This is a genomic window from Streptomyces sparsogenes subsp. cuspidosporus, from assembly GCF_039532705.1.
Classification (GTDB): Bacteria; Actinomycetota; Actinomycetes; order Streptomycetales; family Streptomycetaceae; genus Streptomyces; species Streptomyces sparsogenes.
The window spans coordinates 1-57671 of record NZ_BAAASD010000052.1; the positions used below are offsets into that span (position 1 = coordinate 1).

The 57671-nt window shown below is 73.4% G+C and carries 47 protein-coding genes and 1 pseudogene (1 of these 48 running past the window's edge); 22 read left to right on the forward strand and 26 right to left on the reverse strand.

The genetic code is table 11. The annotated features are described in order from the left end of the window. Positions 1-1067, forward strand: a 1067-nt coding sequence (locus ABFY07_RS37155; RefSeq protein WP_346178712.1) for an RHS repeat-associated core domain-containing protein, incomplete at its 5' end; no start/stop codon positions are given. A gap of 17 nt (positions 1068-1084) precedes the next feature. Then, a complete protein-coding gene (locus ABFY07_RS37160; RefSeq protein WP_346178713.1) occupies positions 1085-1507 on the forward strand; it encodes a DUF7919 family protein in 423 nt (140 codons plus the stop codon). Between the two features lie 30 nt (positions 1508-1537). Here ABFY07_RS37160 and dacB read toward each other — a convergent pair whose 3' ends face one another. From dacB to ABFY07_RS37175, 3 genes are all read right to left on the reverse strand, one after another. Continuing rightward, entirely contained in the window at positions 1538-3136 is a 1599-nt protein-coding gene (gene dacB, locus ABFY07_RS37165) for a D-alanyl-D-alanine carboxypeptidase/D-alanyl-D-alanine endopeptidase (RefSeq protein WP_346178714.1), read from the reverse strand. 60 nt (positions 3137-3196) lie between these two features. After that, positions 3197-4171, reverse strand: coding sequence for an extracellular catalytic domain type 1 short-chain-length polyhydroxyalkanoate depolymerase (locus ABFY07_RS37170; RefSeq protein ID WP_346178715.1), 975 nt, complete (start codon positions 4169-4171; stop codon positions 3197-3199). Positions 4172-4394: 223 nt separating this feature from the next. After that, complete coding sequence (locus ABFY07_RS37175; protein WP_065966373.1) at positions 4395-4817, reverse strand: secondary thiamine-phosphate synthase enzyme YjbQ; 423 nt, start codon at positions 4815-4817, stop codon at positions 4395-4397. A 223-nt stretch (positions 4818-5040) separates the two neighbouring features. On the opposite strand from ABFY07_RS37175, the gene ABFY07_RS37180 reads away from it, so the two are divergent. Both ABFY07_RS37180 and ABFY07_RS37185 read left to right on the forward strand, forming a co-directional pair. Further along, a complete protein-coding gene (locus ABFY07_RS37180) occupies positions 5041-5718 on the forward strand; it encodes a hypothetical protein (RefSeq protein WP_346178716.1) in 678 nt (225 codons plus the stop codon). Between the two features lie 88 nt (positions 5719-5806). Beyond that, a complete protein-coding gene (locus tag ABFY07_RS37185; RefSeq protein ID WP_346178717.1) occupies positions 5807-6952 on the forward strand; it encodes an acyltransferase family protein in 1146 nt (381 codons plus the stop codon). Between the two features lie 98 nt (positions 6953-7050). Here the strand turns inward: ABFY07_RS37185 and ABFY07_RS37190 are convergent, their stop codons facing one another. Then, on the reverse strand, positions 7051-7347 hold the full coding sequence (locus tag ABFY07_RS37190; RefSeq protein ID WP_346178718.1) for a hypothetical protein: 297 nt from the start codon (positions 7345-7347) through the stop codon (positions 7051-7053). A gap of 122 nt (positions 7348-7469) precedes the next feature. Further along, entirely contained in the window at positions 7470-8402 is a 933-nt protein-coding gene (locus ABFY07_RS37195; protein WP_346178719.1) for a hypothetical protein, read from the reverse strand. Between the two features lie 113 nt (positions 8403-8515). On the opposite strand from ABFY07_RS37195, the gene ABFY07_RS37200 reads away from it, so the two are divergent. Continuing rightward, complete coding sequence (locus ABFY07_RS37200; protein ID WP_346178749.1) at positions 8516-9604, forward strand: NAD(P)-binding domain-containing protein; 1089 nt, start codon at positions 8516-8518, stop codon at positions 9602-9604. Positions 9605-9657: 53 nt separating this feature from the next. Here ABFY07_RS37200 and ABFY07_RS37205 read toward each other — a convergent pair whose 3' ends face one another. The 8 genes from ABFY07_RS37205 to ABFY07_RS37240 form a co-directional block, all read right to left on the reverse strand. Beyond that, positions 9658-10689, reverse strand: a complete 1032-nt coding sequence (locus ABFY07_RS37205) for a LacI family DNA-binding transcriptional regulator (RefSeq protein WP_346178720.1) — start codon at positions 10687-10689, stop codon at positions 9658-9660. Between the two features lie 100 nt (positions 10690-10789). Further along, positions 10790-11812, reverse strand: a complete 1023-nt coding sequence (locus ABFY07_RS37210; RefSeq protein ID WP_346178721.1) for a LacI family DNA-binding transcriptional regulator — start codon at positions 11810-11812, stop codon at positions 10790-10792. Then, positions 11812-13236 (reverse strand): L-fucose/L-arabinose isomerase family protein, encoded by a 1425-nt coding sequence (locus ABFY07_RS37215; RefSeq protein ID WP_346178722.1) that lies wholly within the window; start codon positions 13234-13236, stop codon positions 11812-11814. Before ABFY07_RS37215 ends, ABFY07_RS37210 begins: the two co-directional genes overlap by 1 nt. 93 nt (positions 13237-13329) lie before the next feature. Beyond that, entirely contained in the window at positions 13330-13650 is a 321-nt protein-coding gene (locus ABFY07_RS37220) for an L-rhamnose mutarotase (protein WP_065966365.1), read from the reverse strand. A gap of 11 nt (positions 13651-13661) precedes the next feature. Further along, positions 13662-14753, reverse strand: a complete 1092-nt coding sequence (rhaS, locus tag ABFY07_RS37225; RefSeq protein WP_346178723.1) for a rhamnose ABC transporter substrate-binding protein — start codon at positions 14751-14753, stop codon at positions 13662-13664. A gap of 42 nt (positions 14754-14795) precedes the next feature. Further along, positions 14796-15785: an ABC transporter permease gene (locus tag ABFY07_RS37230; RefSeq protein ID WP_346178724.1), complete on the reverse strand. Its 990-nt coding sequence runs from the start codon at positions 15783-15785 to the stop codon at positions 14796-14798. After that, on the reverse strand, positions 15782-16816 hold the full coding sequence (locus ABFY07_RS37235) for an ABC transporter permease (protein ID WP_346178725.1): 1035 nt from the start codon (positions 16814-16816) through the stop codon (positions 15782-15784). Before ABFY07_RS37235 ends, ABFY07_RS37230 begins: the two co-directional genes overlap by 4 nt. Continuing rightward, positions 16813-18342 (reverse strand): sugar ABC transporter ATP-binding protein, encoded by a 1530-nt coding sequence (locus ABFY07_RS37240; protein WP_346178726.1) that lies wholly within the window; start codon positions 18340-18342, stop codon positions 16813-16815. The genes ABFY07_RS37235 and ABFY07_RS37240 overlap by 4 nt, the downstream gene beginning before the upstream one ends. 325 nt (positions 18343-18667) lie before the next feature. Here ABFY07_RS37240 and rhaI point away from each other — a divergent pair, with 325 nt between their 5' ends. From rhaI to ABFY07_RS37285, 9 genes are all read left to right on the forward strand, one after another. Further along, positions 18668-19828 carry an L-rhamnose isomerase gene (gene rhaI, locus ABFY07_RS37245; RefSeq protein WP_346178727.1) on the forward strand — a complete coding sequence of 387 codons (1161 nt, stop codon included), beginning with the start codon at positions 18668-18670 and terminating at the stop codon, positions 19826-19828. Positions 19829-19984: 156 nt separating this feature from the next. After that, positions 19985-22030, forward strand: coding sequence for a bifunctional aldolase/short-chain dehydrogenase (locus ABFY07_RS37250; protein ID WP_346178728.1), 2046 nt, complete (start codon positions 19985-19987; stop codon positions 22028-22030). A 142-nt stretch (positions 22031-22172) separates the two neighbouring features. Beyond that, positions 22173-23699: a rhamnulokinase gene (locus tag ABFY07_RS37255; protein WP_346178729.1), complete on the forward strand. Its 1527-nt coding sequence runs from the start codon at positions 22173-22175 to the stop codon at positions 23697-23699. Continuing rightward, positions 23690-24442: a (Fe-S)-binding protein gene (locus ABFY07_RS37260; protein WP_346178730.1), complete on the forward strand. Its 753-nt coding sequence runs from the start codon at positions 23690-23692 to the stop codon at positions 24440-24442. Before ABFY07_RS37255 ends, ABFY07_RS37260 begins: the two co-directional genes overlap by 10 nt. Next, positions 24439-25932: a lactate utilization protein B gene (locus ABFY07_RS37265; protein ID WP_346178731.1), complete on the forward strand. Its 1494-nt coding sequence runs from the start codon at positions 24439-24441 to the stop codon at positions 25930-25932. Before ABFY07_RS37260 ends, ABFY07_RS37265 begins: the two co-directional genes overlap by 4 nt. Continuing rightward, entirely contained in the window at positions 25929-26582 is a 654-nt protein-coding gene (locus tag ABFY07_RS37270; protein ID WP_346178732.1) for a LutC/YkgG family protein, read from the forward strand. Before ABFY07_RS37265 ends, ABFY07_RS37270 begins: the two co-directional genes overlap by 4 nt. 530 nt (positions 26583-27112) lie before the next feature. Next, positions 27113-28720, forward strand: coding sequence for a penicillin-binding transpeptidase domain-containing protein (locus tag ABFY07_RS37275; RefSeq protein WP_346178733.1), 1608 nt, complete (start codon positions 27113-27115; stop codon positions 28718-28720). 156 nt (positions 28721-28876) lie between these two features. After that, on the forward strand, positions 28877-30085 hold the full coding sequence (locus ABFY07_RS37280; protein WP_346178734.1) for an ROK family transcriptional regulator: 1209 nt from the start codon (positions 28877-28879) through the stop codon (positions 30083-30085). 270 nt (positions 30086-30355) lie between these two features. Further along, positions 30356-33322 carry a glycoside hydrolase family 2 TIM barrel-domain containing protein gene (locus ABFY07_RS37285; protein ID WP_346178735.1) on the forward strand — a complete coding sequence of 989 codons (2967 nt, stop codon included), beginning with the start codon at positions 30356-30358 and terminating at the stop codon, positions 33320-33322. A gap of 54 nt (positions 33323-33376) precedes the next feature. Here ABFY07_RS37285 and ABFY07_RS37290 read toward each other — a convergent pair whose 3' ends face one another. From ABFY07_RS37290 to ABFY07_RS37310, 5 genes and pseudogenes are all read right to left on the reverse strand, one after another. Further along, positions 33377-33832, reverse strand: coding sequence for a peroxiredoxin (locus ABFY07_RS37290; protein WP_065966341.1), 456 nt, complete (start codon positions 33830-33832; stop codon positions 33377-33379). A gap of 27 nt (positions 33833-33859) precedes the next feature. Continuing rightward, a complete protein-coding gene (locus tag ABFY07_RS37295; RefSeq protein ID WP_346178736.1) occupies positions 33860-36115 on the reverse strand; it encodes a hypothetical protein in 2256 nt (751 codons plus the stop codon). Between the two features lie 104 nt (positions 36116-36219). Continuing rightward, positions 36220-37047 (reverse strand): MerR family transcriptional regulator, encoded by an 828-nt coding sequence (locus ABFY07_RS37300; RefSeq protein WP_065966339.1) that lies wholly within the window; start codon positions 37045-37047, stop codon positions 36220-36222. 83 nt (positions 37048-37130) lie between these two features. Next, positions 37131-37964 (reverse strand): annotated as a pseudogene (locus ABFY07_RS37305) (glycoside hydrolase family 16 protein); the annotation flags it as partial. Positions 37965-38178: 214 nt separating this feature from the next. Continuing rightward, positions 38179-38598: an ankyrin repeat domain-containing protein gene (locus ABFY07_RS37310; RefSeq protein WP_346178737.1), complete on the reverse strand. Its 420-nt coding sequence runs from the start codon at positions 38596-38598 to the stop codon at positions 38179-38181. 174 nt (positions 38599-38772) lie between these two features. Between ABFY07_RS37310 and ABFY07_RS37315 the strand changes: the two genes are divergently transcribed. Together ABFY07_RS37315 and ABFY07_RS37320 are read left to right on the forward strand one after the other, a co-directional pair. Then, the gene (locus ABFY07_RS37315) at positions 38773-38967 is read left to right on the forward strand and encodes a hypothetical protein (RefSeq protein ID WP_065966334.1); all 195 of its coding nucleotides are present in this window, start codon (positions 38773-38775) and stop codon (positions 38965-38967) included. Position 38968: 1 nt separating this feature from the next. Further along, on the forward strand, positions 38969-40654 hold the full coding sequence (locus ABFY07_RS37320) for an ATP-binding protein (protein WP_346178738.1): 1686 nt from the start codon (positions 38969-38971) through the stop codon (positions 40652-40654). A gap of 244 nt (positions 40655-40898) precedes the next feature. Here ABFY07_RS37320 and ABFY07_RS37325 read toward each other — a convergent pair whose 3' ends face one another. Beyond that, positions 40899-42419: an SCO1417 family PLP biosynthesis transcription factor gene (locus ABFY07_RS37325; protein WP_346178739.1), complete on the reverse strand. Its 1521-nt coding sequence runs from the start codon at positions 42417-42419 to the stop codon at positions 40899-40901. Between the two features lie 120 nt (positions 42420-42539). On the opposite strand from ABFY07_RS37325, the gene yczE reads away from it, so the two are divergent. Both yczE and ABFY07_RS37335 read left to right on the forward strand, forming a co-directional pair. Next, positions 42540-43259 (forward strand): membrane protein YczE, encoded by a 720-nt coding sequence (gene yczE, locus ABFY07_RS37330; protein ID WP_428837073.1) that lies wholly within the window; start codon positions 42540-42542, stop codon positions 43257-43259. Positions 43260-43515: 256 nt separating this feature from the next. Continuing rightward, on the forward strand, positions 43516-43890 hold the full coding sequence (locus ABFY07_RS37335) for an RNA polymerase-binding protein RbpA (RefSeq protein ID WP_065966324.1): 375 nt from the start codon (positions 43516-43518) through the stop codon (positions 43888-43890). 110 nt (positions 43891-44000) lie between these two features. On the opposite strand, the gene fxsA is transcribed toward ABFY07_RS37335, so the two are convergent. Next, positions 44001-44564 (reverse strand): FxsA family membrane protein, encoded by a 564-nt coding sequence (fxsA, locus tag ABFY07_RS37340; RefSeq protein ID WP_346178751.1) that lies wholly within the window; start codon positions 44562-44564, stop codon positions 44001-44003. Between the two features lie 230 nt (positions 44565-44794). Between fxsA and ABFY07_RS37345 the strand changes: the two genes are divergently transcribed. Further along, entirely contained in the window at positions 44795-46621 is a 1827-nt protein-coding gene (locus tag ABFY07_RS37345) for a complex I subunit 5 family protein (RefSeq protein ID WP_346178740.1), read from the forward strand. A gap of 28 nt (positions 46622-46649) precedes the next feature. On the opposite strand, the gene ABFY07_RS37350 is transcribed toward ABFY07_RS37345, so the two are convergent. The 4 genes from ABFY07_RS37350 to ABFY07_RS37365 all read right to left on the reverse strand — a co-directional run bounded on the left by ABFY07_RS37350 (position 46650) and on the right by ABFY07_RS37365 (position 52354). Next, positions 46650-47384 carry a polyprenol monophosphomannose synthase gene (locus tag ABFY07_RS37350; RefSeq protein ID WP_065966392.1) on the reverse strand — a complete coding sequence of 245 codons (735 nt, stop codon included), beginning with the start codon at positions 47382-47384 and terminating at the stop codon, positions 46650-46652. A gap of 410 nt (positions 47385-47794) precedes the next feature. Then, positions 47795-49579, reverse strand: coding sequence for an apolipoprotein N-acyltransferase (gene lnt / locus ABFY07_RS37355; RefSeq protein ID WP_428837074.1), 1785 nt, complete (start codon positions 49577-49579; stop codon positions 47795-47797). Between the two features lie 595 nt (positions 49580-50174). Further along, on the reverse strand, positions 50175-51815 hold the full coding sequence (locus ABFY07_RS37360) for an amidohydrolase (RefSeq protein WP_346178741.1): 1641 nt from the start codon (positions 51813-51815) through the stop codon (positions 50175-50177). A gap of 98 nt (positions 51816-51913) precedes the next feature. Beyond that, on the reverse strand, positions 51914-52354 hold the full coding sequence (locus ABFY07_RS37365) for an Lrp/AsnC family transcriptional regulator (protein ID WP_065966312.1): 441 nt from the start codon (positions 52352-52354) through the stop codon (positions 51914-51916). A gap of 254 nt (positions 52355-52608) precedes the next feature. On the opposite strand from ABFY07_RS37365, the gene ABFY07_RS37370 reads away from it, so the two are divergent. Continuing rightward, positions 52609-53001 carry a hypothetical protein gene (locus ABFY07_RS37370; RefSeq protein ID WP_104531418.1) on the forward strand — a complete coding sequence of 131 codons (393 nt, stop codon included), beginning with the start codon at positions 52609-52611 and terminating at the stop codon, positions 52999-53001. A 105-nt stretch (positions 53002-53106) separates the two neighbouring features. Here the strand turns inward: ABFY07_RS37370 and ABFY07_RS37375 are convergent, their stop codons facing one another. Then, positions 53107-54279, reverse strand: coding sequence for an acyl-CoA dehydrogenase family protein (locus tag ABFY07_RS37375; protein WP_346178742.1), 1173 nt, complete (start codon positions 54277-54279; stop codon positions 53107-53109). 342 nt (positions 54280-54621) lie between these two features. Here ABFY07_RS37375 and ABFY07_RS37380 point away from each other — a divergent pair, with 342 nt between their 5' ends. Then, positions 54622-55908 (forward strand): glycoside hydrolase family 18 protein, encoded by a 1287-nt coding sequence (locus tag ABFY07_RS37380; protein ID WP_346178743.1) that lies wholly within the window; start codon positions 54622-54624, stop codon positions 55906-55908. 177 nt (positions 55909-56085) lie between these two features. Then, entirely contained in the window at positions 56086-57354 is a 1269-nt protein-coding gene (locus ABFY07_RS37385; RefSeq protein WP_346178744.1) for a PP2C family protein-serine/threonine phosphatase, read from the forward strand. Here the strand turns inward: ABFY07_RS37385 and ABFY07_RS37390 are convergent. Continuing rightward, a protein-coding gene (locus ABFY07_RS37390) for a sigma-70 family RNA polymerase sigma factor (protein ID WP_346178745.1) crosses the window boundary here: on the reverse strand, positions 57351-57671 show its 3' portion. It continues 318 nt past the right edge of the window; 321 of the gene's 639 nt are visible here — the last part of the coding sequence; its start codon lies beyond the right edge, outside the window; its stop codon occupies positions 57351-57353. The genes ABFY07_RS37385 and ABFY07_RS37390 overlap by 4 nt on opposite strands.

The following is a 57671-nucleotide window of genomic DNA, read 5'->3' on the forward strand; positions in this document are numbered from 1 at the left end:
ACTACACCTGGGACGCCGAGAACCACCTCACCACCGTCACCACCCCCGACGGCACCACCTGGCGCTACCTCTACGACCCCCTCGGCCGCCGCACCGCCAAACAACGCCTCGCCGACGACGGCGAAACCGTCGTCGAACAGGTCCACTTCACGTGGCACGGCAACACCCTCGTAGAACAGACGACCACCGCCCCGGACCTCCCCGACCCGGTGACGCTCACCTGGCATCACGACGGCGTACGGCCCGTGGCCCAGACCGAGCGCATCACGGAGGCCACCAGCCGGCGCGAGATCGACCGCCGGTTCTTCGCCATCGTCACCGACCTCGTCGGGACCCCCACCGAGCTCGTCGACGAAAGCGGCGAGATCGCCTGGCGGACCCGTACCACGTTGTGGGGTGCCACGACATGGGAGCGCGGCAGCACCGCGTACACCCCCCTGCGCTTTCCCGGCCAGTATTTCGACCCGGAAAGCGGCCTCCACTACAACCACCACCGCTACTACGACCCCACGACCGCCCGCTACACCACCCCCGACCCCCTCGGCCTCACCCCCGCCCCCAACCCGGCGGCCTACGTCCCCAATCCCCATGTGTGGATCGACCCCCTGGGGCTCTCCCCCTACTCCGTCCCGCGCGGCGGTCAGCCCCGGAGCCCGGATTTCGACGACATCGACTGGCTCGAACCGAGCTCCGCCGACGACGCGGGCGACTTCGCACAGTACTGGCACGTGTTCGGCCGTCCGGACAACGAAATGGTGTTCAGCGGCCACGGCGGTATCCGAGCAGGTGACGGCAGTCCGGCCACCGTCCCCGAGGGCACGAGCGTCGCCATGTACAGCGAGCACGGGACGATCCTCGACGGCGATCGGGCCACCATGGTCGAAGAAGGCATTCCCACTCCCTTGGAGGTGTTCGGGCCGGGAGAGCAGCTGCCCGACTATTCGCTGTTCCCGCCCGATGGACTGACGGTCAACGGCAGGACCGTGTCCCAGGAGACCCGCCTCTCGCAACTGCTTCAGCCGAACATGGGCCGGGTACACTGGGCCGCTTGCCGCTCGGTCATCTGAGATCCAGGAGTGTTGCGTTGACCCACTACGCGGATCTGTCCCCCTACGCCTACACAAAGGGGTCGGTCCCCGAGGGAATCGAAGCGGTCAGTATCGGGTGGCTGGAGCCGGGCGAGGAATTTCCCCGGGGAGCGGTTCCGGAGGATTTCATCCGGTCCCTGGCGCTGCTGTGCCGGGACGACCGCCATATGGTGATGCGCGGATGGCACCGCTGCACGCTCCCGCACCCGGGCGGAGAGGACGAGTACCCCGTGCGGATCCAGGTCGGCCAGGACCGCGTTTCCCTCGGCAGCGCCGAGGTGCGGGTGGTGGGCCGTGACGGCAGGTGGCTGGTGGCGCCCAATCTCGTCCACCACTACGTCACCGCGCACTCCTACCTCCCGCCGGAGGAGTTCATCGAGGCGGTCACGGCGCGGAGGACGGCCACGCCGCGGGTGTGACCCGGCGGCGCGGCCGTGCGCCGGTACGGCTCAGCAGCGCCGGGGCTTGGTCCACGAGCACTCGAGGTCGGCGGCCCCGCCCCGCTCGGCCGTGGCGCCCGGAACGGCCTTCGGCCGGACGGCGGTGACCCGGTCCGCCCCGGACTTGGCGAGCGTCACGACGATGGCGTCCTCCAGGCTCTTCACGGACGGCGCGAGGTAGTTATTGGTGACGACGCTGTAGACCAGTTCCCTGCCGTCCGCGTCGGTGACGTACCCGGAGAGCCCGGAGGCCCCGGTCAGCGAGCCGGTCTTGCCGCGCGCGTTGCCGGCCGCCGGGGTGCCGCACATCCGCGAGCGCAGGGTGCCGCCCACCATCCGGTCGGGGGCGCAGGCCACCGGCAGCGAGGCGTACCAGTCGGCGTACCAGGGTTCGTCGCGCACCGTCAGGAGCAGCTCGGCGAGGCGGCCGGCCGCGATATTGTCCATCCGGGACAGCCCGGAGCCGTCGACCTGGCGCACCGAGCCGGTGTCCACGCCCTGCTTCTTCAGCCAGTCGGAGATGGCCGCCAGGCCCGCGTCCCAGGTGCCGCGGCCGGCCGTCTCGTAGCCGATGGCCTTCGTGAGCACCTCGGCGTGGATGTTGTTGGACAGCTTCATGAACGGGATCAGCAGTTGCTTGAGGGGCATCGACCGGTGTGAGGCGAGCGGCCGCGCGTCGGGCGGGGTGGCCTTGCCGAGGCGGGTGGCCTTGTCGAGGTGGACGCCGTGCCGGGCCAGCGCGTCGGTGAAGACGGAGGCGGCGTAGCCGGTGGGCTCCCAGACGCTGACCCACTCCTTGGCGGGGCTGCTCCCGGCGGGGAGGGCGCCGCTGACCGTGAGGGTGTTGGAGCCGTGCTGCCGCTCGACGGTGAGGGTGGAGCCGCTGCCGGTGGCGCCGGTGGTGGCGCGGTTGTCGATCCGGAGGTAGTCGGTGCTGGGGGTGAGGGTGACCTCGGGCCGGTCGCCGGCTGCCGCGCCGGGGGTGGTCCGGACGATGACGCTGCCCGCGTCGTAGTCGGTGTCGGGGGCCAGGGTCAGCGGGGAGATCTGCGCCGCGTAGTAGGCGGACTCGTCGTCGGCGGCCCAGGAGCGGCCGACGCGCTGGGTGTCGAATCGGGTGTCGTCGGCGATCAGCCGGCCGGTGACCCGCTCGATGCCCGACTCGGCGAGGCTCGCGGCGAGCCGGTCGTAGTCCTCGGCGAGGAGGGTGGGGTCGCCGGTGCCGCGCAGATACAGGTCGCCGCGGAGCACCCGCCCGTGGCGGCTGCCGGCGGTGAGGACCTCGGTGCGGAAGGTGTAGTCGGGGCCGAGCAGTCCCATGGCGGCGGCCGAGGTGAAGAGTTTGGTGTTGGAGGCGGGCATCAGCCGGTCGTCGGGGCGGTGCTGGTAGAGGACGGCGCCGGTGTCGGCGTCGGCGACGACCACCCCCGCCGCGCCGCCCTTCAGCAGGGGGTCGGCGAGGATGGTGTCGAGGGCGTCGTCGAGCCCGGCCCGGGAGGTGTCGGCGCCGGCCGGCGAGCTCCAGGTCAGGGTGCAGACGAGGCCGATGACAAGGGGCCAGATCCAGGCGCGTGGCGCTCGGTTCACGCGATCAGCGGGTCTACTCATGGCATCGGAGGATGTCGTACGGCGACCCGCCGCGACAGGATCCGGCCCCGGGGAGTTCGATCAGCCCAGCCCCCAGGCGTGGCCCACTTGGTAGGCGGCGCAGAGGTTGACGTCGAGGACGTACGCGGCGGCGGTGCCGCACTGGGCTGGGCCGGTGCCGGGGTCGACCGGCTGGCCGTGGCCCATCCCGGTGATGCTGTACGTCTCGACCACGGGCGCGCCGGAGGGGTTGGTGTAGATCTTGTGCGGGTAACCGGCGACCGTGTCCTCGGTGTCGGCGGTCCGGTCGGCGCCCTGGACATCGGTCCACTGTGCCACCAGGTCGGTCATGTTGACCGGTTTCACGGTGTAGTCGGCGGTGCCCTGGAAGGCGATGAGCCGGGGCCAGGGCCCGGCGTATCCGGTCGGCGCCGCCGCGCGCACCCGGTTGCCCCACTGCGCGGCGGTCTGGGTGGCGCCTACGTACATGCAGGTGTACGGCGATCCGGCGGCCTGTGCGCAGCCGTACGGCAGCCCGGCGACGACCCCGCCCGCGGTGAACCGGTCGGGATAGGCGGCCATCAGCACGGTGGCCATCCCGCCGCCGGCGGACAGCCCGGTGGCGTAGACGCGCGAGCGGTCGGCGCCGGTGTCGGCGAGCTGCCGGTCGACCATCTGCTTGATCGACTCGGCTTCTCCCTGGCCTCGCGCGATGTCGCCGCTGACGAACCAGTTGAAGCAGGAGCTGATGTTGTTGGCGGTGGTCTGGCCGGGCAGCACGAGGGAGAAGCCCCAGCGGTCGGCGAGTTGGGTCCAGCCGCTCTGTGTGCCGTAGGCCGGGGCGTTCTGCTGGCAGCCGTGCATGGCGACGACCACGGGCCGTCCGGCGGGAAGCCCCTCCGGTATGTAGCGGTACATCTTCAGCGCGCCCGGGTTGGTTCCGAAGCCGGTGACCTCCTGGACGGAGGCCGCCTGGGCGACGGGGGCGGGGAGCAGGACGGCGGCGAGGGCCGTCAGCAGGGCGAGTAGTGCCGTTGCGGCTCTTGTCTTGGTCATGCCAAGCACGGTAGGAGCGCCCCCGGGGGCCCGATATGGCGCGGGACCCCACACCGCCGGACACGCCGCCGGGTCCCGGACCCAGGGTCCTCCCGCCGGGGCTTCGCCCAGCTCCACGCCCGCCGCACCACCACCGCCCGATTGGCCAGGCGGCCCTCCCGACCGCCGGTCAGCAGACCCCCGGACGGCCCGTGCAAGGGCGGCCCAGCCGGGACGGTCTCGCTCAGCCCAGGAAGCTCAGCCGAACCTGACGGTTGGGATTGTCCTTATTGGTGTCGACGAGGCACACGGACTGCCAGGTGCCGAGCGCCATCCTGCCACCGATGACCGGCAGCGTCGCATGCGGCGGGACGAGGGCGGGGAGCACATGGTCCCGGCCGTGGCCGGGGCTGCCGTGGCGGTGGCGCCAGCGGTCGTCGGCGGGCAACAGGTCGTGCAGGGCGGCGAGCAGATCGGTGTCGCTGCCCGCGCCCGTCTCCAGGATCGCGATACCGGCGGTCGCGTGCGGGACGAAGACGTTGAGCAGCCCGTCCCGGCCGTGGCTCACCTCCCGGAGGTAGGCCTCGCAGTCGGCGGTCAGGTCGGCCACCGTCTCGGTGGAGCCGGTGGTGATCCGGAGGATGTGGGTACGGAAGGTCTCGGTCATGCCTCCATCCTCGTACGTCCGCCCTGGATTCCGCCCCAGCGGGTGGCGGGCCGCCCGCCCCGCCGCGTCTCACGGCGCCGCGCGGCGACGGCGAAAAAGTTCCGGGACGAAAAAATGAGAATCGCCTAGGCGCATAAAAAACTTCGCGAATGAACTCGCCGAATTCACCCGGACAAAGAAAGTCCATAGCTTTATCCGGGAAGAATTCTGTTAACGTGCCGTCATGAAGTCGCAGCCCCTGGCGGACGGGCACGCCGCTCCTTCCCGGCGTGCCCGTCGCCGCGTCCGTACCGCCTCTGACACCGCCTCCGACGGGCCCGTATTCGTCGACTCCTCCGGCCGCAGGGCCCGTCTGCTGCGGCGGGCCGGGGTGCTGGCGGGAATCGCCTTCCTCGGATACACCATGGTGCTCGCGCTCGCCTTCATGGGCGGAACTCCTTTCGCTCCCGAAACGCTGATCCCGGGAAAGACGGGGGCTTCCGGGGAAAAGGAGCAATCCAACAAGGGCGGTGCCGGCAAAGGGAATTCGGCGTCCTCCTCGCCGACCGGCGGGGGATCGGCGTCCGGGAGCGGTGACTTCGCCACCGGGCCCGCGGTCCGGCCGTCGTTCGCGCGGAAGCACGCGGCCACGGCCGGCGGGCGGACGTCCGCCCCCGCCTCGGCGACCACGGCGGTGTCCTCCCGCGCCTCCACGCCGTCCAGAACGCCGTCGGCGTCGTCCTGGGCGTCTTCGTCCGGGGTGTCCTCGTCCGGGGTGTCCTCGGCGTCCTCGAAGCCGACCCCGTCCGCGTCCGCCCCGGCCGACGGCACCGCCACGGCCTCCCCCGAGGGCCAGGACGACGGCGGGCGGTCCGGCGCCGCGGACACGGGTTCTTCCGACGAATCGTGGGACGCCGGCTGATGGGCCGGACGGCCGCCCGCACCCCCGCACTGATTTCTCCGGCGCCACCGGCGCCCTACGACGCAACGCCCCGCTGGAGGTGGGCGGTATGAGTGACGACACCCTCGCCAAGGACACCGATGTGACGGTCGCCCCGCAGCGCGCGGGACGCCATCGGTCCGGGCCGTCCGCCGCTCCGGCGGGCGGTGGCGGCCGGGACCGCTATCTGGACATGCTGCGCTGCGTGGCGTTGGTGCGGGTGGTCACGTACCACACCTTCGTCTGGCCCTGGCTGAGCCTCGTCTTCCCCTCCATGGGGGTGATGTTCGCGCTGGCCGGGTCGCTGATGGCCCGCTCCCTGAAGCGTCCCGCGCTGTCGGTGCTGCGCGGGCGGCTGCGGCGGCTGCTGCCGCCGCTGTGGCTGTTCGGGGCGATCATCACGCTCGCCATGATGCTCAAGGGCTGGGCTCCGGAGGAACACCAGGTGGGCCGGTGGTGGGCCCGGATGCTGCTGTGGGTGGTCCCCGTGGCGGATCCCCCGCACAGCGCCTGGGGTTTCGAGGCCACCGAGATCCTCTGGTACCTGCGCACCTATCTGTGGTTCGTGCTGCTGTCGCCGCTGCTGCTGTGGGCCTTCCGGCGCGCCCCCGCGGCGGTGCTGTGCCTGTCGGCGGTGCCGATCGTGGTGTTCACCACGGTGTGGACCGTGCCGGAGGGGCAGGCGGGCATCGTCCTCCTCGACCTGGCCACCTACCTCGCCTGCTGGATGGCCGGCTTCGCCCACCGGGACGGACTGCTGGACCGCCTGCGCCCGGCCCTGGTGGTGTCCTGCGCCGCCCTGGCGATGGCGGTGGGCGGCTGGTGGGCCTTCGGCCACCGGGTCGACGGCTCGTACGACCTCAATGAGATCCCGCTGGCGCAGGCCTTCTGGTCGGTCGGGTTCGTCCTGTTGCTGCTGCGCTTCCGGCCCCGGCTGGACGGGCCGGCGCGGATCCGGGCGCTGGACCGGCTGGTGGTGGTCTTCAACAGCCGCGCGATCACGATCTATCTGTGGCACCAGACAGCGCTGATCCTCAGCGTGCCGCTGATCGACCATCTGTGGCATGTACGGGCGTTCGAGCTGTCGCTGCCCCTGGGAAGCATGTGGTTCCAGTTCGGGGTGGCCTGGGTGCTGATCGCGGTGGCCGTGGCGCTGTTCGGGTGGGTGGAGGACCTGGCCGCGAAACGCGAACCACGGCTCCTGCCGTCGCGTTGACCGGGCGCGGCGGCGGCAGGGCGGTCCGCGCGGCCGGGCGATCCAGCGCGGCCTGGCAGTCGGCGCGGCCGGGCAGTCCCCGGGGCCCGGGCCCCGGCTCAGCCGTCGCCGCGCTCCCGTGTCCCCTCGGCGCCTTCCGCCCGGGCCCCGCGGGCCCGCCCGCGCCCCAGCAGCGCGCCACCGCCGACGACCAGGCCGATGGCCACCACCCGGGCCGCGCCGTAGTATCCGGTCGCCGACTCGCCCGGGGCGCCGGGCAGTTCGAGGAAGACCCACGCGCCCGCGAGAACCCCCGCCACGACCAGGAGCGCGCCGCCGATCGGCCCGAGCCCCCACCACCAGGGGGACGCGTCGTGGCGTGACGCGTCCGGCCGGTCGGTCCGCTGTTCCGTCATGGGGACTCCTCTCGCGACGGTGTCCGGGGATGGGCCCGAAACCCTTCGAGCAGTCAGATGCACGACGGGCACAAGGGGTTCCCGACCAGCGTATCTCCGGCCGCGACACCTCTGCCGGCCGGTCAGCCGAGGGCCTCGCGTATGTTGCCCCGCAGCACGTGCAGATCGTCGCGGACCGCTTCGTACGTCGCCTTGTTCCGCTGGATGTCGGCGCGCTGGTGCTTGGTGGCGGAGGTCCACCACACGCCGGCGGTGTTGTGCTCCCGCTTGCACTCGACGTCCGCGACGGCGGTCCGCACCTCCCGCCGGCTGTGGGTGGTGTTGCCGTCCTTGCCCCGGCCCCACGCCTTGGCGCCGTACGCGGCCATCGGATCCGGGTAGCGCTCGCCCCCCTTGTCCGTGACGCACTTCGACCAGGTGGCGAAGGCCCGGCGCACCTCCCGGTCCTTCATCACCGCCTTGTGCAGGGCCGCGTCCCGCCCGGGGACATAGGTCCACATGCGGGTGAGGTTCTCGACGCCCTTCACGAGCCGACGGTTCGCCTGCCCCGAGCACCCCTGCTCGGGGGGCTTGCGCCCGCTGGGCGTGTCCCGGCCGCCGGACCTGCCGTACAGGGCGGCGAACTCACGGTCCGTCATCGCCCGTCCGGCCGGTTCCGGGGGCCGGCGGCGGGAGACCTCCGGGTCCCAGCCGTAGCCCCACCGCTCGGCCTTGTCGAGGTCGAGCCGGCCCAGCGGTGTCGGCGCTGCCGTGACGGTCAGCGTCCCCGAGACCGTCGGCACGCTCGGGGGCTTGGGATCGGCGGGGAAGTCGGTGAAGCCGAGGTCCACCATGCACCGCTGGGCCAGTCGCTGCTGCGCCTTCGTCCACCGCCTGCTCTCGTCGTTGCCGAGCCGGTAGCGGTCGAGCGGGAGGGGCGGCAGGTGCTTCTCGTCCGTGACCTCCGGGGCTCCCTTCACCCCGGGGGACGAGGGCGTGTCGGCGGTGGAGCCACAGCCCGTCAGCGCCGCCATGAGCAGGGCGGCGGCCCACCACCGCGCGCGTCGTGCCACCATCGAACAACCTTCCGGACGTCCCACCCGAGACGTCGGACCCTACCGCGAGGGACACGGCCGGGAAGATCCGGCCGCCCGCCGTCGTTGGTGGAAGCGTGAACGACACAGCAGCGGTGCGCGAGGTCGACGTCGTGGTCATCGGCGCCGGGCAGGCGGGGCTGTCCAGCGCCTACCACCTGCGACGGGCGGGGTACGAGCCGGGCACGGGCTTCGTCGCCCTCGACCACTCCCCCGGCCCCGGGGGCGCCTGGCAGTTCCGCTGGCCGTCGCTGACGTACGGCAAGGTGCACGGGATGTACGACCTGCCGGGCATGCGGCTGACCGGCGCGGCCGACGGGCGGCCGTCGTCCGAGGTCATCGCGGAGTACTTCGCGCGCTACGAGACCGCCTTCGACCTGCGGGTCGCGCGTCCGGTCGATGTGGCGGCGGTGCGCGAGGGCGAGGGCGGGCGGCTGCGGGTGGAGAGCCCGGCGGGGGTGTGGTCCACCCGCGCGCTGATCAACGCGACCGGCACCTGGGACCGGCCCTTCTGGCCCCGCTACCCCGGCCAGGCGACGTTCCGCGGGCGGCAGCTGCACACCGCCCAGTACCCGGGTCCCGAGGCCTTCGCCGGGCTGCGGGTGGTCGTCGTCGGGGGCGGGGCCTCCGGCGTGCAGCACCTCCTGGAGATCGCCGAGGTGGCCGCGGAGACCACCTGGGTGACGCGCCGGCCGCCGGTGTTCCGCTCCGGGCCGTTCGGCGAGGAGCAGGGGCGGGCGGCCGTGGCCATGGTGGAGGAGCGGGTGCGGCGCGGGCTGCCCCCGCTCAGCGTGGTGTCCGTGACCGGGCTGCCCATGACCGAGGCGATGGAGCGGGCCCGCGCGAAGGGCGTGCTCGACCGGAAGCCGATGTTCGAGCGGATCACCCCGACCGGCGTGGCCTGGGCGGACGGGCGGGCCGTGGACGCCGACGTCATCCTGTGGGCCACGGGCTTCCGCGCCGCCATCGACCACCTCGCGCCCCTGAGGCTGCGCGAGCCGGGCGGCGGGATCGCCGTCGAGGGCACGCGGGCGCTTCGCGACCCCCGTGTCCACCTGGTCGGCTACGGCCCGTCGGCGAGCACGGTCGGCGCCAACCGGGCGGGGCGGGCCGCCGTACGGGAGATCAAGGCACTGCTCGCGGCGCCCGAGCGCGCCACGTTGCCGGTTGCACCGGTCGCCTGAGCCCGAGCGCCGGCAACCGCGTCGCCGGCGTCGCCCGCCCGGCCGCGCCGGTGCTAGGCGCCCCGCCCGTGGCGGCCGGCGGCCGCCAGGGTCGAGTCGCGGACCACCAGCTCCGGCTGCAGGACGATGCGCCGGTGCCGGTGCGCGTCGGCGTCCTCGCCCGTCTCCTCGATCAGCAGTTCCGCCGCCGTACGGCCCATCCGGAAGGCGGGCTGCCGTACGGAGGTCAGCGGTACGGCCGCGGCCGAGGCGAACTCGATGTCGTCGTACCCCACCAGCGCCACGTCGTGCGGCACCGACACCCCGGCCGCGAAGAGCGCCTGCAGCACCCCGAGCGCCAGCAGGTCGTTGGCGCAGAACACGGCCGTGGGCCGCGGCGACATGCCCAGCAGCCGCGCCCCCGCGTCCCGCCCCGCCGCCACGTCGAGCCGCTCGGCCTCGATGTGCGCCAGCGCCTCCGGCTCCATGCCTGCCTCGGCGAGCGCGGCGAGCACGCCCTTGTGCCGGTCCTGGCACTGGGGCAGTTGCATCGGGCCGCTGACGTAGACCAGGGCGCGGTGCCCCTGGGCGATCAGGTGGCGGCCCGCGAGGGCGCCGCCCTCGACGTCGTCCACGGACACCGAACAGCCCTGGTCGTCCGGCATCTCACGGTCCACGAAGACATACGGGATGTCGTGGCGCCGGAAGTTGCGCAGATTCTGCCCGGCGGCGTCGGCGGGGGTGACCAGCACCCCGCGCACGCGGTGCTCGGCGAACAGGGCGAGGTAGTCGGCCTCTTCGTCGGGGCTCTGCGCGCTGTTGCACACCATCACCCCGAGCCCCGCCTCGCGCGCCGCCCGCTCCGCGCCACTGGCCACGTCCACGAAGAACGGGTTGGCCATGTCCAGCACCAGCAGCGAGATGATCCGGCTGCGCCCCGCCCGGAGCTGCCGCGCCGACTCGCTGCGCACATAGCCCAGCCGTTCGATCGCGGCGTGCACCCGGTGGCGGGTGGCCTCGGCGACCATCTCCGGCCGGTTGATCACATTGGAGACCGTACCGACGGACACGCCCGCCTGCCGCGCGACGTCCTTGATCCCTACCATGCGTCCCACGACCTTCGACCGCCGCCTTCCCGCGGCCGATGGGGGCCGCGGGACCCATGCTAGGCCGTCCGCGACGCGGTCCTCGTCCCGATCTCCGGGTTCAGCGCGGCCGCGCCAGGCTCGATCCGCGGACCACGAGTTCCGGCAGCAGCACGATCCGCTGGTGCCGGTGGGCGTATGCCGTCTCGGCCGTCTCCTCGATCAGCAGCTCCGCCGCCGTACGGCCCATCCGGAACGCCGGCTGGCGCACCGAGGTCAGCGGCACCGCGGCCGCCGCCGCGAACTCGATGTCGTCGTAGCCCACCAGCGCCATCTCCTCGGGCACCGACACCCCGGCCCCGTACAGCGCCTGCAGCACCCCGAGCGCCAGCAGGTCGTTGGCGCAGAACACGGCCGTGGGCCGCGGCGACATGCCCAGCAGCCGCGCCCCCGCGTCCCGCCCCGCCGCCACGTCGAGCCGCTCGACCTCGACATGGCGCAGCGCGTCCCCGTCCAGGCCGGTCTCGCGCAGGGCGCGCAGCGCGCCGGTGCGGCGGTCGTGGCACTGGGCGAGCTGCATGGGGCCGCTGACGTACGCGAGGGAGCGGTGTCCGTGGGCGAGGAGGTGGCGGACGGCGAGCGTGCCCCCGATGACGTCGTCGACGGAGACCGAGCAGCCCTCCGCGCTGGGCACCACGCGGTCGACGAACACGAAGGGGATGCCGTGGCGCCGGAAGGACTCCAGGTTCCGGCCGGTGATGTCGGCGGGGGTGACCAGGACGCCGCGTACCCGCTGCTCGGTGAAGAGCGCCAGGTACTCCGCCTCCTCCTCGGGGCTCTGGGCGCTGTTGCACACCATCACCCCGAGCCCCGCCTCGCGCGCCGCCCGCTCCGCGCCACTGGCCACGTCCACGAAGAACGGGTTGGCCATGTCCAGCACCAGCAGCGAGATGATCCTGCTGCGCCCCGCCCGGAGCTGCCGCGCGGACTCGCTGCGGACGTAGCCGAGCCGTTCGATGGTGGCCAGGACCCGGGCGCGGGTCTCCTCCGACACCGACTCCGGGCGGTTGATGACGTTGGAGACCGTGCCGACGGAGACCCCGGCCTGGCGGGCCACCTCCTTGATCCCCACCGGACGTGCCATCAAGCGGCGACTTCCACAAGCTCCAGGCCGGTGAGGTCGGCCAGGGCGCGCAGCTCGGGCAGCAGCCGGCCGGTGGCCAGCGCCCAGTGGTGGGCGACGCCGCTCGCGCTCCAGGCGTCGGTCCACTCCCCCGGGTCACAGCCGAAGTCGACGCGCGAGGTGGTGTTGCCGATCCGCAGCAGGGGGCCGCCGACCACCTCGCCCTCGGAGGCGACGATCCGGTAGCGGCCGTCCCGGGTCTGGCCGAGTCCCACCAGGGTGACCGGGCCGTGCCGGACGTCGAACTCGACGGACACGCCCCAGCCGCGCTTCCCGTGGTAGACGCCGAGGCCGCGCAGCAGCGGCTTGCGTTCGCTGATGGCCAGGTGGCCGGGCCCGTCGTGGCCCATCTCGACCACCGCGTCCCGGAAGTTGAGCGCCTGCAGCTCGGTGAAGGAACCGCCGGCGCCGAACCGGTCGCAGATCAGCATGGCCAGCGAGGTGCGCAGCTCGTACTCGCCGGCCGCCGGGACGCCGCGGGCGGTGAGCAGCGAGGAGCCGAGGATCATGCCCGCGCCCAGCTTCTCGTGGATCTCGCCGTCCAGTCCCCGGTGGTAGTACGCCAGCGAGTCCAGGTCGAAGTCGGCCACCAGCCGGTCCAGGCCGACGGCCACCCGGGCCGCCCAGGTCAGGTCCTCCTCGACGACGGAGTCGGCGAGCTCGAACACCTGGCGGGTCTCGGCCAGCTTCGCCTCGACCTCGTCGTCCTCGACCTGCTGGACGCGCACCCGCAGGTCGTCGAACTCCAGCACCTCCACATGGCCGCCGAGATTGCCGGTGACCATGGTGAGGTCGGTGGACACGTCGTACATCCCCGGGTAAAGGTGGCCCATCAGCCCGTGGCGCCCGTGGCGCAGCACGGACCGCACCCCGGCGGCCCGGATCCAGCGGCCGATGCGGTCCCAGGCCCGCTGGTCCTCCAGATACCCGGACACCGAGCGGAAGGGGACGCCGACCCGTTCGAAGGCGTTCGCCATCTCGGGCAGCGGACACGCGCCGCAGTAGGCGAGCCAGGCGCCGGTGTCGAAGGACGCGTGGTCCATGGCCTCGGTGGGCTGGAGGTTGATCAGCAGGACGGGGGCGCCGCTGCGCTGGGCGATGGGGACCAGCATGGTGGCGGTCATGTAGGTGGTGAGAAAGCCGACGATGAGGTCGCAGTCGGCGGCGCGGAGCTTCTCGGCGGCCACCGCGCCCTCCTGGGCGTCGGAGATGAAGCCCACGTCGACGACCTCGGCGTCGAACTCCCGCATGCGCTCGGTGACCCGCTCCGCGGAGCGGCGCAGCTGCGGCAGCAGGTCGGGGAACTGGGGCCAGTACGCCCCGAGTCCGCCCGCGACCAGCCCGATCTTCGGCTTGCGGGCGACGGCGGGGGTGCGTGCGTTCATGGCGGGTCCTTCGTGTCGTCGGTTCCTTGTCCGGTGGCGGCCGCGCCGCGGGTTCGGGGACCGCCCGGGGAGAGGCGGTCCCCGGGCCCGGGGCTACGCGAGGTGGAAGACCTCCGTCAGCGGCTTCATCGCCTCGTCCGGCTTCGCGCCGTCGAGCGCCTCGAAGAAGTCCGCCATCTCGGCCTGCCATCGCGCGTTGACGTCGGTCCCGTCCATGGCGGCCCGGGCCGCGGCGAAGTCCTCCGTCTCCAGGTAGCCGACCAGCAGTCCGTCCTCGCGCAGGAAGAGCGAGTAGTTGTGCCAGCCGGCGGCGGACAGGGCCTCGAGCATCTCGGGCCAGACGGCGGCGTGGCGCTCGCGGTACTCCGCGAGCCGGTCCTGGCGGACCTTCAGCAGGAAGCAGACGCGCTGCATGCCGGGCCGCCTCAGAAGTCGAAGTCGTCGATGTTGTTCTTGTCGAAGACGGTGGGCGGCCCGAGGATGACCTCGCCGTCCTTGCCGATCGTGTACTCGCCGAGCTTGCCGGCCTTGAACTTCTCGCCCTCCGCGCCGGTGATCTGCCCGGAGGCGAGCGCCGCCGCCGCGTACGAGCCGAGGTAGCCGAGCTTCTTCGGGTCCCACAGGGAGAACTGCTCGACGGTGCCGTCCTTGACGTACTTGCGCATCTGGTTGGGCGTGCCGAGGCCGTTGATCACGACCTTGCCCTTGTAGGAGGAGCCGCTGATGTAGCGGGCGGCCGCGGCGATGCCGACGGTGGTGGGCGAGATGATGCCCTTCAGGTCGGGGTAGGCCTTCAGCAGGCCCTGGGTCTCCTGGAAGGACTTCTGGTCGTCGTCGTCGCCGTAGGCGGTCTTGACCAGCTTCATGTTCTTGTACTTGGGCTTCTTCAGCTCGTCCTTCATGAACTCGATCCAGGTGTTCTGGTTGGTCGCGTTCTGGGTGGCCGAGAGAATGGCGATCTCGCCCTTGTAGTCGAGCTGTTCGGCGATGTGCTGGACCTGGCTGCGGCCGATCTCCTCGGAGCTGGCCTGGTTGATGAACAGCTGGCGGCAGTCCTTGGCCGTGTCCGAGTCGTAGGCCACGACCTTGATGTCCTTCTTCATGGCCTGCTTGAGGGGGCCGCACACCGCGTTGGGGTCGTTGGCGGCGATCAGGATGGCGTCCTGCCGCTGCTGGATGAGGGTGTTGATGTACGAGACCTGGGAGGAGGCGCTGGCGTCGGAGGGGCCGACCTCCTTGCCCTCGCCGCTGAACTCCTTGGCGGCGGCGATGCCCGCGTCGTCGACGATCTTCTCGTACGGGTTGTTGATCTGCTTGGGCAGGAAGGCGAGCTTGAGCCCCTTCTTCAGCGGGGCGCCGGGGTCGGCCTTGGCGTCCGTGGCCTTGGCGCCACCGCCGCTGTTGTGGTCGGAGTCCTTCTTGGTGGTGCCGCCGCATCCCGCGAGGGTGACGGCCAGGGCACAGGCCGTGGCGAGGGTCGCCGCGGCGCGGCGCCGGGAGGACGTGCGGAGGAACATGGGGAGACCTTTCGGGGAAGGGGGAGGTGGTGCGCCGGGGCGTCAGTTCGAGGAGGTGGCGGCGGCTCTGCGGTGGCGCCACTCGCCGACGGTGGAGATCAGGCGGGGGGTGAGGACGGACGCCACCAGCAGCAGCCCGGTGACGATCACCTGGACCTCGTTGGCCACGTCGTTGAGGGTCAGCAGGTTCTTCAGGACGCCGATGAGCAGCACTCCGGCGACCGCGCCGAAGAGGGTGCCCCTTCCGCCGTCGAAGTCGATGCCGCCGAGCAGGACGGAGGCGATGACCAGCATCTCGAAGCCCTGGCCGTTGTCGGCGCGGGCGCTGCCGTAGCGCAGGGTGAACACCACGCCCGCGAAGGCGGACACCAGCCCGGTGACGACGAACAGGGCGAGCTTGATACGCCCCACGCGGATGCCGGCGTAGTACGCGGCGTCCTCCTGGGCGCCGATGGCGAACAGCGACCGGCCCAGGCCCGTCGCGTGCAGCACCACCGCGGCGACGACGGCCAGCACGATGAACAGCGCCACGGGGTAGGTGATGAAGGTGCCGGGGACGGTGGTGGTGTCCACCGCCCACTTGGCGTAGTTCTCGGGGAAGTCGGTGATGGCGTTGGAACCGAGCACCACGGACGCGAGACCGCGGTAGAGGGCGAGGGTGCCGATGGTGACGGCCAGCGAGGGCAGTCCGACCTTGGTGACCAGCCAGCCGTTGAGCAGGCCGCCGGCCACGCCGACCAGCAGCACCACGGGCACGATCGTCTCGAAGGCCCAGCCGGAGTCCCACAGCTGCCCGGTGAGGGCGCTGCTCAGCCCCAGCATCGAGGCCACCGACAGATCCACCTGCCCGGCGACCACCAGCAGCGTCATGGGCAGCGCCATCAGCGCCACCTCGGCGATGTCGTTGAAGGCGAAGGCCAGGTTGTCGCGGCTCGCGAAGCCGTCGGTGGTGCCGAGGCCCGTGACGAAGACCGCCACCAGCAGCACGCCCACCGCGGTGTCCCAGCGCAGCCCCGTGCGCAGCAGCCTCATCGGGCGCTCCTCTTCCTCAGCGCGCGGGTCATGCGCACATTGACGATCCGGTCCACGCTGATCGCGGCCAGCAGCAGGGCGCCGGCGATGGCGTCCTCCCAGAAGGAGTCGACCTTCAGTACGGACAGGCTGCTGCCGATGGTGGTGAGCAGCAGGGCGCCCAGCGCCGCGCCCCACACCGTGCCGGTGCCGCCGACGATGGCGACGCCGCCGACCACGACCGCGCTGACCACGGTCAGCTCCCAGCCGTGCGCGTTGTCCGCGACGACGGTGCCGAAGCGGGCCAGCCACAGCGAGCCCGCGAAGCCGGCGACGGCGCCGGAGAAGACGTACGCGCCCAGCACCCGGCGGCGGATCGGCACCCCGGCCAGCCGGGCGGCCTCCGGGCTGGAGCCGATGGCGTACAGCTCCCGGCCGCTGCGGTAGGTGCGCAGGAAGTACGCGGTCGCGGCGAGCACGGCGAAGGAGATCAGCGGCAGATACGGGATGCCCAGCACGCTGCCGCTGCCGAGGTCCAGCACGGACTGCGGCACATCGGCGGCGTTGATCTGCTCGCCCTCGGCCCACCAGTAGTCGACGCCCTGGATGATGTAGAGCATCCCGAGGGTCACCACCAGCGCGGGCACCTTCCCGAAGCTGACGAGCGAGCCGCTGACCAGGCCGCAGGCCGCGCCGACCGCGATCCCCAGCAGGGCCACCAGCAGCGGGCCGTGGTCCGTGCCGGACGCGAACTTCCCGCAGGCGAAGGCGGAGAGCCCGACCACGGAGCCGACCGACAGGTCGATGTTGCGGGTGACCACGACCACGGACTGCCCGACGGCGAGCAGCACCAGGATCGCGGCGTTGAGCAGCAGGTCCTTGACGCCCTGGCCGTTGAGGAAGCGGGGCTCGGCGATCCAGGTGAAGAGCACCAGGAGCACCAGGGCGCCGGCGATGCTGATCTCGCGGGCGCGGAAAACGGTGTCGACCAGGGAGCGCGCCGAGCGGCCCGCCTCGGCCGGGGCCGTGGGCTTGTCGATGGTGGCCGTCATGCCGCGGCCCTCCCCTCGCCGGTACGGCCGGTCGCGGCGGCCATGACGGACTCCTCGGTGGCCTCGGCGCGCGGGAGCTCCGCGGCCAGCCGGCCCTCGTGCATCACCAGGACCCGGTCGGCCATGCCCAGCACCTCGGGCAGGTCGGAGGAGATCATCAGCACCGCGAGCCCCTCGGCGGCCAGGGACGAGAGCAGCCGGTGCACCTCGGCCTTGGTGCCGACGTCGATGCCGCGCGTCGGTTCGTCGACGATGAGCACCGCCGGGTCGGTGGCCAGCCACTTGGCGAGCACCACCTTCTGCTGGTTGCCGCCCGACAGCACACCGACCTGATCGCTCAGCCTGCCGTACTTGAGCTGCAGCCTGACGGCCCAGTCGGCGGCCCGGCCCCGCTCCAGGGCCCGCTTGACGAGCCCCTTGCCGCTGATCCGGTCAAGGCCGGTGAGCCCGATGTTCCGTTCGATGGACATCTCCATGACCAGCCCGCGCTGCCGCCGGTCCTCGGGTACGAGCGCGAGCCCGGCGGCCATCGCGGCGCTGGGCGAGCCGGGCCGCAGCGGCTTCCCGCCCACCCGCACCTCGCCGGCGTCCGCCCGGTCCACGCCGAACACGGCCTGGGCCACCTCGGTGCGCCCCGCGCCGACCAGCCCGGCCAGCGCGACGATCTCGCCGCGGCGCACGTCGAAGGACACATCCCGGAACACGCCCTCGCGGGTCAGCCGCCGCACGGACAGCGCCGTCTCGCCGACCCGGGTGTCCTGCTTGGGGTACAGCTCGTCCAGGTCCCGGCCCACCATGCGGCGCACCAGGTCGTCCTCGGTGAGGCCCGCCAGCGGCTCGGAGGCCACCCAGCGGCCGTCCCGCAGGGTGGTCACGCGCTGGCAGAGCCGGAAGATCTCCTCCAGCCGGTGCGAGATGAACAGCACCGCCGCGCCCTCGGCGCGCAGCGCCTCCACGACCGAGAACAGCCGGGCCGTCTCGCTGCCGGTGAGGGCGGCGGTCGGCTCGTCCATGATCAGCACCCGGGCGTCGAAGGAGAGGGCCTTGGCGATCTCCACGATCTGCTGGTCGGCGATGGACAGCCCGCGGGCGGGCCGGTCGGGGTCCAGGGCCACGCCGAGCCGCCCCATCAGCGCGGCCGTCGCGGCGCGCACCGCCTTGTGGTCGATCCGGCCGAGCCGCCGCCGGGGCTGGCGGCCCATGAAGATGTTCTCGGCGATCGACAGGTCGGGGAAGAGCGTGGGCTCCTGGTAGATGACGGCGATGCCCGCGTCGCGGGCGTCGGCGGGGCCGTGGAAGACCACCGGCGCGCCGTCGAGCAGCACCTGCCCGGAGTCGGGGCGGTGCACCCCGGCGAGCGTCTTGATGAGCGTGGACTTGCCGGCGCCGTTCTCGCCGGCGAGGGCGTGCGCCTCGCCGGGGAACAGCTCGAGGGAGACGTCCCGCAGGGCCCGGACGGCGCCGAAGGATTTGTTCACCCCCTCGAGGGCGAGGACCGGAACTCCGGTCGGAACAGCCTGACTCACGGTGTGGGGTCTCCTTGCTTCTGTGCAAGAGCGGCCTTCAGGCCGAGGAAAATGAAATGTTTCAAAGTCGGATTCCGGGAAGCTAGCCCGGCGATTTGCCACCGTCAAGGGGGTATGCACCGGGTACACCAAGTCGTTGTGGCCCCTCTTGACGCACCAGGACCGGTAGCCTTACGGTCCAGGCGCTTTGGGTTGAATCGTTTTTCGCGATCGAGGAGCACCGGCCGGAAGCCGCACCGCTTCTTGACGCGTGACCATCCACACGGTTAGCGTCGGTTGAATCGTTTCATAGCTGCTCGTTTCATAGGTGCCTCCGAGGAGACGTATGTCTGACCTTTCGGCCGTGAAGGCGGCCCTCAAGACCCAGGCCGTCGAGACGCCGTCGTGGGCGTACGGCAACTCCGGAACCCGCTTCAAGGTGTTCACCCAGCCCGGGGTCCCGCGCACCCCGCAGGAGAAGCTCGACGACGCCGCCCAGGTGCACGCCTTCACCGGCGTGGCCCCGACCGTCGCCCTGCACATCCCCTGGGACAAGGTGGACGACTACGCGGCGCTCGCCAAGTACGCCGAGGAGCGCGGGCTGAAACTCGGCGCGATCAACTCCAACGTGTTCCAGGACGACGACTACAAACTGGGCTCGGTCACCAACCCCGATCCCGAGATCCGCGGCAAGGCCCTCGCGCACCTTCTCGAATGCGTCGACATCATGGACGCGACCGGCTCCCGCGACCTCAAGCTCTGGTTCTCCGACGGCACCAACTACCCCGGCCAGGACGACATCGCCGCCCGCCAGGAGCGGCTCGCCGAGGCCCTGCAGGCCGTCTACGAGCGGCTCGGCGACGACCAGCGGATGCTGCTGGAGTACAAGTTCTTCGAGCCCGCCTTCTACACCACCGACGTCCCGGACTGGGGCACGGCCTACGCCCACTGCCTCAAGCTCGGCCCCAAGGCCCAGGTCTGCGTGGACACCGGCCACCACGCGCCCGGCACGAACATCGAGTTCATCGTCGCGCTGCTGCTGCGGGAGGGGAGGCTCGGCGCGTTCGACTTCAACTCCCGCTTCTACGCCGACGACGACCTCATGGTCGGCGCGGCGGACCCCTTCCAGCTCTTCCGGATCATGTACGAGGTGGTCCGCGGCGGCGGCCTGGACTCGGGCGTCGCGTTCATGCTGGACCAGTGCCACAACATCGAGCCGAAGATCCCGGCGATCATCCGCTCGGTCATGAACGTCCAGGAGGCGACGGCGAAGGCGCTCCTGGTGGACCGTGACGCGCTGGCCGCCGCGCAGGCCTCGGGCGATGTCCTCGGCGCCAACGCGGTCCTCATGGACGCGTACAACACCGACGTACGGCCGCTCCTCGCCGAGGTCCGGGAGGAGTTGGAGATCGACCCCGACCCGATGGCGGCGTACCGGGCCTCCGGGTGGGCGGAGAAGATCGTGGCCGAGCGAGTGGGCGGCACGCAGGCGGGCTGGGGCGCGTAGCGCCTCCGGCGGGGTGCCGCGCCTTTGCCGCCGCTCCGCCGCGCGGCGCGGGCCTGGCCCCGGCCCCCGCCCGGCGCGGGGCTCCGCCCCGGCGGCCCCGGGAACGGGTGTCCGCGAACACCGGCCGACTTCACCACCACACACAGAGGGAAGAACATGACCGCAGAACCGCACCCCGAAGCGGCCGCCCTGCTCCAGCGCTCGCACCGCCTCGGAGCCGATCCCCGGAACACCAACTACGCGGGCGGGAACACCTCCGCCAAGGGGACCGCGACCGACCCGGTCACCGGGCAGGACGTCGAGCTGATGTGGGTCAAGGGCTCCGGGGGCGACCTGGGGACCCTGACCGAGGCGGGTCTCGCCGCGCTGCGGCTGGACCGCTTGCGGGCGCTGACCGAGGTCTACCCGGGGGTGGAGCGCGAGGACGAGATGGTCGCCGCGTTCGACTTCTGCCTGCACGGCAAGGGCGGCGCCGCGCCGTCCATCGACACCGCCATGCACGGCCTGGTCGACGCCGCCCATGTCGACCACCTGCACCCCGACTCCGGCATCGCGCTCGCGTGCGCCGCCGACGGCGAGGCGCTCACCAAGGAGTGTTTCGGCAACCAGGTCGTGTGGGTCCCGTGGCGCCGCCCCGGGTTCCAGCTCGGCCTGGACATCGCCGCCATCAAGAAGGCCAACCCCGAGGCGATCGGCTGCGTCCTCGGCGGCCACGGCATCACCGCCTGGGGCGACACCTCCGAGGCGTGCGAGGCCAACTCCCTGCGCATCATCCGCACGGCCGAGCGGTTCCTCTCCGAGCGCGGCAAGGCGGACCCCTTCGGCCCGGTCCTCCCGGGCTACGAGCCGCTCCCCGAGGCCGAACGCCGGGCCCGCGCCGCCGCCCTGGCCCCCGTCCTGCGGGGGCTCGCCTCCACGGACCGCCCGCAGGTGGGCCACTACAACGACTCCGGCGCCGTCCTCGACTTCGTCTCCCGCGCCGAACACCCGCGCCTGGCGGCGCTCGGCACCTCCTGCCCGGACCACTTCCTGCGCACCAAGGTCCGCCCGCTGGTCCTCGACCTCCCGCCCACGGCGCCCCTCGACGAGGCGATCGGCCGGCTCAGGGAGCTGCACACCGAATACCGCGCGGACTACCGGGCGTACTACGAGCGGCACGCCACCCCCGACTCCCCCGCGATGCGCGGCGCCGACCCGGCGATCGTGCTCGTCCCGGGCGTGGGGATGTTCAGCTACGGCAAGGACAAGCAGACGGCCCGGGTGGCGGGCGAGTTCTACGTCAACGCGATCAATGTGATGCGCGGCGCCGAGGCCGTGTCCAGGTACTCCCCCATCGAGGAGTCGGAGAAGTTCCGCATCGAGTACTGGGCGCTGGAGGAGGCCAAGCTCCAGCGGATGCCGAAGCCCAAGCCGCTGGCGAGCCGCGTCGCGCTGGTCACGGGCGCCGGTTCGGGCATCGGCAGGGCGATCGCGCACCGTCTGGTGGCCGAGGGCGCCTGCGTCGTGGTGGCGGACATCAACGCGGAGAACGCCGAGGCGGTGGCCGCCGACCTGGGCGGCCCGGACAAGGCCACCGCCGTCACCGTGGACATCACCTCGGAAGACGAGATCAAAGCGGCCTTCCAAGAGGCCCTGTTGGCCTTCGGCGGCGTGGACCTCCTGGTCAACAACGCGGGGATCTCCATCTCCAAACCCCTCCTCGAAACCACCGCCAAGGACTGGGACCTCCAGCACGACATCATGGCGCGCGGCAGCTTCCTGGCCTCCCGCGAGGCGGCCCGCATCATGATCGACCAGAACATGGGCGGCGACGTGGTCTACATCGCCTCCAAGAACTCGGTGTTCGCGGGCCCGAACAACATCGCGTACTCCGCCACCAAGGCCGACCAGGCCCACCAGGTGCGCCTCCTCGCCGCCGAGTTGGGCGGTCACGGCATCCGGGTCAACGGTGTGAACCCCGACGGGGTCGTCCGGGGCTCGGGGATCTTCGCGGGCGGCTGGGGCGCGCAGCGGGCGGCCACCTACGGCGTCCCCGAAGAGGAACTGGGCAAGTTCTACGCCCAGCGCACGCTCCTGAAGCGGGAGGTGCTGCCGGAGCACGTGGCGAACGCGGTCTTCGCGCTGACCGGCGGCGACCTGACGCACACCACCGGTCTGCATGTGCCGGTCGACGCGGGGGTCGCGGCGGCCTTCCTGCGCTGACCCGCACATGAGGGGGCGGGGTGCGGGGGTGGCGCCCCGCCCCCGCACCCCGCCCCCGCCCTGGCTCCGGCGCCCTGCCCCCGCTCCCGCCCCCGCCCTGGCCCCCGCCCCGCGCACAGCAACCACACCACGAGGTCCCACCGTGCCCCCAACACCGTCACCCCAGTGCTTCGCCGCCGTAGACCTGGGCGCGTCGAGCGGCCGCGTCATGGTCGGCACGGTCGCCCCCGGCACCCTCGAACTCCAGGAGGTGCACCGCTTCCCCAACCGCCCGGTCCGCGTGGCCGGCACCCTGCACTGGGACATCCTCGCCCTCTACCAGGGCGTCCTGGACGGCCTGCGCACCGCGGCGGAAGCCGTGCGGGCCAAGGGCAACCGCCTCGCCGGCATCGGCATCGACACCTGGGCCGTGGACTACGGCCTCCTGGGCGAAGACGGCACACTGCTCGGCAACCCGGTCCACTATCGCGACAGCCGCACCGACGGCACCGCGGAGAAGGTCGCGGCCGTCCTCGCGCCCCGGGACCTGTACGCGGCCACCGGCCTCCAGCACCTCCCGTTCAACACGATCTACCAACTCACCGCCGCCCAGGACAGCCCGGCCCTGGGCGCCGCCCGGCGCCTCCTGCTCATCCCGGACCTGGTCTCGTACTGGCTGACGGGCGAGGCCGGTACCGAGCTGACCAACGCCTCCACCACCCAGCTGATCGACCCGCGCACCCGCACCTGGTCCCGCACGGTCGCCGACGCGCTCGGCATCGACCTGTCGCTGTTCCCGCCCCTGCGCCACCCCGGCGACCCGGCGGGCACACTGTGCGAAGAATCGATGGCCGCGACCGGGATCGAGGAGCCCGTGCCCGTCACCGCCGTGGGCTCCCACGACACCGCCTCGGCCGTCGTCGGCGTCCCCGCCACCTCGCCCGACTTCGCGTACATCGCCACCGGCACCTGGTCCCTGGCCGGTCTCGAGCTCGACTCCCCGGTCCTCACCGAGGCGAGCCGCCGGGCCAACTTCACCAACGAGCTGGGCGTGGACGGCACGGTCCGCTATCTGCGCAACATCATGGGCCTGTGGATGCTCCAGGAGTGCCTGCGCACCTGGGAGGCCCAAGGCCGGCCCCAGGACCTGCGGACACTTCTGGACGAGGCGGCCCGGTGCGCCCCCCTCCGCTCGGTGGTGGACGCCGGGGCGCCGGAGTTCATCGCCCCGGACCGGATGCCCGACCGCATCGCGGAGGCCTGCCGCCGCGCCGGCCGGCCGGTCCCCCGCACGCCCGCCGAGACCACCCGCTGCGTGCTGGACTCCCTCGCCCTCGCGCACCGGCGCGCGATCGAGGACGCCCAGCGCCTCTCCGGCCGTACGGTCCGCACCGTGCACATCGTCGGGGGCGGCGCGCACAACGAGCTGCTGTGCCGGCTGACCGCCGACGCCTGCGGGCTGCCGGTGCTCGCGGGCCCGGCGGAGGCCACGGCGCTCGGCAACGTCCTGGTCCAGGCCCGGACCGCGGGCGTGCTCACCGGTGGCCTCACCGACCTGCGGGAGCTGCTTCACAGCACCCAGCCGCTGAGGCAGTATGAGCCGTCGGGTGATCAAGCAGCGTGGTCCCGGGCGGCCGCCCTCGTGGAGGGCGGGCGCGCCGAGGGCCAGGAGGAGGAACCGTGCGCGTAGCGCTCTTCATCACCTGCGTCAACGACACGCTGTATCCCCGCACCGGCCGGGCCGTCGTCACCCTGCTGGAGCGGCTGGGCGTCGAGGTCGGTTTCCCGCCGGAGCAGAGCTGCTGCGGCCAGCCGCACTTCAACACCGGCTACCGCCATGAGACGGAGCCCCTGGTCCGCCGCTACGCCGCCGCGTTCCAGGACTACGACTACGTGGTCACCCCCTCGGGCTCGTGCGCCGCCATGGTGCGCGACAACTACCCGAGGATCGGCGCGAGGGCCGCCGCCGAGGGCCGGGGCCAGCAGCTCACCGAGCTCGCCGCCGCGGCGGTCCCCAAGACCTACGAGCTGACCGAGTTCCTCACCGATGTGCTCAAGGTGACCGATGTGGGCGCGTACTACCCGCACACCGTGACCTACCACCCCACCTGCCACGGGCTGCGGATGCTGCGCCTGGGCGACCGGCCGCGCAGGCTGCTGGCGGCCGTCAAGGGGCTCGAGCTGCTGGAGCTGCCGGGCGCTGAGGAGTGCTGTGGCTTCGGCGGCACGTTCGCCGTGAAGAACGCCGCCGTCTCGGCCGCGATGGGCGCCGACAAGGCGCGCAACATCACCGCGACCGGGGCCGAGACGGTGTGCACGGTCGACAACTCGTGCCAGATGCACATCGGCGGGACACTCGCCCGCCAGGGCTCGACCGTCCGCCCGGTCCACATCGCCGAGATCCTGGCGAGCACGGAAGGAGACGTCTGGTGACCGGCACCTATCTGGGCATGCCCGCGTTCCCCGAGGCGGCCGCCGTCTCGACGAAGAACACCCGGCTGCGCGCCAATCTGCGCCACGCCACCCACACGATCCGCGCCAAGCGCGCCGCGGCGGTCGCCGAGCTGGCGGACTGGGAGCGGCTGCGCGCCGCGGGCGCGGCGATCAAGGACCGTACGCTGCGCCACCTGGACCACTACCTGGAGCGGCTGGAGAGCGCCGTGACGGCGGCGGGCGGCCAGGTGCACTGGGCGGCGGACGCGGAGGACGCCAACCGGATCGTCACCGAGCTGGTCCGGGCCACCGGCGAGCGCGAGGTGGTCAAGGTCAAGTCGATGGCCACGCAGGAGATCGGCCTGAACGACGCGCTCGCCGAGGCGGGCATCCGCGCGTACGAGACCGATCTGGCCGAGCTGATCGTGCAGCTCGGCGACGACCTGCCGTCGCACATCCTGGTGCCCGCGATCCACCGCAACCGCACCGAGATCCGCGACATCTTCACGCACCGGATGGCCCGCTGGGGCCGCCCCGCCCCGGAGGGGCTGACGGACGCCCCGGCCGACCTGGCGGAGGCGGCCCGGCTGCATCTGCGCGAGAAGTTCCTGAACGCCAAGGTGGGCATCTCGGGCGCCAACTTCATGGTGGCCGAGACCGGCACGCTGGTGGTCGTGGAGTCGGAGGGCAACGGCCGGATGTGCCTGACCCTCCCCGAGACGCTGATCTCCGTGGTGGGCATCGAGAAGGTGGTGCCGACGTGGCGGGACCTGGAGGTGTTCCTCCAGCTCCTCCCCCGCTCCTCGACGGCGGAGCGGATGAACCCGTACACCTCCACCTGGACCGGCACCACCGACGGCGACGGCCCGCGCGTCTTCCACCTGGTCCTGCTCGACAACGGGCGGACCGACACCCTCGCGGACACCGTGGGGCGCCAGGCGCTGCGCTGCATCCGCTGCTCGGCGTGTCTCAATGTGTGCCCGGTGTACGAGCGGGCGGGCGGCCATGCGTACGGGTCGGCATACCCGGGGCCGATCGGGGCGATCCTCACCCCGCAGCTGCGCGGCACGCAGAGCGAGCTGGACGCCTCGCTGCCGTACGCCTCGTCGCTGTGCGGGGCGTGCTACGAGGTGTGTCCGGTCGCGATCGACATCCCGGAGGTCCTGGTCCATCTGCGCGAGCGGGTGGTCGAGGGCGGCCCGGCGTCGGTGCGCGGGACCCGGGCCGTGATCAAGCCCGCCAAGGGGCACGCGGCGGAGCGCGCCGTGATGCGGGCGGCGCGCTGGGCCCTGGACCACCCGGGGGTGCTGCGCGCCGGGCAGCGGCTCGCCTCCCGGACCCGCCGCTTCCATCCGCGCCGGCTGCCGGGGCCGGGGCGGGCGTGGACGGACACCCGGGACCTGCCGGCCGTGCCCGCCGAGCCGTTCCGGGACTGGTGGCAGAGAACACACGGCGACGGGAACCGGAGCGAGGGGAAGAACACGACGTGAGCAGCCGAGACCTGGTGCTGGCCCGCGTCCGCCGCGCGCTGGCGGACGTGCCCCGCACCGAGCGCCCCTCCGACGCCCCCGTGGACCGCGACTACCTGCGGGCCCACGGGGACCGGACCACCGAGCAGACCGTGGATCTGCTCGCGGAGAACCTCGCGGACTACCGGGCGATCGTCCACCGCACGGACGCGGCCGGGCTGCCGGCCCTGATCGCCCGGCTGTTGGCGGGGCGCGGCGCGACGAGCGTGGTCGTGCCGCCGGGGCTGCCCGCCGAGTGGCTGTCGGCCACGGACCCGGCGGAGGTGGCGCGGATCCCGGACACCCCGGAGCTGACCCCGCACGACCTGGACGCGGTCTCCAGCGTTGTCACGGGCTGCGCGGTGGCCACGGCCGAGACGGGGACCGTCGTACTGGACGCGGGGCCGGACCAGGGGCGCCGGCGCATCACGTTGGTGCCCGACCACCACATCTGTGTCATCAAGGTCCCCGAGCAGGTGGTGGACTCCGTGCCGCAGGCCCTGGAACGGCTGGCCCCGGAGCGCCCGCTGACCTGGATCTCCGGCCCGTCGGCGACCAGCGACATCGAACTGGACCGGGTGGAGGGCGTACACGGCCCGCGAACGCTGGAAGTCGTGCTGGTGGAGGGGTGACGGACGTGCTGGTGGAGGGGTGACGGCGGCCGTCCAGGGCCGTGCCCCGGATGCGTTCTTGCTCACATACCAGCGGTAACAGCGCACTTGAACGGTTTGCACCGGTGCCGATGTCAGTGGCTGCCCGTACTCTTATTCCCATGCGTCCGACTCCTACTCACCCCGAAACCGCTTTACTCACCATCTCCACCGACCAGGCGAACGAGGCCATCCGCGTGTTCTTGCGCGCGCGGGCCGGCCGGGCGCTGCGCCCGCAGGAGCGGGCCGAATACGGTCGGCTGCTGAAGGTCTACACCAGGGCGCTGCGGGGAGAGGTCGAGCAGGCGGCGTGAGCCGTCGCAGCGCGCCCGGAGGGCGTGTCGTGGGTCACGCGGTGCGCTTGTGGCCTGAAGCACCCCCTTGTGATGGAGTGTCACCGTCCATAGGTTGTGGACTCGTTGTGCGCCCTGCCGCTTGACGCGGGGGTGGAGCGGCAGGGCGCCAACCTCATCTCGGGGATCATCGGGGGATCTTGGGGGGCGGACCACGCCATGCGCACAGTGGGAAGAGCCGTGCTCGGAGTCACGGCCGTCGCGGTCGTGGGTGTCGCGGGCCTCGGCGCGTACAACCTGTACACCGGGCTCACCGGCGGCGACCGGGGGCCGGGGCACGACGGCCCGGTCAGCGCGTCCGAAGTGCGGGAGACCGCACGGGACTTCCTCGCCGCCTGGGCGGAAAAGAACGACGTGAGGGCCTCGCAACTCACCAACGACGCCGCGTCGGCCGTGGCCGCGCTGAGCGGCTACCGCCACGACGGCCATGTGGCGAAGCTGACGCTCAAGGCGGGCCGGGCGCAGGGGACCCGGGTGCCGTTCGACGTCACGGCCGACATCTCCTACGAGGGCACCCGCGCCAGCTGGAGCTACGCCTCCGAGCTGTCGGTGGTGCGGGGCAGGACGACGGGCAGACCGCTGGTCGACTGGACGCCCTCCGTGCTGCACCCCGAGCTGAGCGCCGACCGCCCGGCGCTGCGGACGGGCCTCGCCGCCCCGCCGTCGGTCCGGGTGGTGGACCGCGACGGCAAGGAGCTGACGAAGGAGCGCTATCCCTCGCTCGGCCCGGTGCTGGCCGAACTCCGCAAGCGGTACGCCGCCGCCTCGGGCACCGGGGGCCGGATCGAGGTGTGGGCGGCCGGGGTGGACGACACGCCCGCGAAGACCCTGCACGTGGTGGCCAAGGGCAGGCCGGGCACCGTGCACACCACGCTCGACGCGCGGGTGCAGAGCCGCGCCGAGGAGGCGGTCGCGCGGCGCTCGGGGGCCTCGGTGGTGGCGCTCAAGCCCAGCACGGGCGAGGTACTGGCCGTGGCCAACTCCGACCGGACGGAGTTCAATCCGGCCTTCCAGGGGGCCACCGCGCCCGGCTCCACGTTCAAGATCATCACCGCGGCGGCGCTGCTGGAGTCCGGCAAGGTGACCCCCGGCCGTCCGGTGCCCTGCCCCAAAACGATCTCGTACCAGCAGGGCATGACCTTCCACAACGTCGAGGACAGCGAGAACCCGGCCGCCACGTTCGCGCAGGACTTCGCGGCCTCCTGCAACACCGCCTTCGTGTCGCTGGCCGGCGATCTGTCCGACAGCGCCGTCGCCGACGAGGCGCGGGCGGTGTTCGGGATCGGGCTCACCTGGCACGTGGGGGTGGAGACCTTCGACGGCTCGGTGCCCACGGGTGGCGGGGACGACAAGGCCGCCGCGCTGATCGGGCAGGGCAGGGTGCAGATGAACCCGCTCACCGTGGCCTCGGTGGCGGCCACCGCCCAGACCGGCACCTTCCGGCAGCCCGTCATCGTGCCCCGGTCCCTGATCCGGGGGGAGCAGGCGAAGACGGAGCGCGGGCTGAGCCCGTCGGCCGTCCGGCAGTTGAGGAGCATGATGCGGCTCACCGCCACCAGCGGCACGGCGGCGCGCGCGATGTCCGGGCTCAGCGGGGACATCGGCGCGAAGACGGGCTCGGCGGAGATCGACGGACAGCAGACCACGAACGCCTGGTTCACGGCCTACCGGAACGACATCGCGGCGGCCGCCGTGGTCGTCGGGGGCGGCCACGGCGGCGACACGGCGGGGCCGGTCGTCAGGGACGTGCTCACGGCCCACGGCTAGGGTCTTTCGTTTGGATCAGGCCGGGCACGCACCCGGGCGCCCGGCCGGAGTGGCGCTTCGTGCGAGGGTTGCGCGAAGGAGTTGCCCAAGGGGGGCGCGCACTCTAGGGTGGCGCGGCGTCATACGGGCCGCATCACCGAGCACGGAGGACCCGGCGTGAAACGCACGTCCCGCGACATCCGCACCGCGAACCGCTACGACGTGTTGCGCCACATCATCGCCGAATCCCCCGTCTCCCGGCAGCAGCTGGCCGCCGCGACCGGGCTGAGCCTGGCCACCGTCGCCACCCTGGTGGGCGAGCTGCTGGACTTCGGCATGCTGGTGGAGGGCGGCTACGAGGACTCCGACGGCGGCCGGCCGCGTGGACTGGTCGCCGTCAACCCCACCGGCGGCGCGCTGATCGGCGTGGACGTGGCCGAGACATACATCCACGTCGAGCTGTTCGACCTGGCGCTGACCGTGCTGGCCCGCGCCGACGAAGAGCTGCGCCCCGGCGAGCGGGACGCGGCGCGGGTGGTGGCGCGCATCGCCGCCGGCGTGGCCGATGTGGTGGCGCGGTCGGCCGTGGCGCCGGAGCGGGTACTGGGCGTCGGGGTCAGCATGCCCGGACAGGTGGACCGGGAGGGCGGGGTGTCCGTCTACGCCGCCAACTGGAACTGGCACGACGTTCCGCTGCTGGGCCTGCTGGCCGAACACCTCCCCCACCCGCTCCACCTCGACAACCCGCTGCGCGCCACCACCGTCGCCGAGCAGTGGTTCGGCGCGGCGCGCGGACGCGACGACGCGATCGTGGTCAACCTGGGGACGGGGGTGGGGGCGGGGCTCGCACTGGGCGGCACGCTGCACCGGGGGGCGACCAACAGCGCCGGCGAGTGGGGGCACACCACCCTCGTGCTGGACGGGCGGCCGTGTCACTGCGGCAACCAGGGCTGTGTGGAGACGTATGTCGGCGCCCCGGGCATCATGCGGAACCTCCGGGAGCTGAGCCCCGACAGCCCCCTGCTGCACCCGGACGACCAGACCGCCACCATCGAGGCGCTCGGCCGGGCGCTGGCCGACGGCGATCCGGTGGCCGTGCGGGTGGTCCGCGAGACCGCCCGCTATCTCGGCGCGGCCCTGGCCGACCTGGTCAATCTGCTCAACCCGGAGGTGATCGTGCTCAGCAGCTGGGTGGCGACCGCGCTGGGCGAGCCGCTGGTGGCGGAGGTGCGGGAGGCGGTGGCGCGGCGCGCGCTGCGCCGCCCCTTCGCGAGCGTCGAGATCGTGCTGTGCCCGATCCCGTCCAACCCGGTGAGCCTGGGGGCCGCGACGTTCGCCCTGGAGGGCTCGCTGGCGGCCATGAGAGCGAAGCAGCACCGGGGCTAGCGAGCGGACCTGCGAGGAGCCCGGCGAGCGGACCTGGCGAGCGGCGCCGGCGAGCGGGCCTGGCGAGGGCGTCCCGGCAAGCCGCCACGGCAAACGCTTGCCACGGACTTCGCGCCGACTTCGTCCAACCCCTTGAAAAAGTCTCTCGCCGCTCGTTAACGTCCCGTGCTGGCGGCCCGGGCCCAAGCGCCCGGGCCGACGCGCGCCCGGGCCGCTCCGGCCCGGGCCGGCCCGATCGTCGTCCCCCTCCATCGCCGACCGAGGAGACCGATGAGCACCACCACCCCCGACACCCCACTCCCCTACTACGAGGACGTGTCCCCGGGAAGCGGTGGGCTGCCGCCCCGCGCCTGGACCGCCGGGTCCGACGCCGCGCGGCTGAGCCTGGGCGGCGACTGGGCCTTCCGGCTGTCGCCGACCGCCACCGCCGAGGACGAGTCGTTCGCCCGCCCCGACTACGACACCACCGGCTGGGACACGGTCGCCGTGCCGGGCCACTGGGTGCTCCAGGGCCACGGCGCCCCCATCTACACCAATGTGCTGTACCCGTTCCCGGTGGACCCGCCCCGGGTGCCCACCGAGAACCCGACCGGCGACCACCGCCGCGTCTTCGACCTGCCCGGGGACTGGCCCGCCGACGGGGACGCCGTGCTGCGCTTCGAGGGCGTGGAGTCCTGCGCCCGGGTCTGGCTCAACGGGCAGGAGCTGGGCGTCTTCAAGGGCAGCCGGCTGCCGCACGAGTTCGCGGTGGGCGAGCTGCTGCGGCCGCGCGGCAATGTGCTGGCCGTACGCGTGCACCAGTGGTCCTCCGGCAGCTACCTGGAGGACCAGGACCAGTGGTGGCTGCCGGGGATCTTCCGCGAGGTGACCCTGTCGCACCGGCCCGCGGACGCGGTCGGCGACTTCTTCGTGCACGCCTCGTACGACCACGCCTCGGGCGAGGGCACCCTGCGGGTCGACGCCGAGCCGGGCGGCCGGGTCACCGTGCCCGAGCTGGGCCTCGACCTGGCCACCGGGGAGAGCGCCACCGTGGCCGTCGAGCCGTGGACGGCCGAGACCCCGCGCCTGTACGAGGCCACGCTCGCCACCGGCGGCGAACGGGTGCCGCTGCGGGTGGGCTTCCGTACGGTCGTCGTCGAGGACGGCGTGATCAAGGTCAACGGGAAGCGGGTGCTGTTCCGGGGGGTCAACCGGCACGAGTTCCACCCCGAGGCCGGGCGCGCGCTCGACCTGGAGACCATGCGCGAGGACCTGGTCCTGATGAAGCGCCACAACATCAACGCCGTACGCACCAGCCACTACCCGCCGCACCCCGCCTTCCTCGACCTCTGCGACGAGCTGGGCCTGTGGGTGATCGACGAGTGCGACCTGGAGACCCACGGCTTCGTGGACCTCGGCTGGCGCGGCAACCCGGTCGACGACGACCGCTGGACCCCGGCGCTGGTGGACCGGGCCCGCCGGATGGTCGAGCGCGACAAGAACCACGCCTCGGTGGTGATGTGGTCGCTGGGCAACGAGTGCGGCACCGGCCGGGGGCTGACCGCAATGGCGGAGTGGATCCGCGAGCGCGACCCCTCCCGCGTGATCCACTACGAGGGCGACATGTCCTGCGCCGACACGGACGTCTACTCGCGGATGTACGCCCCGCACGAGGAGGTCGAGCAGATCGGCCGGCGCGCCGAGGCCCCCTCGGCGGACGCCGAACTGGACGCGGGGCGCCGCGCGCTCCCCTTCATCCTGTGCGAGTACGCGCACGCCATGGGCAACGGGCCGGGCGGACTGAGCGAGTACCAGCGGCTGTTCGAGGCGCACGAGCGCTGCCAGGGCGGCTTCGTGTGGGAGTGGATCGACCACGGCATCGCGAAGCGCACCCCCGGGGGCGAGCTGTTCTACGGCTACGGCGGGGACTTCGGCGAGGAGCTGCACGACGGCAACTTCGTCTGCGACGGCCTGCTCTTCCCCGACCGCACCCCGTCCCCGGGGCTGGTCGAGTACAAGAAGGTCATCGAGCCGGTCCGGATCGAGGGCGACGGCGCGGCGGGCACGGTCCGCGTCACCAACACCCACGACTTCGCCGGCCTGTCCCATCTCGCCTTCTCCTGGGTGTACGAGGCCGAGGGCGTGGAGGTGGACGGGGGCGAGCTGGCGGTCCCTCCGCTGGGTCCGGGCGAGTTCGCCGAGGTCAAGCTGGCCGGCCGGCCCGCGACGGACGCCACCGGCGAGGCGCTGTGGACCGTACGGGCGCGGCTCGCGGCCGACACCGCGTGGGCCCCGGCGGGCCACGAGGTGGCGTGGGGTCAGTTCCCGGCCGCGCCCGCCACGCAGGCCACCGCCGCCACGCAGGCCCCGGCCGCAGCGCAGGCCCCGGCCGCCACGGGAGCCGCCGCCGTCGCGCCGCGCCGCGAGGGCGACACGATCGTGCTGGGCCCGGGGGTCTTCGACCCGGCGAGCGGCGCGCTGGTCTCCCTCGGGGGGCTCGAGGTCACCGGCCCCCGGCTCGACGTCTGGCGCGCGCCCACCGACAACGACAACGGCGCGTCCTGGCAGCCCGACGAGCGCTACGGCCTGATCTGGCGCGCGCTCGGCCTGCACCGCCTGCGGCACCGCGTCGACGCGGTGGAGACGGCGGACGACGCCCTGACCGTCCGCACCCGGGTCGCCCCGGCGGCCACCGATGTCGGCCTGGTGGCCGTCTACCGCTGGACCGCCGACGCCGCCGACGAGGACCGGCTGCGGCTGGCCGTCTCCGTCACCCCCCACGGCGAGTGGACCTGCCCGCTGCCGCGCCTGGGCGTGCGGCTCGGGGTCCCCGCGGCGCTGGGCCGGGCCGAGTGGTTCGGCGGCGGCCCCGGCGAGGCGTACCCCGACACCCGGGCCGCCTCCCGGATCGGCCGGTGGGCGCTGACGGTCGACGCCCTGCAGACGCCGTACGTCCGGCCGCAGGAGAACGGGGCCCGGGCGGACGTCCGGTGGGCGCGGCTGACCGGTGAGGACGGGACCGGGATCGCGGTGGAGGGGGCGCCGCCGTTCTGGTTCACGGCGCGCCGGTGGACCACGGAGCAGCTGGACGCGGCCGAGCACACCCCGGACCTGTCCGCCTCGGCGGACACGGTGTGGGTGAACCTCGACCACGGGCAGCAGGGCATCGGCAGCCAGTCGTGCGGCCCCGGGGTGCTGCCGTCGTACCGCCTGGACGCGGCGCCCGCCGAGTTCTCGTTCACGTTCTCGCGGATCTGAGTGGCGGAGGGCGCGCGGGTCATGGCCCGCGCGCCCTTCGTGGTGTCGTCCCGCTTACGCCGCCCTGCGCCGCAGCGCCTCGAGCGCCTTGTCGGCGTGCACGCTCATCCGGAACTCGCTCTTGACGACCTCCAGCACCCGGCGGTCGGTGTCGATCACGAAGGTGACCCGCTTGGTGGGGACGGCCGCGATGCCGCGCTTGACGCCGAACCGCTCCCGTACGGTCCCCTCCGGGTCGGACAGCAGCGGATAGCCGAAGGAGTGGGTACGGGCGAACTCCGCCTGCTTGTCGACCGAGTCGGCGCTGACGCCGACCGGCTGGGCCCCCAGCGCCGTGAACTCCCCCGCGATGTCCCGGAAGTGGCAGGCCTCCTTCGTGCAGCCGGGTGTGAAGGCCGCGGGATAGAAGAACAGCACCACCGGGCCGTTCTCGAGCAGTCCGCTCAGCGTGCGGGCGGCGCCGTTCTCGTCCGGCAGTTCGAAGTCCTCGACGACATCACCGATATCCATGGAGCGAGGCTACTCGGCGGCCCCGGCTCACTCGCCCGGGGTCGCCGCACCGTCCAGCGCGGCCCGCAGCGCCGCGACGCGCCGCTGGTCGGTGCGGACCCGGTGCAGGTCGAAGTGGCGCAGCGGGGGGCGGCGTTCGGCGGTGAGGGAGGCGCGCAGCGGGGCCGCGGCGGACGCGGGGAGGCTGCCGCCGCCGAGGTCGCGCAGCAGGTCGAGGGCCGGCTCGGGCCGGCCGAGGGAGTCGACGGCCACGAGCAGCGCCTCGGCCAGCTCCTCGCGGTCGATCAGCCCCTCGGGCCCCACGGCTCCGGGGATCGCCGTCAGGGCGCGCGCGGCGGGCAGGAAAGTGGCCGGGGACTCCAGCAGCGGCGCGATCCGCTCGGCCAGGGGGGCGGCGGAGGCGCCCAGCCGGCCGGCCAGGCGGGCGGCCGAGGCCCGGGTCCGCGCGTCCCGGCTCTCCAGCCCCCGGGAGAGGACCGGGATCAGCTCGTCCGTCGCCGATTCACCGGCGATCGCCCGGACGGCGGAGGCGGCGGCCAGGCAGTCGCCCAGGTCCCAGCCGACGCGTTCCCCCTCCTCGGGCTCCAGCAGTTCGCGCAGGCGGGGCAGCAGCGGCTCCCCGGCCGGGCCGAGCCGCCCGGCGCGGCCCACCGCGGCGCGTCGGCTGTAGAGGATGTCGTCGAGACCGGGGCGGAGCGCCTCGATGAGCTGCCCGGTGTCGCCGGTGAGCCGGTGCAGGGCCTCGGCGGTGGGCATGCGGTCGTGGACGGAGGCGCCCTCGGCGGCCTCGCGCAGCCGGTCCGCCGCCTCGGCGGCGGCCTCGGTGCCGGCCGCGACGGCGGCCACCGCGCCCGGGGCGTGCTGCCGCTCCTTGGCCAGCAGGGAGTACAGCTCGGGGAGGGCGGGGGCCGCCCGCGGTCCCCAGGAGGCCAGCAGGGTGCACAGGTGCCGGGGCGCGCTGTAGTTCCGGCGGTCCGGATGGCGGATCAGGTCGCGGGCGGCGTCGAGGAGTCGCGGGTCGAAGGGCAGCGACGGCTCGTCGCGGGGGCTCCAGGGCGAGATGCCGACGGCGGCTTCCAGGGCCTCCTTGCGGCGCGGCAGATCGCGGGCGAGCAGCGGCACGGCCCTGGGGTCGCCGAGGTCGACGAGCGCCGCGAGGGCGTTGTCGGCCACTTCCTCGGCGTCCTCGGCGTCGAACGTGTCCTCCGCCGCGGCGACCCGCTCGCCCGAGGCATGGATCAGCAGCGCGTCGGCGGCGGGCCGGCCCTCGTCCCCGAGGCGCCGCAGCTGGCCGACGGCCTGTCCGGCCACGACCAGGTCCTGGTGCGTCACCAGGGACGCGAGGCGCGGGGCCAGCAGCGCCGGGGCGGCGCGGAACTCGGCGCACAGCGGCTCGATGGCGCCCATCGCCCGGCGGCCGCGCAGGCCGTCGCCGGGGCCCTCGGCGGCCAGGACGGTGTCCAGCAGGCGTACGGCCACCGGGAGTTCCCCGCGGTCGGCGAGCAGCTGGAGCAGGAGCTCGAAGGACTCGTCGTCGGGGTCGGTGTCCTTCCAGTCGCCGGAGTCCATGTCGAACCACTGCTCGACCGGCTCGATCTCACTGCCCCGCAGCGCCCAGGCGGTGGCGGCGGCCTCCAGCTCGTCCGTCCAGGGGGCTCCGTCGCGCACAAGGTTGAGGACGGCCACGAGCCGGATCTCGGGGTCCCGGCCGGGGCCGAGTTCGCCCGCGCTGATCTCAGCCGCGACGTCCGGGTCGGCGATCCGGCAGGCCGACAGCAGGGCGGAGCGCAGCGCGGGGTCGGGCTCCGCCGTCCAGCGGGCCCGTATCGCCTCGGCGGTCTCGGGGGACCTGCCGGACAGCAGGAGGATGCGGATCAGCCGGCGCCTGACGTCCTCGTCGTCGTGCGCGAGGAGGGGCAGCAGCAGCGGCACCTGCGCGGCGACGGCGGCGGTGAGTTCGGCCTGGTCGCCCCGGGGCTGGTCCTCGCCGTGGGCGACGCTGTGCAGCAGTTCCAGCAGCGTCTCCTGGTAGATCCCGGCCGCGCAGGCCCGGGCCAGGTACGGGACGACCTGCACGGTCGCGCGGTAGGCGGGGACCCGGGCGCGCAGCGCCCCCCAGAAGGAGCCGAGCGCCTCCTCGCGGACGACTTCCTTCTCCGCCGTGACCAGGGCGCGCAGCGTGCCGGCCGGGTCGGCGGCGGTGCCGCGGGAGAAGCCGATGGTGGGCCAGGTCTCCTCGTCCAGGCCGGCGAGGATCGTTTCCGGGTCGTACTGAGCCGTCATGCGGGCGATCCTGTCATGGCGGCGATCACGTCCGGCGGCCAGGCAGGGCGGGCCGGGCCGCCGGACGCGGGTTCAGCCGGCGCGGGTCTCAGCCGGCGCGGGTCTCAGCCGGCGTGGACGATGGGCTCCTGGAGCTCGGTCACCCACTGGGTGCGGTCCTCGGGGCAGGCGAGGGAGAGCTCACGGGGCAGCCCCGTCGAGCGGTAGCCGTGGGCGTCGATCCACCGGGCCAGGGCCTGGGAGGTGGGCAGCACGTCGTCCATCGGGCCGCGGTGCACGACGGTGGCGGCGCGTTCGACGCCGGGCAGGTGGACGATCCGGAAGCCGTGGTCGGTGCCGACGTGCGCGGCGACCGGCAGCCCGGCGTGCACGGTGATGGCCCCGCCGCCCCCGGGGGCGTCCTCGTAGTAGGCGAGCCCGGGGCCGGTGGGGGCCGCCCCCGCGGCCTCCAGCAGGCCGCACAGCCGGTCGAACAGCGGGCCGATGACGGGCCCGATGTCCTGCGGCTGGAAGCTGGCCGCGGTGGCGGTCAGCTCGGCCAGGCGGAGCGGCGGCAGGCTCTTGATCACAATGTCCTCGGTGGGCATGCGTCCCTCGTTCTCGATGGTGCGGAGCCTCGCCTCGACCTGGCCCAGCCGGGCCATCGCCTCCGCGACGGCCGACTCCAGCTCCGCCCGGCGCAGCCGCAGCATCCCGCGCAGCTCCTCGGTGCCGATGTCCTCGTCGAGGAGCACCTTGACCTGGTGCAGGCTGAAGCCCAGGTCCTTGAGCGCGATGACGCGGTTGAGCCGTGCGAGCTGGCCGGCTTCGTAGTAGCGGTAGCCGCTGGCCGGGTCGGTGCGGACGGGGTGCAGCAGCCCGATGGCGTCGTAGTGGCGCAGCATGCGGACCGACACCCGCCCGTGTTTGGCGAACTCTCCGATGGTGAACATGACGCCTTCCAGTGCAGGCCCTCACACAGTGAGAGGGTCAAGCGTACGGAGACGGATGTTCGGTCCTGTGTTCAGCTGCCGCCGCTGACCTTGACGTAGTCGACCACCAGCCGCTGCGGGAAGGTGGTCGAGCCGTCCGGGTCGCCGGGCCAGTAGCCGCCGACCGCGAGATTGAGGATGAGGTAGAAGCGGTGGTCGAACACCCAGCGGTTGCCGCCCAGATCGGCGGGGGTGCGGGTCTGGTAGACGTTGCCGTCCACGGACCAGGTGATCTTGTTGGGTGACCAGTCGACCGCGAAGGTGTGGAAGCCGTCGGCGAACTTCTGCCCGTTGGGCAGGGTGTAGCCGGCGCCTATGCCGCCCGAGCCGGAGTAGCCGGGGCCGTGGATGGTGCCGTGCACGGTGCCGGGCTCGTAGCCGACGTTCTCCATGACGTCGATCTCGCCGCAGTTGGGCCAGCCGGCGCTGCCGATGTCGGTGCCGAGCATCCAGAAGGCCGGCCACATGCCCTGGCCCCGGGGCACCTTGAGCCGGGCCTCCACGCGTCCGTAGGCGGTGGTGAAGGTGCGGGCGGTGGAGAGCCGGGCGGAGGTGTACTGGCACCGGCCGTACCAGCAGTTGTAGTTGGCCGGGTTCTCCTTGCGAGCGGTGATGACCAGGTTGCCCTGGCCGTCGAGCGCGGCGTTCTTGGTGCCGTCCGTGTAGTACTGGCGCTCGTGGTTGTTGACGTTGTCGCCGGTCTCGTAGCCCCATTTGGAGCCGTCGACGGCGCTGCCGGCCGGGCCGTCGAAGGTGTCGGTGAAGGTGGCGGCCGGGGCCGGGGGGCCGGCCTCGGCGGCGGGGGCCGGCCAGGGGGCGGCGGCCAGGGCGGCGGCCGCGAGCAGTCCGGTCAGGGCGGTGCGCAGGGTTTTCCTCATGAAGCGATGGCCTTCCTGGGTGTGGGGGGCGGCCGCGCGCGGCGGCCCGCGGGGAAGGGTGCGCGGTGGGGACATCATGCCGAGCCTTGTTAAGGGCATGTCAATAGTCCGGACCAAGCATGTCAAAGAAGTTGAGACAGGAGATCGCCCCCGGCGCCATCGGTCAACAGAAGTCGAACGGGGCGCGCCGCCGGGGGGTGAGGCCCCCAGGGACTCACTCCGCCGCGCCGAACAGCGCGAGCAGGTCGCGCCGCCCGAACATGCGCGCCGTCTCCACCGCCGAGGGCGAGCCCGCCCGCGGATCGGCACCACCGGCCAGCAGCACCCGGAGCACCTCCTCCTCACCCCTGAAGGTGGCGCCCGCGATGGGTGTCCGGCCGCTCTCGTCGCCGCGGTTGGGGTCGGCCCCGCGGCGCAGCAGGGCGGATACGGCCGCGGCGTGCCCGTGGTACGCCGCGAGCATGAGGAGCGAGTCCCCCCGGTCGTCGGTGAGGTTGGCCGGGACGCCGGCGTCGACATAGGCGGCGAGCGTGTCGGTGTCCCCGTGCCGGGCCAGATCGAAGACCTTGGCGGCGAGCTGCAGCACCTCCGGGTCGTGAGCCGGCTCGGGCTCACGGTTCCGGTCATCGGTCATGACGCCTCGCCTCCGGCTTCGCTCCTGAGGGCACCACTGCCGCCCACCCTACGGAACGATCCAAAGTGGTGAATATTCCGATAATCCACCCATTTGCACCTTTTGCCGAGTGAGCACCTGACGTGACCCTGGAAGGACTCATGGTGACCGTCCCCCACCAGCCAGGAGACCGTGATGATCCTGTCCATTTCCGGCGTCGTACTGCTCGGTGTCGTCGTCTTCGTGTTCTTCCGCAAGGACGGCCTCAAGGCGTCGCACGCCGTCGTCTGCGCCCTGTTCGGCTTCTACCTCGCGAGCACCGCGATCGCTCCGAGCATCAAGGCCGGCGGCGCCAGCCTGGCCAATCTGCTGGGCGGGATCAAGATCTGACGTGCGCCGCCCACCGCTCCCCCGTGCCCTTCGCGGCGGCGGTCCGCTCGCCCGCGCCCGCGGGTTCGGCCGGGTCCGCGGCTTCTCCCGGCCGCGCGGCTTCGGCCGGGTCCGCGGCCTGGCCCGCGCCGTCGGCGACGGCGCCGCCGATGTGCTGCATCCGCTGCTCCCGCTCTGCCGGGGGCTGCGCGCCCTGTCCGCCGCCGGGCGGCGCAGATGGGCGCAGACCCCCAAGGACCGGCGCGGCCCGGCGCTCTTCCTGCTGGCCACCTGCGTGGTGGGCGTCGCGCTGCTGCCGTACGGCCCGACGCTGTCGGCCGTCGGCCTGATGGGAGCGGCGTTCTGGGCGGGGCGGAAGGGCCCCGCGAAGGACCCGGGGCCCGGCGCGGCCGGCCAGGAGCGGCTGCGGATCCTCTACGAGGCCCTGGTGCCGCACTTCTCCGCCCCGGAGGACCCCAGCCCGCTGTACGCCCACGGCGGGGAGTGGGCGCGCGCCTTCGACTCCTTCGAGTTCGACGAGAGCGGCCGGCCGGCCCGGCTGAGGCTGCGCTACCCCGCGTACTTCGCCGACGGCGACCCGGAGGCCCGGGCCCGCGTCGAGCGGCTGCTGTACGCCAAGTCGGGGCGCGGCCGCGAGTACTTCTTCGAGTGGGACGAGGAGGCCAACCAGCTGACGCTGACCGTGCTGCCCGCCCTCTCCACCGCGATCGGCGCGCAGCGCTTCGTGACCACGCCGGGCGAGACCGTCCTCGGCTTCACCGACCCCTCCTCCGTCCAGCGCACCCTGCCGGTGGTGGAGACCGCCGAGGACCCGGGCGACGACGACGTGGCGGGCGGGGACCCGGCGGGCGAGGTGCGGCGGGACGCCCCGCCGGTGGTCTGGCGCACCGGGCCGCGGTCCACCGAGCCGCACCTGCTGGCGCTCGGCCCGCCCGGCAGCGGCACCACGACCCTGCTGCGGTCCATCGCGCTGCAGGCTCTGTGCCACGGTCAGGTGCTGGTGGTGGACGGCAGCGGCACCGGCGAGTACGCGTTCCTGGGCGGCCGGGCCGGGGTGCTGGGCGTCGAGTGCGGGCTGGCCGGGACGCTGGCGACGCTGGAGTGGGCGGCGCACGAGACCGAGCGGAGGCTGATCGCGGCGAACCGGGCCCGCCAGACGGGCCACCCGCCGCCGCGGGACACCCTCCGCCCGCTGTGGCTGATCCTCGACCGGCCGACCGTGCTCAGCCAGCTCGCCGCCGCCGAGGGCCGCCACGACCCGCAGGAGCTGCTGCGGGTGCCGCTGCGGCACGGGCGGGCGGCCCAGGTGCGGGTGGTGGTGGCCGACCAGCTCGACGCCGCGGACGCGCTCGGCGAGACCGTACGGACCCACACCCCGGCCCGTGTGGTGCTGGGGCCCGCCTCCGCCGAGCAGATCCGGGCCGTGCTCGGCGCGCCCCCGCACACCACGCCGCCCCCCGAGGTGCCCCCGGGCCGCGGCTACGCACGGCTGGGCGCGGGCCCGGTGCACCGGCTGCAGGTGCCTGCCACGCCCGACCCGTACGACGAGGCGACCGGCGAGGCGCAGCGGCGGGCCGTGCTCGCGCTGCTGCCGGAGCCGGAGGCGCCCCGCAGGCCGGCCCCGGCCCCGGCGCCGGAGGCCCCGGGGCGCGTGGACGTCGTGAAGGCCGGCCCCGCGGAGGGTTAGGCCCTGTCGTCAAAGTCCCGCCTGCCCCACGACGCCTGGCACGCACGCTCGCTGCGTTGTCGGGATCGTCCGAGTAGGCCCGCCCCCAGCTATCGCTGGGAGGTGCCCCCGCGAGGACGACCCTCCGCCTTGCGATCGGGGGGCACCGCCCAGCGGTAGCTGGGGGAGCACCAGACGCCGTGGGGCCCGCCCTGCGGGCGGACGGCGCTACTTTGACGACAGGGCCTAGACCGACGTACGGGCCTCAGGCCACGTAGCTGCGCGGGACCTGGGGTTCGACGGCGGCTCCGGTGGCGACCAGGTCCACCGCGGCGGCCAGGCGGGTGGCGGCCTTCTCGGCGACCGCGCCGCCGACCGTGAAGGGCAGGCGTACGTATCCCTCGAAGGCGCCGTCGACCCCGAAGCGGGGGCCGGAGGGGACCCGCACGCCGAGCCGCTCGCCCGCCTCCGCGATGCGCGAGCCGGACAGGCCGCCGGTGCGGGCCCACAGGGTGAGCCCGCCGTGCGGCACGGTGAACTCCCAGTCGGGGAGGTGGCGCCGGACGGCGGCGACGAGCGCGTCGCGGTTCCCCCGCGCCTGCGCGCGGCGCAGCTCGACCGCCTCGTCCCAGCCTCCGGTGGCCAGCAGCCAGCCGACCGCGAGCTGTTCGACGACCGGGGTGCCCATGTCGGCGTACGCGCGGGCGGCGACCAGACTGCGGATGACGTCGGGCGCGGCGCGCACCCAGCCGATGCGCAGCCCGGCCCAGAAGGACTTGCTCGCCGAGCCGACGGTGACGACCGTGCTGCCGCCGGGGTCGAACGCGGACACCGGCGGGGGCGGCTCCACCTCCTCGTCCAGGCGCAGTTCGGCCATGGTCTCGTCGACGACGAGCAGGGTCCCGTTCGCGCGCGCCGCGTCGACGAGCTGCCGGCGCTGCTCGCCGGTGGCCAGCGAGCCGGTGGGGTTGTGGAAGTCGGCGACGACATAGGCCATGCGCGGCGCGGCGTCGCGCAGCGTCTGCCGCCAGGCCGCGATGTCCCAGCCGGCGAGCCCGGGGGCCATGGCCACGGGGACCAGCCGGGTGCCGGCCTCCCGCAGCAGCTGGAGGATGTTCGCGTAACTGGGCGACTCGACGGCGACCCGCTCGCCGTGGCGGACGAACAGCCGGCAGGTGGCGGCCACGGCGCCCATGGCCCCGGTGGTCACCATGATCTGCTCAGGCATCGTGGGGATGCCGCGGGCGGTGTAGCGGTCGGCGAGCGCCTGGCGCAGCGCGGGCAGCCCGGCGGGGTAGTCGCCGTGGGTGTGGGCGTACGGCGGGAGCTCCTCCAGGGCGCCGCGCATGGCGCGGGTCAGCCAGGGCTCGGGCGCGGGCAGGGCCGCGCAGCCCAGGTCGATCACCGAGCGGGCGACCTCCGGCGGCAGCGGGTCGAGCCCGCGGGTGGGCAGGGGGCTCCCGGCGGGCATGGCGGTCCAGCTGCCCGCCCCACGGCGCGACTCCAGGAAGCCCTCCTGGCGCAGCGCCTCGTAGGCGGCGGCCACGGTGGTCCGGCTGACGCCCAGGGCCGCCGCGAGCTCGCGCTCGGCGGGCAGCCGCGCGGCGACCGGGACCCGGCCCTCGAGGACGAGCAGCCGTACGCGGTCGGCGAGCGAACGGTAGGCGGGCACGCGCCGGCCGCCGGTGACCGAGACGATCGCCGCCGCTTCGGCGTCGCGGGTGTGTTCCGGCCCGAGCAGGCGCGCCAGCTGGGGCGCCCCCACCGCGGATGTCCACGGACTCATCAGCTGCGGTCCACCTTTCCGGAATTGGCCATGGAACTGGACTGGCCTCGGAGTACAGAGTGACATGCCACCGTCCATTGCCTCCACAGTTAAGGCCAATTCAGTTTCAAGGAGCGCTCGTTGTCCGCGTCACCGGCCGATCCCCCTTCCCCCGGCTCCCCCGACTCCCCCGGCTCCCCCGACTCCTCCGGCCCCCGGCTCAGCCGCCGCCTGGTCCACCTCTACGCCGGGCTCGTGCTGTACGGCGTGAGCATGGCGCTCCAGCTGCGCGCCGGGCTCGGGCTCGACCCGTGGGACGTGTTCCACCAGGGCGTGACCGAGCGCGTCCCGCTGTCCTTCGGCATGGTGACCGTGGTGGTCGGCGCCGCCGTGCTGCTGCTGTGGATCCCGCTGCGGCAGCGCCCCGGTCTCGGCACGGTGTCCAATGTGCTGGTGATCGGCCCCGTGGTGGACGCCACACTGTGGCTTCTTCCGGAGCTCCACTCCCTGGCCGTGCGGATCCCGCTGCTGGTGTTCGCCGTGGTGCTCAACGGCGCGGCCACCGGCCTGTACATCTCGGCGCGCTTCGGCCCCGGCCCGCGCGACGGCCTGATGACCGGACTTCACCGGCGCACCGGCCGCTCGGTGCGGCTGGTGCGGACCGCGATCGAGGTCACCGTGCTGGCGACGGGGTTCGCGCTCGGCGGGTCCGTGGGGGTCGGCACGGTGCTGTACGCGCTGGCCATCGGCCCGCTGTCGCAGTACTTCCTGCGCTTCTTCGCGCTTCCCTCGCCCGCCGATGAGCGGTCTCCGGTCGTCGCGCGGGGCGGGACACGGAGACCGATGCGTGACCGGATTTAGCCCTCGTGGGTGGGGAGCGGTAGTGTACGCCCTCGGCCTACCAGGCGGACCGTTACTGCGCGCTAAAGTACCAGAAACGCTGGGTGACATCTGCTGCCAGATGTGACAAACCGGGCGCCTGTGGGTAGAACAACGGGGCGGCACGACGGGCGACGCATGTCCCAGTACGGGAATCTTCACCGCCGACCGGACGTTGACCGGATGACGACGACAGCGACACCTGTCCTGTGGGCGACAAGCCCGGGAGGCACGATTCATGAGTGAGCGAGCTCTCCGCGGCACGCGACTCGTGGTGACCAGCTACGAGACCGACCGCGGCATCGATCTGGCCCCGCGCCAGGCGGTGGAGTACGCATGCCAGAACGGACATCGATTCGAGATGCCGTTCTCCGTGGAGGCGGAGATCCCGCCGGAGTGGGAGTGTAAGGCCTGTGGTGCCGTCGCACTCCTGGTGGACGGCGACGGTCCTGAGGAGAAGAAGGGCAAGCCCGCGCGCACGCACTGGGACATGCTCATGGAGCGGCGCACCCGCGAGGAGCTCGAGGAGGTGCTGGCCGAGCGGCTGGCTGTGCTGCGCTCCGGGGCGATGAACATCGCGGTGCATCCGCGCGACACCCGGAAGTCTGCCTGATCATGCGGCAGCACCGCATGCGGCAGCACTGACAGACACCATTTCAAGGGCCGGGGCCACTGCTGAGCAGTGGCCCCGGCCCTTGTCGACCCTTCAGTCCCTGCGCGGCTTCAGTCCCTGCGCGACGGCCGCGGGTCCCGGGGGTCCTCGTCGTCCCGGACGACCTCGCCCTGGATGACCTTGCCGTCGGGATGGCGCAGCCGGTCCTGCTCGAAGCCCGGACCGAAGCCGCCGCCCCTCGGCCCCGGGACATACCCGACCCGGCGCCGGAGCATCGCCTCCGCGCGGCCGCGCAGCAGCGCGCGCGTGGGCGGGAACAGACACACCAGCGCGGCCACGTCCGAGATCAGGCCGGGCATCATCAGCAGCAGCCCGCCCAGCATCGTGAAGCTGCTGCCCCCGCCCTCCCCCGGGTCCCGCGGCTCGGCGCCCGGCTGCATGGACCGGGAGAGGTTCTGCCAGGCCCGGCGGCCGGCGCGCTTGATCACGGCCGCGCCCACCACCACCCCGGCGAGCAGCAGCAGGAAGACCGCGAACCCGCTGGTGGCCTCCGCCACCACGGTCAGCAGCCAGATCTCGAGCACCAGCCAGGCCGCGATTCCCAGCGGCACGAAGGTGCGGGCGCGCGAGCGCTTCGGGCGGGTCGGGTTGGTCTGCTGCTCCGGGCCGGTCATCATGCTCCAAGTGTGCCCGGACCGGGGCCATGGCCGGGCTCCGGGGCCGGAGATCCGCGTGGAATCGCCCGCGGACATCCGGGTACCCGCCGCGCGACCGGCGAGTGAGCCGAAGGGGCGCGCCGCCCGCGCCGAAGGTGCTGAGGTCACCGTGAAAGGGAGGTGAGCGGGGTGCTTGAGGTGCTCGCCTGGTGGGTGGGGCTGACCGGGCTGTGGCGGGGTGACGGCGGATGGACACCGCGGGGCTGCTGCCGTTGGTGGTCGCCGTGCCGCTGCTCGGCGCGGCGGTGCTGGTCGCGGGCGGGCGGCGGCTGCCCCGGATCGTCACCGACGCCCTGGGCTGTGCCTTCGCCGCCGCCCCGGCGGCGCTGGCGCTGCTGGTGCTGGCCCGGGTCGCCGGGGGCGGGGCCGGGCCGTACGCGGTGGAGTGGGTGGGCGGCCGGCACCTGGCGGGCGGGGAGGGCGTGGGCATCGTGCTGGTCGCCGACCCTCTGGGCGCCGGGCTCGCGGCGCTGGTGTCCGTGCTGGTCGTCGCCGTACTCGGCTACTCCTGGCACTACTTCGAGGAGCCCCCGCGCCGCCACGGCGGCGCCTTCACGGCGCTGATCCTGCTCTTCCAGGCCGGGATGTGCGGCTTCGCGCTGACCGGCGACCTGTTCAACGCGTTCGTCTTCTTCGAGCTGATGGGGGTCGTGGCGTACGCGCTGACCGGCTACCGGGTGGAGGAGTCCCGGCCGGTGCACGGGGCGCTGTCCTTCGGCATCGCGAACTCCCTCGGCGGGTACTGCATGCTGCTGGGCATCACCCTGCTGTACGCCCGCACCGGCGAGCCGGGGCTCGCCCAGATCGGCCGCGCGCTGGACGGGCGCGCCCCGGACGGGCTGCTCCTGGCCGCGTTCGTGCTGGTGGCGACGGGGCTGCTGGTGAAGGCCGCCGCCGTGCCCTTCCACTTCTGGCTCCCCGACGCCCACGCGGTCGCCCCGACCCCCGTGTGCATGCTGCTGTCCGGGGTGATGGTGGAGCTCGGGGTGTACGGGGTCGCGCGGGTGTACTGGACCGTCTTCTCCGGCCCCGGCGGCGTGCCGCATCCGGATCTCACCCGCGCGCTGCTGGTCATCGGCACCCTCACGGCACTGCTGGGGGCGCTGATGTGCTGGCGGCAGCGGCACATCAAACGGCTGCTCGCGTTCTCCACCGTGGCCCACACCGGGCTGTTCCTGACCGGCGTGGCCGTGCTGTCCCCGGAGGGCGTCTCGGGCACCGCGCTGTACGTCCTGGGGCACGCGGGCGTGAAGGCGTCCCTGTTCGGGTGCGTGGGCGTGCTCCTCGACCGGTACGCCTCCGTCGACGAGCACGAGCTGTACGGCAGGGCCGGGGAGTTGCCGGTGACGGGCGTCCTGTTCACCGTGGGCGGACTCGCGCTCAGCGGGCTGCCGCCCTTCGGCACCGGGCTCGGCAAGGCCCTGGCGGAAGAGGCGGCCGGCCAGGCCGCCGGCTGGCTGCCCGCGCTGTTCGTCCTGGTCTCCGCGGTGACCGGCGGCGCGGTGCTCCGGGTCGCGCTGCGGGTCTTCGCCGGGGCCGGGCGGCCGCCGCGCGCGGCGGAGGACGGCCCCGAGACCACGGGCGAGGCGGAGCCGGAGACGGGCGGGCGGCTCCGGCGCGTCCCCGTGCCGATGCTCGCGGTGCCCGCCGCGCTGCTGGTCGGGGCGCTGGCGGTCGGCGTCCTGCCCGGGGTGGCCGCCACGGCCGAGCGGGCGGGGCGGCTGTTCACCGACGCGCGGGGCTACCGCGCCGCCGTCCTCGACGGGCGGCCGGTGGCCGCCCCGGCCGCCGTGGCCCAGCACTGGCCGACGACCGGCATCCTGCTCGGGCTGCTCTCCACGGCCCTCGCCGCCGCCCTCGCCGCCCTCGCGGTGTGGCGGCCCGCCCGCACCGGGGCGACCGCGCTGACGGCCCCGGTACGGCGGCTGCAGTCCGGCCACATCGGCGACTACGTCGCCTGGCTGGTCGTCGGCATGGCCCTGCTCACCGCCCTGACCGCCACGGGGCTCCGCTGAGCGCGGGGGCGCCCCCTGCGACAGGCCCCTAGGACGGGTCGCGCCCCAGCAGCTTGTTCGCCCGGGAGGACACGCCCCAGGTCGCGACCCGCCAGAACGCTTCGGTGACGATGTCGCGGCTCATCTTGCTGTCGCCGCGCTCGCGCTCGACGAACGTCACGGGCACCTCGATGACGTGGAAGCCCGCCTTGACCGCCCGCCAGGCCATGTCGATCTGGAAGCAGTACCCCTGGGACGCGACGGCGTCCATGCCGAGCCCCTCCAGGGTCTCCTTGCGGAAGGCGCGGAAGCCGGCCGTCACATCGCGGATCGGCACGTCCAGCAGGATCCGGGAGTACGTGCTGGCGCCGCGCGAGAGGTACTCCCGCCGCTTGGGCCAGTTGACGATGCGGCCACCGGGCACCCAGCGGGAGCCGATCACCAGGTCGGCGCCCTTGAGCGCGGTCAGCAGCCGGGGCAGTTCCTCCGGCTGGTGGGAGCCGTCGGCGTCCATCTCGACCAGCACGCCGTAGCCGTGCTCGATGCCCCAGCGGAACCCGGCGAGGTAGGCGGCGCCCAGGCCCTCCTTGCCCTTGCGGTGCAACACGTGAACGTGGTCGTCCTCGACCGCGATCTCGTCCGCGACCTTGCCGGTGCCGTCCGGGCTGTTGTCGTCGGCGACGAGCACATGCGCCTCCGGCACGGATTCCCGCACCCGCTCGACGATCGGTCTGATGTTCTCCGCCTCGTTGTAGGTCGGGATGATCACCAGCACCGTGCCCAGCGGCCCGTACTTCCGCCGCCCCCCGTCCTGGTCGGGGTTCCGCTCGGTGACGGCCGCGGCGTCGCCCTGTTCGCGAGGCGAATCTGCGGCGTCCGAGGTGCGGCGCGGCTCGTCGGCCTCGCGTGCGTCGCTCACCGCGTCATCTTGTTCGCTTCTCCGCCCGCGAGGCGAATCTGCGGCGTCCGAGGTGTGGCGCGGCTCGTCGGCCTCGCGTGCGTCGCTCACCGCGTCATCTTGTTCGCTTCTCCGCCCGCGAGGCGAATCTGCGGCGTCCGAGGTGTGGCGCGGCTCGTCGGCCTCGCGTGCGTCGCTCACCGCGTCATCTTGTTCGCTTCTCCGCCCGCGAGGCGAATCTGCGGCGTCCGAGGTGTGGCGCGGCTCGTCGGCCTCGCGTGCGTCGCTCACGGTACTTACTGCCCTTTCTCGTCCATACGTCCCCGACGGCCGATCACGAGCGCGGCCGCGCAGGAGAGAACGCCCACCATAGCGAGCACCCACTCGGGGATCGCACCGACGCGGTCGGCGACAGTCGTGCCATCGCGCAGCGGGATGCGCGCGGTGAGCACATCTTGGGTGAATTCTTTCGTCTGCTGCTCGATCGTGCCATCGGGGGCGACGACCGCGCTGATGCCGCTGGTGGCCGCGGAGACCACCGCGCGGCCGTGCTCGATGGCGCGCAGCCGGTACATCGCGAGCTGCTGCTCGGGCTGGCCGGTTCGGCCGTACGTGGCGTTGTTGGTCTGGACGACGATCATGCGGGCGCCCGCGTTGACCGTGTCCCGGACGATCTCGTCGTACGCGACCTCGAAGCAGATCACATCGCCCAGCCGGGCCGGGCCGACCCGCAGCACCCCGCTGTGGTGACCGGGGTAGAAGTCGCGCGGGACCCGCTGGAGGCGGGTGATGAACTTGCTGAGCTGGTCACGGAAGGGGACGTACTCGCCGAAGGGCACGGGGTGCTGCTTGGTGTAGGAGGCGCCGGGGCCCGTCCTGGGGTCCCAGACGATGCCCTGGTTGAGCACATAGCCCTGCTTGGTGGGGTGGTCGACCAGCGCGCCGACGAGAACCGGCACGTTGATGGCCTTCACGGCCTCGTCGATCCGCGCGTACGCCTCCCGGTACTGGAAGGGGTCGAGGTCGGAGGCGTTTTCCGGCCAAATCACCAGATCGGGCTTCTTGATCCGGCCCGCCTTCACGTCCTTCGCGAGGTCGATCGTGGCGTTGACGTGGTTGTTGAGGATCTTCATGGGGCGGCCCAGGAAGTCCATGCCGGGCTTCTGGACGTTGCCCTGGACGATCGCGATGTCCACGGCGTCGTCGGCGGCGGTGGGGATCGGCACGGCGAGCCCGGCCACGGTCACGGCCGCGGCCACGGCGACCGAGCCGCCGGCCGCCAGCGCGGCGCGCGGGCGCGGGGCGCCGCCGCGCATGCCGTACAGGGCCAGGGCCGCGGCGGCCAGCAGCGTGCCGGTCAGGGCGACGGCGAAGCTGACCAGCGGGGCGCCGCCGAGCGCGGCGAGCGGCGTGTAGGGCGAGCCGGTGTTGGCGAAGGCCAGCCGTCCCCAGGTGAAGCCGCCGAACGGCACCCGGTCGCGGACGAACTCCTCGGCGATCCACAGACAGGCCGCCCACAGCGGCCGCAGCCAGGGCACCGGGAGCCGGGAGATCAGGACGAGCCCCGCCCCCAGCGGAATGAAATAGAGCGCCTGGAGTATGGAGAGCCCCACCGTCGCGTCCCAGCCGACGACGTGCAGCCACTTCAGCAGGAAGACGAAGAACGGCAGGCCCATCGCGAAGCCCGTCCAGGCGCCCTGGCGGACCGTCCGGCCGTGGGTGAGCAGGCTCAGGGCCGCCACGGCGGCCACGGACAGCGGCCACACCCCGTACGGCGGGAAGGCGAGGGCGAGCGCGAGGCCGCACACGGCCGCGAGGGCGCTGCGGCGCGCCTCGCGGCGGGCGAGCCGGGCCAGGCGCCGCATCCGGCCGGGGCGGGGCTCCTCGGCCCGGTCCCGGCCGGGGCGGCCGGCTTCGGGACGGTCGCGCTCGGGGCGTGCCGCGGCCGGGGCGTCGGCGTCGGCGTCGGCCGGGGCGTCGGCCGGGGGAGGCGCGGCCGCGGCCTTCGGTCGCTTCCCCGGTCGGTCTTCGGCCGTGCCCGGCGGGCCGGCGTCGGCGTTGGTTTCGGTACCCGGATGCACGTGCTGCCTTCCTGCAAGTCGTGCTGTGGTGAGGTGACCGTACAACGCGGGACTCCGCGATGTGTCCCGAGGTGCGGAACGCCAGGAGGAGCCGGCCGGTTCCGCGGGGCGCCGGGGAGGTGTCGGGAACCCGCCAGGAAGCCTCGGGAAGGCGGCGGAAGCGCGGCGCGATCCCGCCGCGCGCCGCGGGGCGGTGCGTGCGGATCGGGGCCCGGCGCCCTTCGGGCCGGCCTGGGACCCGCTGGCTGCGGGTCGACCGAGAGCCGTTGTCTACTGAGCGTCCGGGCCCCTCCCGGGTCGCACCTGCCGACCCGGCGATCCCTCCCTCGCCCCCGTGCGCTGGACCTGGCTCCCAGCGGCGGCGCGCCGGTACGGCACGCCACCCCATGGCCCAGCGGCGTTCGACGACTGCGTGGAGATTCCCCGGTCGGACGTCCTGTGGTGGACTCGGCCGAACCTACCGGCCGCCGACCACACCCTGTCAACACCGGCATGACCTGCGCCGTTTCCCCAAATGAGCAGGTCAGTACGGACAGTGTTCAGCCGCCGCGACAACCCGCGGGAGCATCGTTCGGCGGTACGGCGCGGCCGTGCGTCACTCGTCCGGCCGGAGGTACACGGTCCGCCCGGCCACCACCGTGCGCACGCACACCGGGAGTTGGGCGCCCGGGGTGAGGTCGGGCAGCCCCGGCGTCCCCGAGCGCGGATCGGTCGACCAGCCGGCGAGGCGGGTGTCGGGCACCTGTACGACGAGCTCCCCGGTGCGCCAGACCGCGTAGTCGGCGGGCGCGCCGGGCACCAGGACGCCCGCGTCGTCGCGCCCGATGGCCCGCCAGCCGCCTCGGGTGTGGGCGGTGAAGGCGGCGCGGGCGGAGACGCGGTGCTCGGGGGTGCGGTGGAAGGCGGCGGCGCGGACGGTGCCCCAGGGGTCGAGCGGGGTGACCGGGCTGTCGGAGCCGAGCGCCAGGGGCACGCCGGCGCGCAGCAGCGCGGCGTACGGGTTGAGGGTGCGCGCCCGCTCCGGTCCGAGCCGCTGCGCGTACATGCCGGTCTCGCCGCCCCAGGCGGCGTCGAAGGCGGGCTGGACGGAGGCGGTGAGGCCCAGTTCGGCGAAGGCGGCGATGGTGTCGGGGGTGAGCATCTCGGCGTGCTCGACGCGATGGCGGGCGGCGCGGACGCGGGCCGGGCCGACCTTGTCGGCGGCCGCCCGTACGCCCTCCACGACGGCGGTCACGGCGGCGTCGCCGATGGCGTGGAAGCCGGCCTGCAGCCCGGCCTCGGTGCAGGCGATGACGTGGGCGGCGATCGCGGCGGCGTCCAGGTGGGCGGTGCCGGTGTGCGGCGCGTCGGCGTACGGCTGGTGCAGATGCGCGGTGTGCGAGCCGAGCGAGCCGTCGGCGAAGAGGTCGCCGGCCGCGCCGAGGGCGCCGAGGTCGCGCACCTTGTCCAGGTCGGCGACGCTCGCGGCGGGCTCGGCCCAGTAGCCGAAGACGCGCGGGCCAGGCTCCTCGGCGGCCAGCCGCAGCAGCCCGGTGAGGTCGTCCTCGCCGGAGATGTCGGGGCCCGCGCACTCGTGGACCGAGCCGATGCCGAGGGAGGCGGCCCGGGCCAGGGCGGCGCGCTGGGCGTCGGCGCGCTGCCGGGCGGTCACGGCGGCGTGGGCGGCGGCGCGCACGGCGTGGTGGGCGGCGCCGGTCAGCGGCGCGTCGGGACGGTATCCGGCCAGCCCGGCGATGTCCGGAACCAGGTCGAGCACGGCGGTCGTGACGACGGCCGAGTGCACGTCGACGCGGGTGAGGTAGAGCGGGCGGCCCCCGGTGGCCTCGTCGAGCTCGGCGCGCGTGGGCGGCCGCCCCTCGGGCCAGGCGCTGGCGTCCCAGCCGTGGCCGAGCAGGATCCGGTCGTCGGGGTGGGCCTCCGCGTACGCCCGCACCCGGCCGAGCGCGTCGGCGAGCGTGCGGGCGCCCGCCAGGTCGAGGCCGGTGAGGGCCAGGCCGGTGGCGGTGGTGTGCACATGCGCGTCGGTGAACGCGGGCGTGACCAGCGCCCCGTCGAGGTGGACCACCTCGTCCACGCCGTCGGCGAAGCTGTCCGCGGCGCCCTCGGAGCCGACCCAGGCGACGGTGCCCCGCTCGACGACCATGGCGGTGGCGAACGGGTCGGCGGGGCTGTGCACCTCGCCGCCGCGGAGCAGGACGGTGCGGCCTTCGGCCGGGGCGGGTGTGGGGTCGTTCACGGCGGGCTGCCTCGCGGGGTTCGGGGTCGGGCGTACGGTACGCCCCTCAGTCTCGCCCTTCCGCGCGGCCGGCCCGCACAAGGGGGTGCGCGGCGCGCTCAGACCCGGGGCGGGCGGGCCTCGTAGGGCGTGGAGAGCACGACGGTGGTGCGGGTGGAGACCCCGGCCAGCGAGCGGATCCGGCTGAGCAGGTTCTCCAGCTCCAGCGGCGTGGCGACGCGCACCTTGAGGATGTAGTTCTCGTCCCCGGCCACGCTGTGGCACGCCTCGATCTCGGGCACGTCGGCCAGCCGTTCGGCGATGTCGTCGGGCGCGCTGGGGTCGAAGGGTTTGACGGAGATGAACGCGGTGAGGGGCAGGCCGACGGCCTCCGGGTCCACGACGGCCGCGTAGCCGCGGATGACGCCCCGCTGTTCGAGCCGGCGCACGCGCTGGTGCACCGCCGAGGTGGACAGGCCGGTGGCCTTGCCCAGGTCGGTGTAGCTCATCCGCCCGTCCTTGACGAGCAGTTCCACGATCTGTCTGTCCAGCTCCTCCACAGCCGCTCACCCTATGGTGTCGGGGACGGTCCGGCCCAGTCGGCCGCCCGCTGTGAACCAGCCAGGGACATACACCCATGTTCGCAGCATCTGCACCGGGCATGTGACGAACGCCACATACATTCGCCGGGGTCCCGGGGAGTGCCGCGATTACCCGCGTAGTGCCGCGGGAAATGCTTGCTGTGGTCGAGGCCGACGAGCCTGGCCAGGCCGAGGCCGACGAGCCCGGCCGTCCCATTCCGAGGGGGAAACTCATGCCCTATTTGGAGCGCCTCGACGAAGGCGACAACGATACGGACGAGACCTACGAGATCTTCCGGGTCATCTGCCCGGACTGCGCTCGTCCGATCGCCCTGCTGGCGGACGAGGACGTGCTTCCCGAGCACGCGCTGTGCCCGTCCCCGTGGAACCCGTTCGGACTCACGGTCTGCCCCGGCACCGGGCGCGGGGTGGCGGACGCCTCCGCCGCCGACGCGTCGCTGGACGCGTCGGAGCAGGACGCGGCGCTCCTGCTGACGCTGCCGGAGACGCTGGACTGGCGGATGCAGCCGTTCTCGCACATCGGCGGCCCCGGGTCGCAGCCGATCCGGATGCCCGGCCTGCGCCGCCGCCGGCCGTCGTCGCGGGCCCAGGAGTCCCGGGCCTGAGGTTCCCGGGCCCAGGAATCCAGGCCCGCGAATCAGCCGCTCACCGAGGGGGCCCGGCGCGCCGCGCCCCCACTGGCGTGAGCCTCACTTCCCCACCGCGCCGCCTCAGCCGCTCTCCGGCCCCGCGAGATGGCGGGCGATCACCACGCGCTGGATCTGGTTGGTGCCCTCCACGATCTGCAGCACCTTGGCCTCCCGCATGTAGCGCTCGGCCGGGAAGTCCGCGGTGTAGCCGTAGCCGCCCAGCAGTTGGACGGCGTCCGTGGTGACCTGCATGGCGGTGTCGGTGCAGAACAGCTTGGCCATCGCCGCCTGCTTGGAGAACGGCCTGCCCGCGTCGCGCAGCCGCGCGGCCGCGAGGTAGAGGGCGCGTCCGGCCTCGATCCGGGTGGCCATGTCGGCGAGCATGAAGCGCAGCCCCTGGAAGTCCGCCACGGGCCGGCCGAACTGCCGCCGCTGGGTGGTGTAGGCGAGCGCCTCGTCCAGCGCCGCCTGGGCGACGCCGATCGCGCAGGCCGCGATGCCGAGGCGGCCCGCGTCCAGGGCGGACAGCGCTATGGCGAAGCCCTGACCCTCCTCGCCGATGCGGCGCGCGTCGGGCACCCGGACGCCTTCGAGGTGGATCTGGGCGGTGGGCGAGCCCTTCATGCCCATCTTGCGCTCGGGGGTGGCGGCGGAGAGCCCGGGGGCGTCGCCGGGGACGAGGTAGGCGGTGATGCCCCGGGTGCGGTCGGATCCGCTGCGCGCCATGACGGTGTAGAAGTCGGCGATGCCGCCGTGGGTGATCCAGGCCTTGGTGCCGTCCAGGGCCCAGGTGTCGCCCTCGCGGGTGGCGCGGGTGGTGAGCCCGGCCGCGTCGGAGCCGGACGAGGGCTCGGACAGGCAGTAGGCGCCCAGCAGCCCGCCGCCCAGCATGGCGGGCAGGTGCTCGGCGATCTGCTCCTTGGTGCCGTAGTGGGCGAGCGCGTGGCAGGCGAGGGTGTGCACGCTGACGCCGAGGCCCACGGTGAGCCGGGCCGCGGCCAGCTCCTCGAGCACCTGAAGGTAGACCTCGTACGGCTGCTCCCCGCCGCCGTACTCCTCGGGGTACACCAGCCCCAGCAGCCCGGACCGCGACAGCAGGGTGAACAGCTCGCGCGGGAAGCGTCCGGCGGCCTCCTCCTCGGCCGCGTGCGGCCTGATCTCCCGCTCGATCACCTCGCGGACCAGCGAGATCAGATCCCGGGCCTCTTCGGTGGGCAGTTCCCGCTCCACCGGCTGCGGTCCGTGGTCGGTCATGACGGCGCTCCTCTCCCTGTCGGGCGCTGCGGCGGCGCGGCGCCGGGGGTGTGGCGGCGCCGCCGGGGTGCGTGCTGCCGGGCGGGCGGGGCCGCTCCGTCGGGTCGCGAACGGGGCGTGACCTGCGCCGTGGCGGTTGGAGTATGCCCGATCCGAGGCCCCGCGTCACCGATTGGTGGATCTTCAACCGAGTTCGTCGAGCGGTGAGCAAATTGGTCCAAACCATTGACCGCACTGGTCTAGTCCTTCTACGGTGCTCCCACCACGCCCTACGCGTTCATGTCAAGTCAGGGGCGGGTCGTCAGCAGCACCACTTCCCCTCACCCCCACGGAGGAGAATCCATGCGCAGACCTCGCGGAATCCGCGGACTGCTCGCCGCCCTCGCGGCGCTGTGTACGGCGGTACTGGCCGCCACGATGCTCGCCGGCCCGGCCGCCGCCGGGGAACCCGGGACGAAGGCCGCGAAGGCCGGCACCACGCCGGAGGCGAAGGCCGGTCCGACGGCGGGCACGAAGGCCGCCGCGGGCAACAAGGTGGTCGGCTACTTCACCGAATGGGGCATCTACCAGCGCAACTACCACGTCAAGAACATCCAGACCTCCGGATCCGCCGCCAAGCTCACCCACATCAACTACGCCTTCGGCAATGTCACCGGCGGAAAGTGCGCCATCGGTGACGCCTACGCCGACTACGACAAGGCCTACGACGCGGCGAGCAGCGTGGACGGCGTCGCCGACACCTGGGACGCGGGCGCGCTGCGCGGCAACTTCAACCAGCTGCGCAAGCTCAAGAAGCTGCACCCGAACCTGAAGGTGCTGTGGTCCTTCGGCGGCTGGACCTGGTCCTCCGGGTTCGCCGAGGCCGCCAGGAACCCCGCCGCCTTCGCCCAGTCCTGCTACAACCTGGTCGAGGACCCGCGCTGGGCCGATGTCTTCGACGGGATCGACATCGACTGGGAGTACCCCAACGCCTGCGGCAACACCTGCGACAGCAGCGGCCGGGCCGCCTTCAAGAACCTGATGGCCGCCCTGCGCGCCAAGTTCGGCAGCGGCAACCTGGTGACGGCCGCGATCACCGCGGACGCGTCCTCCGGCGGCAAGATAGACGCCGCCGACTACGCCGGCGCCGCGCAGTACGTCGACTGGTACAACCCGATGACCTACGACTTCTTCGGCGCGTGGGCGGCCCAGGGCCCGACCGCCCCGCACTCCCCGCTCACCTCCTACAGCGGCATCCCCACGCAGGGCTTCAACACCGACGCCGCGATCAGCAAGCTCAAGGGCCTCGGCATCCCGGCCTCGAAGCTGCTGCTGGGCATCGGCTTCTACGGCCGAGGCTGGACCGGGGTCACCCAGAGCGCCCCGGGCGGGACGGCAACCGGCCCGGCCCCCGGCACGTACGAGGCGGGCATCGAGGACTACAAGGTGCTCAAGAACTCCTGCCCGGCGACCGGCACGGTCGCGGGGACGGCGTACGCGAAGTGCGGCAGCCAGTGGTGGAGCTACGACACCCCCTCCACCATCGCCGGGAAGATGGCCTACAAGCAGCAGCAGGGCCTCGGCGGCACCTTCTTCTGGGAGCTGAGCGGCGACACGTCGAACGGTGAGCTGATCAAGTCCATCAACTGACGCCCGGCGCGCACCCCACCGACCGGCGCGCCCGTCGGAAAGCAGCGGAAGGCAAGAGGTCCGGGGGCCGGAATTCCGGCCCCCGGACCCCCGTTTTCCGCGGCCACCGTCCCGGTAGCCGCAGGACGGGGCGGCGTGCGAGCCTGAGACCGTCCCCATCAGGAGGCGGAGGTCCCGGTGCCCTGGAGGGAGCGCACCCGCGCGTACACGAGCCGTGTCTTCCCGGTGCTGCTCGTCTATCTCGCGCTGATCGTCGTGATCGACTCCATCACCCCCCGCTCGCTCCGGCTGGACGTCTTCGCCGCCCTGGCCCCGCTCATCGCCGCCGCCGTCTGCACCTACCGTCAGACGCTCGTGCTCGGCCTGCTCGACCTGGTCGTCATGGCCATCACCCACGGCGTCATCCCCGACAGCCTGGTCCCCCTCAACCGCGTCGCCTCCGTCCTCGGCAACACCCTCATGGTCGGCGCGAGCATCGCCGTCGCCCGGCTGCTGCGGGACCGCGAGGAGCTGCTGGCGCAGGTCCGCGCCACCGGAGAGGCGGCCCAGCGGGCCCTGCTGCGCGAGCTGCCGCTGCGCAGCGGTGACATGGTCGTGGACGGGTTCTACGTCTCCTCGCAGCAGGGCGCGCTGGTCGGCGGCGACATCTACGAGGTGGTCGACACGCCGTACGGGCCCCGGGTGCTGATCGGCGATGTGCAGGGCAAGGGGCTGCGCGCCCTGGGGGCCGGGGCGGCGGTGCTGACCTCGTTCCGGGAGGCCGCGTACCACCTGCGGAGCCTCAGCGGCGGGGTGAATGCCATGGAGGTGGGGCTGCGGCGCTACAACTCCGCGCACCGGCGGGACCGGGACGCGAACGGGAACGGAAGTGCGGACGGGGACGGGGGCGGGGACGGGGGTGGGAGCGAGGGGGAGGGGGCGGAGGAGCGGTTCGTGACGGCCTTGGTGTTCGGCCTGGAGTGGGCGGACTCCGGCCCCGCTGGTTCCGAGGTCCCGGCGGATGGCGGCGCCCCGGACCCCGCGGACACGGTGTGGCTGGTGCTGATCGACTGCGGGCACGTCCGGCCGTATCTGCTCCAGGCCGACGGCACGGTCAGCGAGCTGGAGCCGCCGGAGCCCGGTCTGCCGCTCGGCCTCGGCGACCTGATGGGCACCCCGCGCCCCATCCAGCGCGTCCCCATCCGCCCCGACACCCGGGTCTTCGCCTGTACGGACGGGGTGACCGAGGCCCGCTGCCCGGCGGGCGAGTTCTACCCGCTGGCCGACCGCCTGGGCGGCTGGGCCTCGCTGCCGACCCCCGAGCTGCTGCGCCGGCTGAGGGAGGACCTCGACGCCCACACCAAGGGGCGGCTCCAGGACGACGCGGCGGCGCTCGTCCTGGAGCACGTCCCCGGCCAGCGCGTCCCCGGCCGAGCGGGGCTCCCCGGCGCCGGGGAGCCCGGCTAGCGGGAGCCCACCGGCTCGGGCATCGCGACGCGGGCCGGCGGGGCCGCGCGGCCCGGTTCGGCCGCGCCGGAAGCCACCCGCTCCGCCGTCGCCAGCTGCTCGATCAGCGCCTCGCGGGCGCGCGCCACCCGGGAGCGGATCGTGCCCACGGGACAGCCGGCGACGAGCGCCGCCTCGGCGTACGGCAGGCCGAGCAGCTGCGTGAGGACGAACGCCTCGCGCCGGTCGTACGGCAGCAGGGCGAGCAGCTGGGACAGGGCCACCCCCTCGTCGAAGCCGGTGTCCGGGAGCCCCCGGCGCGCGGCCCGCTCGGCCGC

Excerpts from the sequence above, each read along its gene's own strand:
- ABFY07_RS37325 (WP_346178739.1), bottom strand. The coding sequence starts at position 42,419 with ATGAGTCCGTGGACATCCGCGGTGGGGGCGCCCCAGCTGGCGCGCCTG.
- ABFY07_RS37185 (WP_346178717.1), top strand. The coding sequence starts at position 5,807 with ATGAGTGACGACACCCTCGCCAAGGACACCGATGTGACGGTCGCCCCG.
- ABFY07_RS37310 (WP_346178737.1), bottom strand. The coding sequence starts at position 38,598 with ATGACCGATGACCGGAACCGTGAGCCCGAGCCGGCTCACGACCCGGAG.
- ABFY07_RS37275 (WP_346178733.1), top strand. The coding sequence starts at position 27,113 with ATGCGCACAGTGGGAAGAGCCGTGCTCGGAGTCACGGCCGTCGCGGTC.
- ABFY07_RS37215 (WP_346178722.1), bottom strand. The coding sequence starts at position 13,236 with ATGAACGCACGCACCCCCGCCGTCGCCCGCAAGCCGAAGATCGGGCTG.
- ABFY07_RS37210 (WP_346178721.1), bottom strand. The coding sequence starts at position 11,812 with ATGGCACGTCCGGTGGGGATCAAGGAGGTGGCCCGCCAGGCCGGGGTC.
- ABFY07_RS37180 (WP_346178716.1), top strand. The coding sequence starts at position 5,041 with ATGAAGTCGCAGCCCCTGGCGGACGGGCACGCCGCTCCTTCCCGGCGT.
- ABFY07_RS37195 (WP_346178719.1), bottom strand. The coding sequence starts at position 8,402 with ATGGTGGCACGACGCGCGCGGTGGTGGGCCGCCGCCCTGCTCATGGCG.
- ABFY07_RS37285 (WP_346178735.1), top strand. The coding sequence starts at position 30,356 with ATGAGCACCACCACCCCCGACACCCCACTCCCCTACTACGAGGACGTG.
- ABFY07_RS37205 (WP_346178720.1), bottom strand. The coding sequence starts at position 10,689 with ATGGTAGGGATCAAGGACGTCGCGCGGCAGGCGGGCGTGTCCGTCGGT.
- rhaI (WP_346178727.1), top strand. The coding sequence starts at position 18,668 with ATGTCTGACCTTTCGGCCGTGAAGGCGGCCCTCAAGACCCAGGCCGTC.
- ABFY07_RS37295 (WP_346178736.1), bottom strand. The coding sequence starts at position 36,115 with ATGACGGCTCAGTACGACCCGGAAACGATCCTCGCCGGCCTGGACGAG.
- rhaS (WP_346178723.1), bottom strand. The coding sequence starts at position 14,753 with ATGTTCCTCCGCACGTCCTCCCGGCGCCGCGCCGCGGCGACCCTCGCC.
- ABFY07_RS37380 (WP_346178743.1), top strand. The coding sequence starts at position 54,622 with ATGCGCAGACCTCGCGGAATCCGCGGACTGCTCGCCGCCCTCGCGGCG.
- ABFY07_RS37190 (WP_346178718.1), bottom strand. The coding sequence starts at position 7,347 with ATGACGGAACAGCGGACCGACCGGCCGGACGCGTCACGCCACGACGCG.
- ABFY07_RS37220 (WP_065966365.1), bottom strand. The coding sequence starts at position 13,650 with ATGCAGCGCGTCTGCTTCCTGCTGAAGGTCCGCCAGGACCGGCTCGCG.
- ABFY07_RS37345 (WP_346178740.1), top strand. The coding sequence starts at position 44,795 with ATGGACACCGCGGGGCTGCTGCCGTTGGTGGTCGCCGTGCCGCTGCTC.
- ABFY07_RS37230 (WP_346178724.1), bottom strand. The coding sequence starts at position 15,785 with ATGAGGCTGCTGCGCACGGGGCTGCGCTGGGACACCGCGGTGGGCGTG.
- ABFY07_RS37335 (WP_065966324.1), top strand. The coding sequence starts at position 43,516 with ATGAGTGAGCGAGCTCTCCGCGGCACGCGACTCGTGGTGACCAGCTAC.
- ABFY07_RS37370 (WP_104531418.1), top strand. The coding sequence starts at position 52,609 with ATGCCCTATTTGGAGCGCCTCGACGAAGGCGACAACGATACGGACGAG.
- ABFY07_RS37170 (WP_346178715.1), bottom strand. The coding sequence starts at position 4,171 with ATGACCAAGACAAGAGCCGCAACGGCACTACTCGCCCTGCTGACGGCC.
- ABFY07_RS37375 (WP_346178742.1), bottom strand. The coding sequence starts at position 54,279 with ATGACCGACCACGGACCGCAGCCGGTGGAGCGGGAACTGCCCACCGAA.
- dacB (WP_346178714.1), bottom strand. The coding sequence starts at position 3,136 with ATGAGTAGACCCGCTGATCGCGTGAACCGAGCGCCACGCGCCTGGATC.
- ABFY07_RS37175 (WP_065966373.1), bottom strand. The coding sequence starts at position 4,817 with ATGACCGAGACCTTCCGTACCCACATCCTCCGGATCACCACCGGCTCC.
- ABFY07_RS37250 (WP_346178728.1), top strand. The coding sequence starts at position 19,985 with ATGACCGCAGAACCGCACCCCGAAGCGGCCGCCCTGCTCCAGCGCTCG.
- ABFY07_RS37235 (WP_346178725.1), bottom strand. The coding sequence starts at position 16,816 with ATGACGGCCACCATCGACAAGCCCACGGCCCCGGCCGAGGCGGGCCGC.
- ABFY07_RS37300 (WP_065966339.1), bottom strand. The coding sequence starts at position 37,047 with ATGTTCACCATCGGAGAGTTCGCCAAACACGGGCGGGTGTCGGTCCGC.
- fxsA (WP_346178751.1), bottom strand. The coding sequence starts at position 44,564 with ATGACCGGCCCGGAGCAGCAGACCAACCCGACCCGCCCGAAGCGCTCG.
- ABFY07_RS37315 (WP_065966334.1), top strand. The coding sequence starts at position 38,773 with ATGATCCTGTCCATTTCCGGCGTCGTACTGCTCGGTGTCGTCGTCTTC.
- ABFY07_RS37290 (WP_065966341.1), bottom strand. The coding sequence starts at position 33,832 with ATGGATATCGGTGATGTCGTCGAGGACTTCGAACTGCCGGACGAGAAC.